This is a genomic window from Corallococcus sp. CA053C (genome assembly GCF_003611675.1).
GTDB lineage: Bacteria > Myxococcota > Myxococcia > Myxococcales > Myxococcaceae > Corallococcus.
The window spans coordinates 1-57,671 of record NZ_RAWA01000011.1 but is presented as its reverse complement, the minus strand read 5'-3'; the positions used below and the strand labels follow the sequence as shown (position 1 = coordinate 57,671).

At 70.4% G+C, this 57,671-nt stretch carries 32 protein-coding genes (1 of these 32 running past the window's edge); 8 read left to right on the top strand and 24 right to left on the bottom strand.

Annotated features, from left to right (window positions below; translation table 11 throughout):
- The 12 genes from D7V97_RS02995 to D7V97_RS02945 form a co-directional block, all read right to left on the bottom strand.
- Positions 1-22,515 carry part of the coding region annotated (locus D7V97_RS02995; RefSeq protein WP_147444663.1) for a non-ribosomal peptide synthetase on the bottom strand (this coding region is incomplete at its 3' end). 3,528 nt of the annotated region lie to the left of the window's left edge, so 22,515 of the 26,043 annotated nt are shown.
- A gap of 323 nt (positions 22,516-22,838) precedes the next feature.
- A complete protein-coding gene (locus tag D7V97_RS02990; RefSeq protein ID WP_120609059.1) occupies positions 22,839-23,783 on the bottom strand; it encodes a 5'-nucleotidase in 945 nt (314 codons plus the stop codon).
- A 72-nt stretch (positions 23,784-23,855) separates the two neighbouring features.
- A complete protein-coding gene (locus D7V97_RS46435) occupies positions 23,856-23,981 on the bottom strand; it encodes a hypothetical protein (protein ID WP_255424395.1) in 126 nt (41 codons plus the stop codon).
- Entirely contained in the window at positions 23,978-24,841 is an 864-nt protein-coding gene (locus tag D7V97_RS02985) for a tetratricopeptide repeat protein (RefSeq protein WP_120609053.1), read from the bottom strand. Before D7V97_RS02985 ends, D7V97_RS46435 begins: the two co-directional genes overlap by 4 nt.
- An 88-nt stretch (positions 24,842-24,929) precedes the next feature.
- Entirely contained in the window at positions 24,930-26,192 is a 1,263-nt protein-coding gene (locus tag D7V97_RS02980) for a CheR family methyltransferase (RefSeq protein ID WP_368668869.1), read from the bottom strand.
- Between the two features lie 9 nt (positions 26,193-26,201).
- Entirely contained in the window at positions 26,202-27,257 is a 1,056-nt protein-coding gene (gene cheB / locus D7V97_RS02975; protein ID WP_120609052.1) for a chemotaxis-specific protein-glutamate methyltransferase CheB, read from the bottom strand.
- A 65-nt stretch (positions 27,258-27,322) separates the two neighbouring features.
- Positions 27,323-29,878 (bottom strand): response regulator, encoded by a 2,556-nt coding sequence (locus D7V97_RS02970; protein ID WP_120609051.1) that lies wholly within the window; start codon positions 29,876-29,878, stop codon positions 27,323-27,325.
- Positions 29,875-31,695, bottom strand: coding sequence for a methyl-accepting chemotaxis protein (locus tag D7V97_RS02965; protein ID WP_120609050.1), 1,821 nt, complete (start codon positions 31,693-31,695; stop codon positions 29,875-29,877). The genes D7V97_RS02970 and D7V97_RS02965 overlap by 4 nt, the downstream gene beginning before the upstream one ends.
- Positions 31,696-31,702: 7 nt before the next feature.
- Positions 31,703-33,532, bottom strand: coding sequence for a methyl-accepting chemotaxis protein (locus D7V97_RS02960; RefSeq protein WP_120609049.1), 1,830 nt, complete (start codon positions 33,530-33,532; stop codon positions 31,703-31,705).
- Positions 33,529-33,903: a protein CrdC gene (locus D7V97_RS02955; protein ID WP_120609048.1), complete on the bottom strand. Its 375-nt coding sequence runs from the start codon at positions 33,901-33,903 to the stop codon at positions 33,529-33,531. Before D7V97_RS02955 ends, D7V97_RS02960 begins: the two co-directional genes overlap by 4 nt.
- Positions 33,904-33,907: 4 nt before the next feature.
- The gene (locus D7V97_RS02950) at positions 33,908-34,342 is read right to left on the bottom strand and encodes a chemotaxis protein CheW (protein WP_120609047.1); all 435 of its coding nucleotides are present in this window, start codon (positions 34,340-34,342) and stop codon (positions 33,908-33,910) included.
- 23 nt (positions 34,343-34,365) lie between these two features.
- Positions 34,366-35,115: an OmpA family protein gene (locus D7V97_RS02945; protein ID WP_120609057.1), complete on the bottom strand. Its 750-nt coding sequence runs from the start codon at positions 35,113-35,115 to the stop codon at positions 34,366-34,368.
- A gap of 180 nt (positions 35,116-35,295) precedes the next feature.
- Between D7V97_RS02945 and D7V97_RS02940 the strand changes: the two genes are divergently transcribed.
- The 4 genes from D7V97_RS02940 (at position 35,296) to D7V97_RS02930 (ending at position 39,479) form a co-directional block, all read left to right on the top strand.
- The gene (locus D7V97_RS02940; RefSeq protein WP_120609056.1) at positions 35,296-36,768 is read left to right on the top strand and encodes a sigma-54 dependent transcriptional regulator; all 1,473 of its coding nucleotides are present in this window, start codon (positions 35,296-35,298) and stop codon (positions 36,766-36,768) included.
- 192 nt (positions 36,769-36,960) lie between these two features.
- Entirely contained in the window at positions 36,961-37,539 is a 579-nt protein-coding gene (locus D7V97_RS45705; RefSeq protein ID WP_233582484.1) for a hypothetical protein, read from the top strand.
- Positions 37,526-37,909, top strand: coding sequence for a GIY-YIG nuclease family protein (locus D7V97_RS45700; RefSeq protein WP_233582483.1), 384 nt, complete (start codon positions 37,526-37,528; stop codon positions 37,907-37,909). The genes D7V97_RS45705 and D7V97_RS45700 overlap by 14 nt, the downstream gene beginning before the upstream one ends.
- Positions 37,910-37,961: 52 nt before the next feature.
- Positions 37,962-39,479: an Hsp70 family protein gene (locus D7V97_RS02930; protein WP_120609046.1), complete on the top strand. Its 1,518-nt coding sequence runs from the start codon at positions 37,962-37,964 to the stop codon at positions 39,477-39,479.
- Between the two features lie 12 nt (positions 39,480-39,491).
- Here the strand turns inward: D7V97_RS02930 and D7V97_RS02925 are convergent, their stop codons facing one another.
- On the bottom strand, positions 39,492-42,218 hold the full coding sequence (locus tag D7V97_RS02925) for a PAS domain-containing hybrid sensor histidine kinase/response regulator (protein ID WP_120609045.1): 2,727 nt from the start codon (positions 42,216-42,218) through the stop codon (positions 39,492-39,494).
- 262 nt (positions 42,219-42,480) lie between these two features.
- Between D7V97_RS02925 and D7V97_RS02920 the strand changes: the two genes are divergently transcribed.
- Entirely contained in the window at positions 42,481-42,873 is a 393-nt protein-coding gene (locus D7V97_RS02920) for a two-component system response regulator (RefSeq protein WP_120609044.1), read from the top strand.
- A 25-nt stretch (positions 42,874-42,898) separates the two neighbouring features.
- Here D7V97_RS02920 and D7V97_RS02915 read toward each other — a convergent pair whose 3' ends face one another.
- The 6 genes from D7V97_RS02915 to D7V97_RS02885 all read right to left on the bottom strand — a co-directional run bounded on the left by D7V97_RS02915 (position 42,899) and on the right by D7V97_RS02885 (position 49,983).
- Positions 42,899-43,573 carry an SOS response-associated peptidase gene (locus D7V97_RS02915; protein ID WP_120609043.1) on the bottom strand — a complete coding sequence of 225 codons (675 nt, stop codon included), beginning with the start codon at positions 43,571-43,573 and terminating at the stop codon, positions 42,899-42,901.
- A gap of 80 nt (positions 43,574-43,653) precedes the next feature.
- Positions 43,654-45,102 carry a dGTP triphosphohydrolase gene (dgt, locus tag D7V97_RS02910; RefSeq protein WP_233582482.1) on the bottom strand — a complete coding sequence of 483 codons (1,449 nt, stop codon included), beginning with the start codon at positions 45,100-45,102 and terminating at the stop codon, positions 43,654-43,656.
- Positions 45,103-45,217: 115 nt separating this feature from the next.
- Positions 45,218-45,886 carry a DUF2378 family protein gene (locus tag D7V97_RS02905; RefSeq protein ID WP_120609042.1) on the bottom strand — a complete coding sequence of 223 codons (669 nt, stop codon included), beginning with the start codon at positions 45,884-45,886 and terminating at the stop codon, positions 45,218-45,220.
- Between the two features lie 64 nt (positions 45,887-45,950).
- Positions 45,951-47,393, bottom strand: coding sequence for a sensor histidine kinase (locus D7V97_RS02900; RefSeq protein ID WP_233582481.1), 1,443 nt, complete (start codon positions 47,391-47,393; stop codon positions 45,951-45,953).
- 266 nt (positions 47,394-47,659) lie between these two features.
- Positions 47,660-49,306 (bottom strand): GMC family oxidoreductase, encoded by a 1,647-nt coding sequence (locus D7V97_RS02895; RefSeq protein WP_120609040.1) that lies wholly within the window; start codon positions 49,304-49,306, stop codon positions 47,660-47,662.
- A gap of 485 nt (positions 49,307-49,791) precedes the next feature.
- Positions 49,792-49,983 carry a hypothetical protein gene (locus D7V97_RS02885; RefSeq protein ID WP_120609039.1) on the bottom strand — a complete coding sequence of 64 codons (192 nt, stop codon included), beginning with the start codon at positions 49,981-49,983 and terminating at the stop codon, positions 49,792-49,794.
- Between the two features lie 61 nt (positions 49,984-50,044).
- On the opposite strand from D7V97_RS02885, the gene D7V97_RS02880 reads away from it, so the two are divergent.
- The 3 genes from D7V97_RS02880 to D7V97_RS02870 are packed head-to-tail and all read left to right on the top strand — an operon-like array spanning position 50,045 to position 53,602.
- On the top strand, positions 50,045-52,435 hold the full coding sequence (locus D7V97_RS02880; protein ID WP_120609038.1) for a glycoside hydrolase family 31 protein: 2,391 nt from the start codon (positions 50,045-50,047) through the stop codon (positions 52,433-52,435).
- Between the two features lie 50 nt (positions 52,436-52,485).
- The gene (locus D7V97_RS02875) at positions 52,486-53,118 is read left to right on the top strand and encodes a hypothetical protein (RefSeq protein ID WP_233582480.1); all 633 of its coding nucleotides are present in this window, start codon (positions 52,486-52,488) and stop codon (positions 53,116-53,118) included.
- Positions 53,119-53,128: 10 nt separating this feature from the next.
- The gene (locus tag D7V97_RS02870; RefSeq protein ID WP_199728683.1) at positions 53,129-53,602 is read left to right on the top strand and encodes an SMI1/KNR4 family protein; all 474 of its coding nucleotides are present in this window, start codon (positions 53,129-53,131) and stop codon (positions 53,600-53,602) included.
- Positions 53,603-53,614: 12 nt separating this feature from the next.
- Here the strand turns inward: D7V97_RS02870 and D7V97_RS02865 are convergent, their stop codons facing one another.
- The 5 genes from D7V97_RS02865 to xth all read right to left on the bottom strand — a co-directional run bounded on the left by D7V97_RS02865 (position 53,615) and on the right by xth (position 57,449).
- On the bottom strand, positions 53,615-54,334 hold the full coding sequence (locus D7V97_RS02865; protein WP_120609036.1) for a double-CXXCG motif protein: 720 nt from the start codon (positions 54,332-54,334) through the stop codon (positions 53,615-53,617).
- A 15-nt stretch (positions 54,335-54,349) separates the two neighbouring features.
- A complete protein-coding gene (locus D7V97_RS02860; protein ID WP_120609035.1) occupies positions 54,350-55,027 on the bottom strand; it encodes a TIGR02269 family lipoprotein in 678 nt (225 codons plus the stop codon).
- A gap of 101 nt (positions 55,028-55,128) precedes the next feature.
- Positions 55,129-55,443 carry a hypothetical protein gene (locus D7V97_RS02855; protein ID WP_147444662.1) on the bottom strand — a complete coding sequence of 105 codons (315 nt, stop codon included), beginning with the start codon at positions 55,441-55,443 and terminating at the stop codon, positions 55,129-55,131.
- A gap of 48 nt (positions 55,444-55,491) precedes the next feature.
- Positions 55,492-56,664: a threonine synthase gene (locus tag D7V97_RS02850; protein WP_120609033.1), complete on the bottom strand. Its 1,173-nt coding sequence runs from the start codon at positions 56,662-56,664 to the stop codon at positions 55,492-55,494.
- Between the two features lie 14 nt (positions 56,665-56,678).
- Positions 56,679-57,449: an exodeoxyribonuclease III gene (gene xth, locus D7V97_RS02845; protein WP_120609032.1), complete on the bottom strand. Its 771-nt coding sequence runs from the start codon at positions 57,447-57,449 to the stop codon at positions 56,679-56,681.
- Positions 57,450-57,671 lie beyond the last annotated feature (222 nt).

The following is a 57,671-nucleotide window of genomic DNA, read 5'->3' as shown; positions in this document are numbered from 1 at the left end:
CAGATCGAAGGGCTGCAGCACCTCCTGCCGCACCCGCTGCTGGGCCGTCTGCTCACGCGCCCCCGCGGACGTCGTGCTCAGTTCCTCCGTGGTCAGCGAGAAGGCCCCATCGGAGGAGATCCGCTGGACTGGTTCGGGATTCCCCACGGCGAACGTGGTGCGCAGGGCTTCGTGCCGACGTACGACTTCGCGCAGGGCGCGCTCCAGCGCGGCTGTGTCCAGGTTGCCTTCCAGGCGCACCGCCACGGGCACGTTGTAGAGGGCCGTGCCCGGCTCCAACTGGTCGATGAACCACAGACGCTGCTGCGCGAACGACAGCGGCAGCGGAGCGGCCCTGGACACGGACGTGAGCGTCGGTGCTCTCGTGCGCTCGGCGTTCTCCAGCCGCTTCGCGAGGGCTTCCACGGTGGAGGCTTCGAAGAGTGCGCGCAGGGGTAGCTCGACGCCTACCTCTGCCCGGATCCGTGACACCACCTGGGTCGCCAGGAGCGAGTGTCCGCCCAGCGCGAAGAAGTCATCCTTCACGCCCACCTGGGGGAGTCGCAGCACTTCGGCCCAGATGGCCGCCAGCTGCGCTTCCAGCTGCGTGCGCGGGGCTTCGTAGGTGCTTCCGGACTGCGGCGCCTCCGGCTCCGGCAGGGCCTTGCGGTCCACCTTGCCGTTGGCGTTGAGCGGCAGGGCCTCCAGCACCACCACCGTGCCGGGGACCATGTACTCCGGCAATCGCTGGCGCAGGTTGGTCTTCAGCGCTTCCGCTTCCAACGTGGCTCCGGCCTTCGCCGCGACGTACGCGACGAGCCGCTTCTCCGCGCCCTCCCCCTTCGCCACCACCACCGCGTCCTTCACCGTGTCCTGCTGGCGCAGGGCGGCTTCGACTTCGCCCAGCTCGATGCGGAACCCACGCACCTTCACCTGGAAGTCCACGCGGCCCAGGTACTCCAGCACGCCATCCGCCCGGTACCGGACCCGGTCTCCTGTGCGGTACATGCGGCTGCCCGCGGGACCGTGGACTTCTGGCAGGAACTTCTCCGCCGTGAGGTCCGGCCTCAGCAGGTAGCCGCGCGCCTGGCCTTCGCCCGCGAGGTACAGCTCACCCGCCACGCCCACCGGTACCGGTTGCAGGTACGTGTCCAGCACGTACGCGCGCGTGTTGGTGAGCGGCCGGCCGATGTTCGGCACTTCCTCTCGGCCCACCAGCGACCACGTTGAGTACGTCGTGTCTTCGGACGGGCCGTAGAGGTTGTAGAGCTTGCGCACCGTGGGGACGCCGTACACCTGCTTCGCCAGTGTCTCCGGCAGCGCTTCGCCCGCGAGGTTCACCACGCGCACCGACGGGGGCACCGCGCCCAGCCTCACCAACTGCGCCATCGCTGACGGCACCGTGTTGATGAGCGTGACTTCTGCCTCCACCTTCTCTTCCGCCAGGTGCAAGGCATTGCGCACCACCACCACGCTGCCGCCACGGACCAGCGGCGCGAACAGCTCGAACACGGAGAGGTCGAAGTTGAGCGACGTTGCCGCCAGCACGGCCTTCGTCTCTTCTTCCTCGAAGGTCTCCTGTGCCCACGCCAGGAAGGCCACCGCGTTCCGGTGCGTCACCGCTACGCCCTTGGGCCGCCCTGTGCTGCCCGAGGTGTAGATGAGATAGGCCACGTTCTCCGGCTGCACCTGCATGTCTGGCGACCTGTCCGACTCCGTCGCCAACGTCGCGTCTGTGTCCAGGCACACCGCCTGCGCGCTGAAGGCCGGCAGTGACTCCAACAGGTGCGAATGCGCCACCAGCGCCGGGCCCTGCGCATCCTCCAGCAACCAGCCCAACCGCTCCTTCGGGTAGCTCGGGTCGAGCGGCACGTACGCACCACCGGCCTTCAGGATGCCCAGCGTACCCACCACCACGTCCGCCGTGCGCTCCACGCACAGGCCCACGCGCGACTCGGGCCCCACGCCCAGCTTCCTCAGCCGGTGCGCCAACTGGTTCGCCTTCGTCTCCACCTCCCGGTACGTCAGCCGCTGCTTGCCGCTGATGACCGCGATGGCTTCGGGCGTCTTCCGTGCCTGCGCCTCGAAGAGCTGGGGAATCGTCGCGTCGCGCGGGTACTCCGCCTGCGTCTGGTTCCACGCCACCAGCACTCTCTGACGCTCCACCTCCGTCAGCATCGGCAGCCGGCCCACCGCCTCTTCCGGCTTCGCCACCGCCGCTTCCATCAACACGCGCAGGTGCTCCACCATCCGGCGGATCGTCCCGGCCTCGAACAGCTCGGTGCTGTACTCCACCGCGCCGCTCAGTCCCTGCGGCGTCTCCGTGAAGAAGACGCTCACGTCGAACTTCGACGTGTGGCCCTCCATCTCCAGCGGCTTCAAGGTCAGCCCAGGCAGGCGCACTTCGCCCTCGGGCACGTTCTGGAGCGACAGCATCGTCTGGAAGAGCGGCGTGTGGCTCAGGCTGCGTCCTGGCTGCAACGCCTCCACCAGCTTCTCGAACGGCACCTCCTGGTGCTCATACGCCCCCAGCACCGTCTCCTTCACCTGCCCGAGCAACTTCCGGAATGACACGGCTCCATCCACCTGCGCACGCAACACCAGCGTGTTGACGAAGAAGCCGATCAGCCCCTCCACCTCCGAACGCGTGCGCCCCGCGATGGGCGAACCGACGCTGATGTCCTCCTGCCCCGAGTACCTCGCCATCAAGGCCTGCCAACCCGCCAGCAGCACCATGAACAGCGACGCGCCCTCCTGCTGCGCCAGGTCCTTCAACCCCTGCGACAGCTCCGGCGACAGGCGGAAGCCTTGCGTCGCGCCCGCGTTGCCGCGCATCGCGGGCCGGGGACGGTCCGTCGGCAGCTCCAGCACGGGCGGTGCTCCCACGAGCTGCCGCTTCCAGTAGTCCACCTCGCGCCGCAACGCCTCACCGCGCAGCCAGTCGCGCTGCCAGACCGCGTAGTCCGCGTACTGCACCGGCAGCTCCGGCAGGGTCCACGGCTGTCCCCGCGTCAGCGCGTCGTACAGCGTGACGACTTCGCGGATCAGCACGCTCACGGACCAACCGTCGGAGACCGCGTGGTGCATCGTGACGACGAGCACGTGCTCGCGTGCGTCCAGGCGCAGCAGCAGGGCCCTCAGCAGCGGCCCCTGCTTCAGGTCGAACGGCTGCGACAGCTCCAGCGCCACCCGGCTTCGGGCCTCGTCCTCGCGTGCAGCGCCGAGGGCGCTCAAGTCCACGGACGTCAACGGCGGCTCCACCGTGTCATGGATGCGCTGGACGGGCTGACCGCCCTCCTCGGCGAACGTGGTGCGCAGGGCTTCGTGACGGCGTACGACCTCGTGCAGCGCGCGCTCCAGCGCCCTCGCGTCCAGGTCGCCCTCCAACCGGACCGCCACCGGCACGTTGTAGAGCGGGCTTCCCGGCTCCAGCTGATCAATGAACCACAACCGCTGCTGCGCGAACGACAGCGGCACCGACACCGGACGGCTCCGCGCGACCAGCGCCGGGACACCCGAGCTGCCGGCCTGGGAGAGCCGCAGCGCGAGCGCTTCCACCGTGGGCGCCTCGAACAACAGCCGCAGCGGCATCTCCCGACCCAGCCGCGTGCGGATGCGCGACACCACCTGCGTCGCCAGCAACGAGTGCCCACCCAGCGCGAAGAAGTTGTCCTTCACCCCCACGCGCTCCAACCGCAACACCTCCGCCCAGATGGCCGCGAGCTTCGCCTCCACCTCCGTGCGCGGCGCTTCGTAGGTGCTGCCCGCCCGAGGCGCCTCCGGCTCCGGCAGCGCCTTGCGGTCCACCTTCCCGTTGGCGTTCAACGGCAGCGCGTCCAGGACCACCAGCGCCGCGGGCATCATGTACTCGGGCAGGCCCTGCCGCAGGCCGCTCCGCAGCGTGTCCGCGTCCAGCGCGTGGCCCTCCTTCGCCACGACGTAGCCGACGAGCCGCTTGTCGGCGCCGTCCCCGCGCACGAGCACCACGGCCTCGCTCACGCCGGGCTGCTGCGCCAGCGCCGTCTCCACCTCGCCCAGCTCGATGCGGAAGCCCCGCAGCTTCACCTGGAAGTCCAGGCGGCCCAGGTACTCCAGCTCGCCGGAGGCCAGCCACCGCACGCGGTCTCCCGTGCGGTACAGCCGTCCGCCCGGCTGCGTTCCCAGACCGTCCGGCACGAAGCGCTCCGCCGACAGCTCTGGCCGCTCCAGGTACCCCCGCGCGAGCCCCGCACCGCCGACGTACAGCTCGCCCGGCACACCGACCGGCACGGGTTGCAGCTCGGGGTCCAGCACGTAGGCCTGCATGTTGGCCATCGGCCGGCCCAGCACCGGGCGCGCCGTGTCCATCGCGATGGCGCGCGCGGTGACGTCCACCGTGCACTCCGTGGGCCCGTACACGTTGAAGGCCTTGAGCCCCGGGAGCGCCGCGAGCCGCGCCCACAGCGCATCGTCCACCGCCTCGCCACCCACCAGGACGCGCATCGGTCGGCGCGTGCCCAGTCCTTCATCCAGCAGCAGGCGCAGGTGCGCCGGCGTGCAGTCGAGGACGTCCACCTCCTGCTCCTCCAACCACGCCGCCGTGCGCGCCACGTCCTCGCGCACGCCGGCCGGCACGATGCAGAGCGCGTGACCGTCCGCCAACTGCACCAACTGCTGCACCGAGGCGTCGAATGCCAGGGGCGCGTTGAAGCTCACCCGGACCGGCTCCGTGATGCCCGCGAACGTCATGACCTTGTGCGCGGCGCGCAGGTTCATCATCGACGCGTGCTGCACCATCACGCCCTTGGGGCGCCCCGTGCTGCCCGAGGTGTAGATGAGGTACGCCAGGTGCGTCGGGAGGCTCAGGCGGACCGGGTTGTCACTCGACTGCCGGGCCAGCGCCTCGCGCGGCCCCGTGTCGTCCAGGCACAGGGTCTCCAGCCCCTCCGGGAGCGCCCCGGCGAGCATGCGCTGCGTGAGCACCCAGCGCGCGCCGCAGTCCTTCGCGAGCCAACCCAGCCGCTCGGAAGGCCACGCCGGATCCAGCGGCACGTAGGCACCGCCGGCCTTCATCACGCCGAGCGCCGCCACCACCAGGTCCACCGAACGCTCCATGAAGAGCGCCACGCGCACCTCGGGCCCCACGCCGCGCTCGCGCAGCCAGTGGGCGAGTTGGTTGGCGCGCGCGTTGAGCTGTTCGAAGTCCAGCCGCACCGTGCCGTCCAACACCGCGAGCCTGCCGGGCGCGACGCGCGCTTGCGTCTCCACGCACTCGTGGAAGCAGCCGTCCCAGGGCACGGACAGGCGCGTGTCGTTCCAGGTGGAGACCACCTGCGCGCGCTCGTCGGCGGACAGCAGCGGCAGTCGGGCGACGCGCTCGGTGGGACGGGCCACGATGCCTTCGAGCAGCGTCGTCAGGTGCGAGGCCATCCGGTGGAGCGTGCTCGCGTCGAACAGCGCGGTGCTGTACTCCAGGACGCCCGCGAGGCCTCGCGGCGTCTCCATGAGCGTCACGCTCAGGTCGAACTTCGCGATGGGGCTCTCCAGGTCCACCGGCTTGAGCGCCAGGCCCGGCAACCGCACCTCTCCCATGGGGACGTTCTGGAGCGACAGCATCGTCTGGAAGAGCGGCGTGTGGCTCAGGCTGCGCTCGGGCTGGAGGGCCTCCACCAGCTTCTCGAACGGCACCTCCTGGTGTTCGTACGCCTCCAGCACCGTCTCACGCACCTGGGCGAGCAGGTCGCGGAAGGACGCGCGGCCGTCCACGTTCGTCCGCAGCACCAGCGTGTTGACGAAGAAGCCGATGAGCCCTTCCAGCTCCGAGCGCGTGCGGCCCGCGATGGGCGCCCCCACGCTGAGGTCCGTCTGTCCGGAGTAGCGCGCCAGCAGCACCTGCCAGCCCGCGAGCAGCACCATGAAGAGTGACGCACCTTCGCGCTGGGCCAGGGACTTGAGCCCTTCCACCAGCGGGCGGGACAGGGTGAAGGCATGCGTCGCGCCCGTGATGCTCTGCGCGGGCGGACGCGGGCGGTCCGTGGGCAGCTCCAGCACCGGCGGCGCCCCCCCGAGCTTCTGCTTCCAGTAGCCGACCTGTCGCGCCAGCGCGTCACCCTGGAGCCAGCCGCGCTGCCACGCCGCGTAGCGCGCGTACTGCAGGGGCAGCTCCGGCAGGGGCGAGGGACGCCCCGTGGAGAAGGCCGCGTACAGCGCTCCCATCTCGCGCACCAGCACGCCCAGCGACCACCCGTCCGACACGATGTGGTGCATCGTGATGACGAGCACGTGCTCACGGTCGCCGAGGGCGAACAACCGCGCGCGGATCAGCGGCCCGCGCAGCAGGTCGAAGGGCCGCATCATCTCCTGCTCGACCCGGCGGCGGGCCTCGGCCTCTCGCTGGGATGCGTCGAGGTTCCGCAGGTCCACGCGCGCCAGCTCCAGCGGCAGGGAGGCATGGATGACCTGGATGGCCTCGCCGGACTGCTCCTCGAAGGTGGTGCGCAGGGACTCATGACGGCGCACGACTTCGCGCAGGGCGCGCTCCAGTGCCGCTGCGTCCAGGTCGCCTTCCAGGCGCACCGCCACGGGGACGTTGTAGAGCGCCGTGCCCGGCTCCAGTTGGTCGATGAACCACAGCCGCTGCTGCGCGAACGACAGCGGCTGCGCCATGTCTTCGGGGATGTGGCGCAGGGCCGTAGCCCGGGAGCTGCTGGCCTTCTCCACGCGCTGGGCGAGGGCTTGCAGCGTGGGAGCTTCGAAGAGCGCGCGCAGGGGAAGCTCGGCGCCCACCTCCGCGCGGATCCGTGACACCACCTGGGTGGCCAGGAGCGAGTGGCCGCCCAGCGCGAAGAAGTCATCCTTCACGCCCACCTGGGGGAGTCGCAGCACTTCGGCCCAGATGGCCGCCAGCTGCGCTTCCAGCTCCGTGCGCGGTGCTTCGTAGGTGCTGCCGGATTGCGGCGCCTCCGGCTCCGGCAGGGCCTTGCGGTCCACCTTGCCGTTGGCATTGAGCGGCAGGGCCTCCAGCACCACCACCGTGCCGGGGACCATGTACTCGGGCAAACGCTGACGCAGGCTGGTCTTCAGCGCCTCCGCTTCCAGCGTCGCTCCGGCCTTCGCCGCGACGTACGCGACGAGGCGCTTCTCCGCGCCGTCTCCCTTCGCCACCACCACCGCGTCCTTCACCGTGTCCTGCTGGCGCAGGGCGGCTTCGACTTCGCCCAGCTCGATGCGGAAGCCTCGCACCTTCACCTGGAAGTCCACCCGGCCCAGGTATTCCAGCACGCCGTCCACCCGGTACCGCACCCGGTCGCCCGTGCGGTACATGCGGCTGCCCGCGGGCCCGTGCACTTCCGGCAGGAACTTCTCCGCCGTGAGTTCTGGCCGCAGCAGGTAGCCGCGTGCCTGGCCTTCGCCCGCGAGGTACAGCTCACCCGCCACGCCCACGGGCACCGGTTGCAGGTACGTGTCCAACACGTACGCGCGCGTGTTGGTCAGCGGCCGGCCGATGTTCGGCACTTCCTCGCGGCCCACCAGCGACCACGTTGAGTACGTCGTGTCTTCAGACGGGCCGTAGAGGTTGTACAGCTTGCGCACCGTGGGGACGCCGTACACCTGCTTCGCCAGCGTCTCCGGCAGGGCTTCGCCCGCGAGGTTCACCACGCGCACCGACGGGGGCACCGCTCCCAACCGCACCAACTGCGCCATCGCTGACGGCACCGTGTTGATCAGCGTGACTTCGGCCTCCACCTTCTCTTCCGCCAGGTGCAAGGCGTTGCGCACCACCACCACGCTGCCGCCTCGCACCAGCGGCGCGAACAGCTCGAACACGGAGAGGTCGAAGTTGAGCGACGTTGCCGCCAGCACGGCCTTCGTCTCTTCTTCCTCGAAGGTCTCCTGTGCCCACGTCAGGAAGGCCACCGCGTTCCGGTGCGTCACCGCTACGCCCTTGGGCCGGCCCGTGCTGCCCGAGGTGTAGATGAAGTACGCCACGTTCTCCGGCTGCACCTGCATGTCCGGCGACCTGTCCGACTCCGTCGCCAACGTCGCGTCTGTGTCCAGGCACACCGCCTGCGCGGTGAAAGCTGGCAGGGAGTCCAGCAGGTGCGAGTGCGCGACCAACGCCAGACCTTGCGCGTCTTCCAGCAGCCAGCCCAGCCGCTCCTTCGGGTAGCTGGGGTCGAGCGGCACGTACGCGCCACCGGCCTTCAGGATGCCCAGCGTTCCCACCACCACATCCGCCGTGCGCTCCACGCACAGGCCCACGCGCGACTCGGGGCCCACCCCCAGCTTGCGCAGCCGATGCGCCAGCTGGTTCGCCTTCGCCTCCACCTCCCGGTACGTCAGCCTTTGCTTGCCGCTGATGACCGCCACCGCGTCGGGCGTCCTCCGAGCCTGCGCCTCGAAGAGCTGGGGGATCGTCACGTCGCGCGGGTACTCCGTTTGCGTCTGGTTCCACGTCACCAGCACCTGCTGACGCTCTGCCTCCGTCAGCAGCGGCAGCCGGCCCACCGCCTCTTCCGGCTTCGTCAGCGCGCTTTCCATCAACACGCGCAGGTGCTCCACCATCCGGCGGATCGTCCCGGCCTCGAACAGCTCGGTGCTGTACTCCACCGCGCCGCTCAGCCCCTGCGGTGTCTCCGTGAAGAAGACACTCACGTCGAACTTCGACGTACCCGCGCTCAGCTCCACCGGCTTCAGCACCAGCCCCGGAAGCTTCGCCTCCTCCATGGGCATGTTCTGCACCGCGAGCATCGTCTGGAAGAGCGGCGTGTGGCTCAGGCTGCGCTCGGGCTGCAACGCTTCCACCAACTTCTCGAACGGCACCTCCTGGTGCTCGTACGCCCCCAGCACCGTCTCCCTCACCTGCCCGAGCAGCCCGCGGAAATCCGCCCCTCCGGACAGGTCCGCCCGGAGCACCAACGTGTTGACGAAGAAGCCGATGAGGCCTTCCACCTCCGAACGTGTGCGCCCCGCGATGGGCGAACCCACGCTGAGGTCCGTCTGTCCCGAGTAGCGCGACAGCAACACCTGCCAGCCCGCCAGCAGCACCATGTACAGCGACGCACCCTCACGCCGGGCCAGGTCGCGCAAGCCCTGCTCCAGCGCATGCGGCCATTGGAAGACCTCGACCGCGCCGGCATTGCCGCGCACCGCCGGACGCGGACGGTCCGTGGGCAGCTCCAGCACGGGCGGCGCTCCCACCAACTGCTGCTTCCAGTAATCCACCTCGCGCCGCAACGTCTCGCCTTGCAGGCGGCTCCGTTGCCACGTCGCGTAGTCCGCGTACTGCACCGGCAGCTCCGGCAGGGGCGACGGTCGCCCTTCCGCGAACGCTGCGTACAGCGTGCTGACCTCCCGCACGAGCACGCCCATCGACCATCCGTCCGACACGATGTGATGCATCGTGATCAAGAGGATGTGTTCCTTCTCGCCCAGTCTCAGCAGTTGGGCGCGGACAAGGGGGCCGGTGTGGAGATTGAACGACCGCAGCAACTCCTGCCCGAGATGATGCCGTGCCGCTTCGTCCCGCCGCGAGGCCTCCAGCCCTTGGAGTTCCACCACACCCAACGGCAGGTCGGTCTCCGCGTGGATGACCTGGATGGGCTGGCCATTCTCCTCCGCGAACGTCGTTCGCAACGCCTCGTGGCGTCGAAGGACTTCACGCAGCGCCCTTTGCAGGACCTCCTGGCGGAGCTCGCCTTCCAGGCGCACCGCCACCGGCACGTTGTACAGGGAGGTGCCCGGCTCCAGCTGATCGATGAACCACAACCGCTGCTGCGCGAACGACAGCGGCCGGGAAACCTCCCGCGTGGCCCTCTCCAGCTTCACTGAGTTCGAGCCAGACGTCTTCTCCAGACGCTGGGCCAATCCCTCCACCGTGGGCACTTCAAACAAGGCGCGCAGCGGCAGCTCCGCGCCCAGCTCCGTACGCACCCGTGACACCACCTGCGTGGCCAGCAGTGAATGCCCGCCCAGCGCGAAGAAGTCGTCCTTCACGCCTACGCGCATCACCCGCAGCACCTCTGCCCAGATGGCCGCGAGCTTCGCTTCCGTCTCCGTGCGCGGCGCTTCGTAGGTGCTGCCGGATTGCGGCGCCTCCGGCTCCGGCAGGGCCTTGCGGTCCACCTTCCCGTTGGCATTGAGCGGCAGGGCCTCCAGCACCACCACCGTGCCGGGCACCATGTACTCCGGCAACCGCTGGCGCAGGCTGGTCTTCAGCGACTCCGCATCCAGCGTCGCTCCGGCCTTCGCCGCGACGTACGCGACGAGCCGCTTCTCCGCGCCCTCCCCCTTCGCCACCACCACCGCGTCCTTCACCGTGTCCTGCTGGCGCAGCGCGGCTTCGACTTCGCCCAGCTCGATGCGGAAGCCTCGCACCTTCACTTGGAAGTCCACGCGGCCCAGGTACTCCAGCACGCCGTCCGCCCGGAACCGCACCCGGTCTCCCGTGCGGTACATGCGGCTGCCCGCGGGGCCGTGGACTTCCGGCAGGAACTTCTCCGCCGTGAGGTCCGGCCGCAGCAGGTAGCCGCGCGCCTGGCCTTCGCCCGCGAGGTACAGCTCTCCCGCCACGCCCACCGGTACCGGTTGCAGGTACGTGTCCAGCACGTACGCGCGCGTGTTCGCCAAGGGACGACCGATGTTCGGCACTTCCTCGCGACCCACCAGTGACCACGTCGAATACGTGGTGTCTTCGGACGGGCCGTAGAGGTTGTACAGCTTGCGCACCGTGGGGACGCCGTACACCTGCTTCGCCAGCGTCTCCGGCAGTGCTTCGCCCGCGAGGTTCACCACGCGCACCGACGGGGGCACCGCTCCCAACCGCACCAACTGCGCCATCGCGGATGGCACCGTGTTGATGAGCGTGACTTCGGCCTCCACCTTCTCTTCCGCCAGGTGCAAGGCATTGCGCACCACCACCACGCTGCCGCCCCGCACCAGCGGCGCGAACAGCTCGAACACGGAAAGGTCGAAGTTGAGCGAAGTCGCCGCCAGCACGGCCTTCGTCTCTTCCTCCTCGAACGTCTCCTGCGCCCACGTCAGGAACGCCACCGCGTTCCGGTGCGTCACAGCCACGCCCTTGGGCCGGCCCGTGCTGCCCGAGGTGTAGATGAAGTACGCCACGTTCTCCGGCTGCACTTCCGTCGGTGCCGGCGTGCTGGACTCCTTCGCCAGGGTCTCGGCACGGTCCAGGCACACCGCCTGCGCGGTGAAGGCCGGCAGGGACTCCAGCAGGTGCGAGTGCGCGACCAGCGCCGGTCCCTGCGCATCCTCCAGCAACCAGCCCAACCGCTCCTTCGGGTAGCTGGGGTCCAGCGGCACGTACGCGCCGCCGGCCTTCAAGATGCCCAGCGTTCCGACCACCAAGTCCGCCGTGCGCTCCACGCACAGGCCCACCCGCGACTCGGGCCCCACGCCCAGCTTCCTCAGCCGGTGCGCCAACTGGTTCGCCTTCGCCTCCACCTCCCGGTACGTCAGCCTTTGCTTGTCGCTGATGACCGCGATGGCTTCCGGCGTCCTCCGTGCCTGGGCCTCGAAGAGCTGGGGAATCGTCGCGTCGCGCGGGTACTCCGCTTGCGTCTGGTTCCACGTCACCAATACCTGGTGCCGTTCCGCTTCCGTCAGCATCGGCAGCCGGCCCACGGCCTCTTCCGGCCTCGCCACCGCTGCTTCCATCAACACGCGCAGGTGTTCCACCATGCGGCGGATCGTCCCGGCCTCGAACAACTCGGTGCTGTACTCCAGCAGGACGTCCAGGCCTCGCGGCGTCTCCACGAAGACGATGCTCAGGTCGAACTTCGATGTCTTGCTTTCCAGCTCCACGGGCTTGAGGGTTACCCCGGGCAGACGCGCCTCGCCCATGGGCAGGTTCTGCAGCGCCAGGAGCACCTGGAACAACGGCGTGTAGCTCCGGTCACGCTTCGGCTGCAGCGCCTCCACCAGCTTCTCGAACGGCACCTGCTGGTGCTCCTGCGCTTCCAGCACCGTCTCCCGCACCTGCTTCAGCAGCGCCTGGAAGGACCCGGCTGGCTCCACGTTCGCACGCAACACCAGCGTGTTGACGAAGAAGCCGATGAGGCCTTCCACCTCCGAGCGCGTCCGCCCCGCGATGGGCGAACCCACGCTGATGTCTGTCTGCCCCGAGTACCTCGACAGCAGGGCTTGCCAGCCCGCCAGCAGCACCATGTACAGCGAGGCGCCCTCACGTTGAGCCAGACCCCTCAACTCCTGGACGAGGGCATGGGGCCAGAGGAAGGACTGGAGCGCGCCAGCGTTGCCGCGCACCGAGGGCCTCGGGCGGTCCGTGGGCAGCTCCAACATGGGGGGAGCCGCCGCGAGCTTCTGCTTCCAGTAGTCCACCTCGCGCTGCAATGCCTCGCCCTGCAGCTCCTGCCGCTGCCAGCGCGCGTAGTCCGCGTACTGCACCGGCAGCTCTGGCAGGGGCGACGGTCGCCCTTCCGCGAACGCCGCGTAGAGCGCGCCCACCTCGCGCACGAGCACGCCCATTGACCAGCCGTCCGACACGATGTGGTGCATCGTGACGATGAGCACGTGCTCTCGCGCATCCAGCTTCAGCAGCAGCGCCCGGGCCAGCGGACCTTGCTTCAGGTCGAATGGCTTCAACACCTCCCGCTCAATCCGATGCCGCGCTTCCTCGTCTCGCGACCGGGCATCCGCTGCGTGGAGATCCACCGTCTCCAACGGTAGCTTCATCTCTGGATGGATGACCTGGGTGGGCTGACCGTTCTCCTCCGCGAAGGTCGTCCGCAACGCCTCGTGGCGTCGCATCACTTCGTCCAGTGCCTTCTCCAGCACCTCCTGGCGGAGCTCGCCTTCCAGGCGCACCGCCATCGGGACGTTGTAGAGGGGCGTACCCGGCTCCAACTGGTCGATGAACCACAGCCGCTGCTGCGCGAATGACAACGGCCGGGAGGCAGCTCCTGCCGCCGACTCCATGGCCATCGTGCTCGCGCGAGACGCCTTCTCCAGGCGCTTGGCGAGGGCCTCCACCGTCGGGGCTTCGAAGAGTGCGCGCAGGGGCAACTCCGCGCCCGTCTCCGAACGCACCCGCGACACCACCTGGGTGGCCATCAGTGAGTGGCCGCCCAGTGCGAAGAAGTTGTCCTTCACGCCCACTTGCGGGAGTCGCAGCACTTCGGCCCAGATGGCCGCCAGCTTCGCCTCCAGCTCCGTGCGCGGGGCTTCGTAGGTGCTGCCGGACTGCGGCGCCTCCGGCTCCGGAAGGGCCTTGCGGTCCACCTTCCCGTTGGCATTGAGCGGCAGGGCCTCCAGCACCACCACCGTGCCGGGGACCATGTACTCCGGCAACCGCTGGCGCAGGTTGGTCTTCAGCGCTTCCGCTTCCAACGTGGCTCCGGCCTTCGCCGCGACGTACGCGACGAGCCGCTTCTCCGCGCCCTCCCCCTTCGCCACCACCACCGCGTCCTTCACCGTGTCCTGCTGGCGCAGGGCGGCTTCGACTTCGCCCAGCTCGATGCGGAACCCACGCACCTTCACCTGGAAGTCCACCCGGCCCAGGTACTCCAGCACGCCGTCCGCCCGGAACCGCACCCGGTCTCCCGTGCGATACATGCGACTGCCCGAGGGACCGTGCACTTCTGGCAGGAACTTCTCCGCCGTGAGTTCTGGCCGCAGCAGGTAGCCGCGCGCCTGGCCTTCGCCCGCGAGGTACAGCTCTCCCGCCACGCCTACCGGTACCGGTTGCAGGTACGCGTCCAGCACGTACGCGCGTGTATTGCTGAGCGGCCGGCCGATGTTCGGCACTTCCTCGCGGCCGACCAGCGACCACGTCGAGTACGTCGTGTCTTCAGAGGGGCCGTAGAGGTTGTACAGCTTGCGCACCGTGGGGACGCCGTACACCTGCTTCGCCAGCGTCTCCGGCAGCGCTTCGCCCGCGAGGTTCACCACGCGCACCGACGGGGGCACCGCTCCCAACCGCACCAACTGCGCCATCGCCGATGGCACCGTGTTGATGAGCGTGACTTCGGCCTCTACCTTCTCTTCCGCCAGGTGCAAGGCATTGCGCACCACCACCACGCTGCCGCCTCGCACCAGCGGCGCGAACAGCTCGAACACGGAGAGGTCGAAGTTGAGGGACGTTGCCGCCAGGACGGCCTTTGTCTCTTCTTCCTCGAATGTCTCCTGTGCCCACGTCAGGAAGGCCACCGCGTTCCGGTGCGTCACCGCCACGCCCTTGGGCCGGCCCGTGCTGCCCGAGGTGTAGATGAAGTACGCCACGTTCTCCGGCTGCACCTGCATGTCCGGCGACCTGTCCGACTCCGTCGCCAACGTCGCGTCTGTGTCCAAGCACACCGCCTGCGCGGTGAAGGCCGGCAGGGATTCCAGCAGGTGCGAGTGCGCCACCAACGCCGGGCCCTGCGCGTCCTCCAGCAGCCAGCCCAGACGCTCCTTCGGATAGCTCGGGTCGAGCGGCACATACGCGCCACCGGCCTTGAGGATGCCCAGCGTTCCCACCACCACGTCCGCCGTGCGCTCCACGCACAGACCCACGCGTGACTCCGGGCCCACCCCCAGCTTGCGCAGCCGGTGCGCCAACTGGTTCGCCTTCGCCTCCACCTCCCGGTACGTCAGCCTTTGCTTCCCGCTGATGACCGCGATGGCTTCCGGCGTCTTTCGTGCCTGCGACTCGAAGAGCTGGGGAATCGTCGCGTCACGCGGGTACTCCGCCTGCGTCTGGTTCCACGTCACCAATACCTGGTGCCGTTCCGCTTCCGTCAGCATCGGCAGCCGGCCCACCGCCTCTTCCGGCTTCGCGAGCGCGCCTTCCATCAACACGCGCAGGTGCTCCACCATCCGGCGGATCGTCCCGGCCTCGAACAGCTCGGTGCTGTACTCCACCGCGCCGCTCAGCCCCTGCGGCGTCTCCGTGAAGAAGACACTCACATCGAACTTCGACGTGCCCGCGCTCAGCTCCACCGGCTTCAGCACCAGCCCCGGGAGCCTCGCCTCCTCCATGGGCATGTTCTGCACCGCGAGCATTGTCTGGAAGAGCGGCGTGTGGCTCAGGCTGCGCTCGGGCTGCAACGCTTCCACCAGCTTCTCGAACGGCACCTCCTGGTGCTCGTACGCCCCCAGCACCGTCTCCCTCACCTGTCCGAGCAACTTCCGGAACGACACGGCGCCGTCCACCTGCGCACGTAACACCAGCGTGTTGACGAAGAAGCCGATCAGTCCCTCCACCTCCGAGCGCGTCCGGCCCGCGATGGGCGAACCCACGCTCACGTCCGGCTGCCCCGAGTAGCGCGCCATCAAGGCCTGCCAGCCCGCCAGCAGCACCATGTACAGCGACGCACCCTCGCGCTGGCCCAGGCCGCGCAATCCCTGCTCCAGCGCATGAGGCCATCGGAAGCGGTAGGACCCACCCGCATTGCCGCGCACCGCCGGCCGCGGACGGCCCGTGGGCAGCTCCAGCACGGGCGGCGCTCCCACCAACCGCTGCTTCCAGTAGTCCACCTCGCGCCGCAACGTCTCGCCCTGCAACTCCTGTCGCTGCCAGGTCGCGTAGTCCGCGTATTGCACCGGCAGCTCCGGCAGCGGCGACGGACGCCCCTGGGCGAACGCCGCATACAGCGCGCTCACCTCTCGCACGAGCACGCCCACCGACCAGCCGTCCGACACGATGTGGTGCATCGTGATGACGAGCACGTGCTCCTGCGCATCCAGCTTCCACAGCCGTGCGCGGACCAGCGGCCCCTGCTTCAGGTCGAACGGCTTGAGCATCTCCTGCCCGAGCTGACGCCGTGCCGCCTCCTCCCGCTGGGTCTTCCCGAGCCCCTGGAGATCCTCCACATCCAGCGGCAGCACCGTGTTCGGGTGGATGACCTGGACGGCCTGCGCGTGCTCCTCGGTGAACGTGGTCCGCAGGGCCTCGTGGCGATGGATGATCTCATGCAGCGCCTGCTCCAGCACCTCCTGGCGCAGCGTGCCCTCCAGTCGCACCGCCACCGGCACGTTGTACAGAGAGGTGCCCGGCTCCAGCTGATCAATGAACCACAGCCGCTGCTGCGCGAACGACAGGGGGCGCGGCGCGTCGCCTTGCACTGGCCTCGGCCCCTTCGTGCTGGAGCCCGCGGCCTCTTCAATGCGCTGGGCGAGCGACTCCAACGTCCGCGCCTCGAACAGCGCGCGCAACGGCAGCTCCACGCCCAGCTCCGAACGGAGACGCGAGGCCACCTGCGTGGCCAGCAACGAATGACCTCCCAACGCGAAGAAGTCGTCCTTCACGCCCACCCGGGGGGCACGCAGCACGTCGGCCCAGATGGCTGACAGGCGCTCCTCTGTCTTCGTGCGAGGTGCCTCGTACTGGACGCCCACCTGGGGCACGTCCAGCGTGGGAAGGGCCTTGCGGTCCACCTTGCCGTTGGCGCTCAGGGGCAGCGCTTCAAGCACGCCAATGGCCGACGGCACCATGTACTCCGGCAGTCGCTGCCGCAGCGCTGCTTCCACCGCCTTCGGATCCAGCTCCTGTCCCGGCTTCGCCACGAGCCAGGCCACGAGTCGCTTGTCTCCGCCGACGTCCCGCACCACCACCGCGGCCTCCGCCACGCTGGCGTGCTGGATGAGGGCCGCTTCCACTTCGCCCAGCTCGATGCGGAAGCCACGCACCTTCACCTGGAAGTCGGTGCGCCCGAGGAACTCCAGCGTGCCGTCTTCCTTCCACCGCGCCTTGTCGCCCGTGCGATACAGCCGCGCTCCCGGCTCCGTGCTGAAGCCGTGCGGCACGAAGCGCTCCGCCGTCAGGTCCGGGCGATTCAGGTAGCCCCAGGCGAGGCCCTCTCCGCCGACGTACAACTCGCCGGGCACGCCCACGCCCACCGCGTCGCCGTGCGCATCCAGCACGTACGCGGTCGAGTTCCCGATGGGCCGACCAATGGGCACCGAGGACTCCAGCTCCGAGCCCTGGCGCAGCGCATGGGTGGTGGAGAACGTGGTGTTCTCCGTCGGACCGTAGGCAGCCACCAGCGACATGCCGGGCTTCAACCGGGCCACGTGCTCGCGCAGGCGCTGCACCGGCAGCACGTCACCGCCCGAGAGCACCTGCCTTGTCAGCGCCAGGGCTTCGGCCTGATGCAGCGCCATCTGCTCGTACAGGGCCGCCGTCAGCCACAGGGCGGTGATGCCCTCCTGCTTCAGCAGGGCTCCCACTTCGTCCAGCGTCAGCGTGTGCGGCGGCGCCAGCACCAGCTTCGCTCCATGCAGCAGCGCGCCCCACACCTCCAACGTGGACGCGTCGAACGCCACGGGCGCCAATTGCAGCCAGACTTCCTCCGCGCCGAAGCGCATGAAGTCGTTGCCCAATACCAGACGCGTGATGCCGCGATGCGGGATGCACACGCCCTTCGGGCGGCCCGTGCTGCCCGACGTGAACATCACGTAGGCCAGGTCATCTCCACCCACCTCCACGGCGGGTGCAGTCTCCGGCTGGTGGGCAATCTCCTCCCACGCCGTGTCCATGCACAGCCGCCTGCCTGCGGTTCCGGGCAGCTTGTCCAGGAGCAACTGCTGCGTCAGCGTCACCTCGACGCCCGCGTCCTCCAGCAGCAGGGCGATGCGCTCCGCCGGGTAGTTGCGGTCCACCGGCACGTACGCGCCACCGGCCTTCAGGATGGCCAGCAGCCCCACCACCATCTCGAACGAGCGTTCCACGTAGACGCCGACCCGCGTGCCCCGCTTCACGCCCAGGCCGCGCAGGTGGTGCGCGAGCTGGTTCGCCCGTGCGTCCAGCACCGCGTACGTCAGCGTCCGTCCATCCTGCGCCTGCTTGAGCGCCACCGCCCCTGGCGTCGCCCGCGCCTGCGCCGCGAAGTGCGCATGAACAGGCTTCTCTCGCGGATACTCGGCCGTTGTCTGGTTCCAGGCCTTGAGGACCTGCTCGCGCTCCGACGCATCCGACATCGGAAGGCGGCTCACCGCCTCCTCGGGGCGCGACAGCGTGCCTTCCAACAGGACGCGCAGGTGCTCCACCATCCGGCGCACCGTCACGGCCTTGAACAGGTCCGTGCTGTACTCCAGCGTTCCCCGGAGTCCTTCATCCTCCTCCACGAAGAAGAGGCTCAGATCGAACTTCGAGGTGCGGCTCTCCAGCATCACCGGCTTGAGCGTCATGCCCGGCAGCCGCAGGTCCCCTTGCGGCACGTTCTGCAGCGTCAGCAACGTCTGGAACAGGGGCGAATGGCTCAGGCTCCGCTCGGGCTGGAGCACCTCCACCAGCTTCTCGAACGGCACCTCCTGGTGCTCGTAGGCTTCGAGCACCGTGCCTCGCACCTGCTTCAACAGCGTGCGGAAGGACCGGTCGCCTTCCACCTGCGCACGCAACACCAGCGTGTTGACGAAGAAGCCGATGAGGCCTTCCAGCTCCGAACGCGTCCGGCCCGCGATGGGCGAACCAACGCTCAGGTCCGCCTGTCCCGAGTAGCGCGACAGCAACACCTGCCAACCCGCCAGCAGCACCATGTACAGCGAGGCGCCCTCGCGCTGGGCCAGCGCCTTCAAGCCTCGCGTCAGCGCGGGGGACCAGTGGAAGAAGTGCATCGCGCCTGACTGGCCGCGCACCGCGGGCCTCGGCCAGTCGGTGGGCAGTTCCAGCACGGGCGGCGCTCCCGCGAGTCGCTGCTTCCAGTAGTCCACTTCCCGCTCGAGCGTGTCGCCCTGAAGCCAGCCGCGCTGCCAGGCCGCGTAGTCCGGGTACTGCACGGGCAGCTCCGGCAGCGTCGGCGTCTGTCCTTGCACGAACGCGGCGTACATCGCGCCCACCTCGCGCACGAGCACGCCCAGGGACCAGCCGTCCGACACGATGTGGTGCATCGTGATCGCGAGCAGGTGGTCTTCTTCATCCAGCCGGATCAGCTGCGCGCGGACGAGGGGCCCCTGCGCCAGGTCGAAGGGCCGCAGTCCCTGCGCCATCACCTGCCGACGGGCTTCCTCCTGCCGGCCCTCGGCGTCGAAGCCGCGCAGGTCCGCCACCTCCAACGACATCGCGGACGGCGGGTGCACGACCTGCACGGGCGCTCCGTCGCGCACGTTGAACGTCGTGCGCAAGGCCTCGTGGCGGCGCACGAGTTCGTCGAGCGCCGACTGGAGCGCGGACACCTCCAGCACTCCCTCCAGCCGCACCGCCAGCGGCACGTGGTAGAGCGGGCTGCCCGGCTCCAGCTGGTCGATGAACCACAGCCGCTGCTGCGCGAACGACAACGGCCGGGCGTGCTCGCCCTCCGTCGCTTCCATCGCCATCAGGCTCGGTCGGGAGGCCTGTTCCAGGCGCCGGGCCAGGGCCTCCACCGTGGGCGCTTCGAACAGCGCACGCAGGGGAAGCTCCGCGCCCAGCTCCGTACGGACGCGGGACACGACCTGCGTGGCCAGCAGCGAGTGACCGCCCAGCTCGAAGAAGTTGTCGTGCACGCCCACGCGCGGCACCCGCAGCACCTCCGCCCAGATGGCCGCCAGCGTCGCCTCCACCTCCGTGCGCGGCGCCTCGTACTCCTGCTCCGAGCGCGGGGCCTCTGGCTGCGGCAGGGCCCTGCGGTCCACCTTGCCGTTGGCGCTCACCGGCAGCGCGTCCAGCACCATGAAGACGGCGGGCACCATGTACTCGGGCAGCCGCTGACGCAGGTGGGCCTTCAGCTCCATCGCCTCCAGCGGCGCGCCCGCCTTCGGGACCACGTACCCCACCAGCTGCTTGTCCGCGCCCACCACGCGCACCACCACCACCGCCTCCGCCACGCTGGCGTGCAGGGTGAGGGCTGCTTCCACTTCGCCCAGCTCGATGCGGAAGCCGCGCACCTTCACCTGGAGGTCGGTGCGCCCGAGGAACTCCAGCGTGCCGTCTTCCTTCCACCGCGCCTTGTCGCCCGTGCGGTACAGCCGCGCTCCCGGCTCCGTGCTGAAGCCGTGCGGCACGAAGCGCTCCGCCGTCAGGTCCGGTCGGTTCAGGTAGCCCCAGGCGATGCCTTCTCCGCCCACGTACAGCTCGCCCGGGATGCCGATGCCTGTCAGGGCCCCGTGCGCATCCAGCACGTACGCGGTCGAGTTCCTGATGGGCCGACCAATGGGCACCGAGGACTCCAGCTCCGAGCCCTGGCGCAGCGCATGGGTGGTGGAGAACGTGGTGTTCTCCGTCGGGCCATAGGCAGCCACCAGCAACATGCCGGGCTTCAACCGGGCCACGTGCTCGCGCAGGCGCTGCACCGGCAGCACGTCACCGCCCGAGAGCACCTGCCTTGTCAGCGCCAGGGCTTCGGCCTGATGCAGCGCCATCTGCTCGTACAGGGCCACCGTCAGCCACAGGGCGGTGATGCCTTCCTGCTTCACCAGCCCGGCCACCTCTTCGAGCGTCAGCGTGTGCGGCGGCGCCAGCACCAGCTTCGCTCCATGCAGCAGCGCGCCCCACACCTCCAACGTGGACGCGTCGAACGCCACGGGCGCCAGCTGTGACCAGACCTCGTCCGCGCCGAAGCGCATGAAGTCGTTGCTCAACACCAGACGCGTGATGCCCCGGTGCGGGATGCACACGCCCTTCGGACGGCCCGTGCTGCCCGACGTGAAGATCACATACGCCAGGTCGTCCCCGTCCACCTCCACGTCAGGAGCCGTCTCCGGCTGGCGGGCAATCGCCTCCCACGCCGTGTCCAGGCAGAGCGGTGCTCCCGACCCCGCGGGCAGCTTCTCCAGGAGCGGCTGCTGCGTCAGCGTCACCTCGACGCCCGCGTCCTCCAGCAGCAGGGCGATGCGCTCCGCCGGGTAGTTGCGGTCCACCGGCACGTACGCGCCGCCGGCCTTGAGGATGGCCAGCAGCCCCACCACCATCTCGAACGAGCGCTCCACGTAGACACCGACCCGCGTGCCCCGCTTCACGCCCAGACTCCGCAGGTGGTGCGCGAGCTGGTTCGCCCGTGCGTCCAGCACCGCGTACGTCAGCGTCCGCCCGTCCTGCGCCTGCTTGAGCGCCACCGCGTCCGGCGTCCTGCGCGCCTGCGCCGCGAAGAGCGCATGGACAGACACCTCTCGCGGGTACCCGGCCGTCGTCCGGTTCCAGTCCACCACGAGCTGCTGGCGTTCGCCGTCCGCCACCAAGGGCAGCCGCGACACGGGGACCTCCGGATGCGCCGCCGCTCCCTCCAGCAGCACGCGCAGGTGATCCGCCATGCGCGCCAGGGTGGCGGCGTGGAACAGGTCGGTGTCGTATTCCAGGTAGCCGCGCAGCCCCTGCTCCGTCTCCGCGAGCTGGAGGAGCAGGTCGAACTTCGCCGTGCGGGTGTCCACCTCCATCGCGTGCAGCTTCATCCCCTGCACGGCCACGGGGCCGCGAGGCGCGTTCTGCAACACGAACATCACCTGGAAGAACGGGCTGCGCCCCAGGTCGCGGTCCGGCTGGAGCGCCTCCACCAGTCGCTCGAAGGGCAGGTCCTGATTGTCCGTCGCGCCCACCAGCGTCTCGCGCACCTGGCGCAGGAGCGCCTGGAACGAAGGGGCCTCGTGGAACCGCGTGCGCAGCACCAGCGTGTTGACGAACATGCCGATGAGGCCTTCCAGCTCCGAGCGGGTGCGGCCCGCCATCGGAGACCCCACGCTCACGTCGTCCTGCCCGGAGTAGCGCGACAGCAACGTCTGCCAGCCGGCCAGCAGCACCATGAACAACGTGGCGCCTTCCTGCTGCCCCAGCGCCTTGAGCGCGTCCATCAGCTCGCGCGGCCACTGGAGGAGGTGCCGCGCTCCGCGGAAGCTCCTCGTCGCGGGCCTCGGCTTGTCCGTCGTCAGCTCCAGCGCCGGCGGAGCCCCGTGCAGCTGCTCGCGCCAGTACCCGAGCTGCTTGTTCAGCACCGCCCCCTGCAGGGTCTCCCGCTGCCAGGCCGCGAAGTCCGCGTACTGCACCGCCAGCTCCGGCAGCGGCGAGGGCTGCCCCCGCGCGAAGGCGTCGTACAGCACGGCCACCTCGCGCACCAACACGCCCAGCGACCACCCGTCCGAGACGATGTGGTGCATCGACACCAGCAACAGGTGCTCCTGCTCCCCCAGCCGCACCAGCAGGCCGCGCATCAACGGGCCCTTCGCGAGGTCGAACGGACGCAGCGCCCCCGCCTTCATCCAGCCCCACGCCTCCGCCTCGCGCGCCGCCGCGTCCCCTTCCGTCACGTCCACCCGCTCCAGCTCCAGCACGGGGGTGTCCAGGAAGTGCTGCACCGGCCCGGTGTCACCGCCGTGGAACGTCGTGCGCAGCGCTTCGTGCCGCCGCACCACCTCCAGGAGCGAGCGCTCCAGCACCGCCACGTCGAGCGCGCCCTCCAGCCGCACCGCGACCGGCACGTTGTAGAGCGGGCTGCCCGGCTCCAACTGGTCGATGAACCACAGCCGCTGCTGCGCGAATGACAGCGTCGCCGGTTGTGAGCGATCCCTCGCCATCAGCAGGCCGCGACCCGTGTTGCCCGTGGCCGCCTTCTGCGCGGCCAGCTTCTTCAGGAGCTCCGCGCGCTTTTCCGGAGACAGGTTCGCGATTCGCTTCGACAGGTCGCTGCTGCTCATCGAACGTACTCCGCACTCTGGACGCGACACGCCTCGCGAAAGGACGCCCGGAACTCCGGGCAGCCTGGGGCCCTCAACGTTGCGTCAGCTTTTGTCGCTTACGCGGCCCACCACTCTGGAACGAGCGGCGTGGGGGCGGCCGGAAACCTGCTGTTCACATTATTCGGTCGGGTAACCGCCTGCCACGCTCCCTCGCCCCCGATCACGAACGGCGCGGCTCGCCCGCTCCCCCAGGGTCGGGACGCGGCCGAGACAAGGACGTGAAACAACGTGTTTCACGTCCTTGTCTCAGAACTTGAGGAGTTGGGGCCCCGCGAGCGAGGTCAGTGACCCGCGGAGCCGGGCGGCTCGACGCGTTCCACCTGCTGCTGGACGGCGGCATCGGAGGCCACGTCGGCGCCCAGCTGCACGTACGTCAGCAGGTAGGTGCGGCCCGACGTGGGGCCACTGGCCGCCGCCGTGCGTCCCAGGGCGTCGCGCCGGGCCTCGAAGGAGGCCAGCGTCTCCTGGAGCGAGCGGCGCGTGTCCTCGTTCTTCTCCGCCTTGAGGCGCTCATTCACCCGCGCGATGTTCGCCTCCACGAGGCGCTGGCTCTCACGCGCGCGGTTCGCCTCGGACAGGTCGGCGAAGGGGCCGGTGCCCTCCACGGACACCTCCAGCTTCGCGACCTGCCGGCCCCGCTCCCCGGGCGGCACCAGCGTGGACACGCCCTGGCGCTGCGCCATGCCCACGCCCCGGCCGTCGTGCGACTGGACGACGAAGTCCACGCCGTCAGCGCCCTGCGCCAGCCGCACGGCCTCCACGTAGGGCACCGCCGCCAGCACCACCACCAGGTCCACCTGCTCCTTCTCCCGCAGGCGCTTCACCTCGGCCGCCACCGCCGGCTGCACGGGCTGACCCTGGACGCCCGGGGGCAGCAGGGCGGAGCCGTCCGTTCCTCCCGCCGGGACCTTGGGGTCCGGCGACGCGGGCGACACGCCGACGATGCCCACCTTCAGGCCTCCCACGGTCGTCACCACCGACGCGGGGAAGAGGCGCTGGCCCTTGGCGTCCACGAGGTTCGCGGACAGCAGCTTGAGCTTCGCGCCCTTCGTCTTCTTCTTCAGGAAGTCCACGCCCAGCACGAGGTCGCGCTGGCCCACGGCCATGGCCGTGTAGCCCTGAGCGCCCATCTGCTCCAGCAGCAGCCCCGCGCGCAGCTTCGCCGTGGGGTCCTGGCCGTCCGCCAGGCCCTTGAAGAGCGCATTGCCCGCGTCCAGTGCAAGCACCGGCACGCCCCGGGCGCGCTCCTGATTCAGGACCGTCTTTCGTCTGGCCAGACCGCCAGACGGGTTGTGGCGTCAACCACAGGGGGCGATTTCGCCCCCGTTGTCTCCGGTGAAGAGCAGCACGAGCTTCTTCGGCGCGGCGCCCGCCACCAGCGGCAGGAGCAGCAGCGCGAGCGCGACCAGTCGGCGAGGGCTCACTTCTTCCCCTTCTTCGGCGCGGGCGCGGGCTTCTTGTCCAGCTCCGCGAGCTTCGTCTTGGCCGTCTTCGCGGCGTCCGACTTGGGATAGCTCTTCACCAGCTCCTCCAGCGCGAGCTTCGACTCCTCCTTCATCTTCAGCTTCTGGAAGCATTCGGAGGAGCGCAGGTACGCGTCCGGCGCGGAGGCCGTCTTCGGGAAGTCCTGCACCACCTTGCCGTACTCGAAGAGGGCCTCGCGGCACTTGGCTTCCGTGAAGTACGTCTCGCCCAGGCCGAAGTGCGCCTCGCCCACGAGCGCGTCCTTGGCCCACTTCTTCACGAACTCGTTGTAGAGCTGCCGGGCCACCAGCACGTCGCCCGCCTTGGACTTCTCCTGCGCGAGCGCGAGGAACTCCTTCTTCTCCGTGGGGCGCTGGAGCTCATCGGCCTTCTTCTTGGCCTCGGCTTCCTTCACCGCCTCCGTGCCCTGGAGCGCCAGGAGCCGCTGGTTGGTCTCCTCGGTGCTCTTGCCGAGCGCCGCCTCCAGTTCGCCAATCTTGTAGAGGTACGTCTCCACCTGGCCGCGCAGCTGCGACAGGTCCTCCACCGTCTTCTGGAACTGCACGCCGATGTCCGCGTCCTTGCGGCGCGCGGCGGTGTCCAGGCTCTGCAGGGCCTGGGTCACCTGGGCGACCTTCTCGTCGATCTTCGGCAGGGTGGCGACGAGCTGCGAGCGCGCCTCCTTCAGCTCCGCTTCGAGCCGGGCGTTGTCCGCCCCCAGCTTGTCCACCTTGGCTTCGAGGGCACGGCCCCGGTCGGCGGGGTAGAAACATCCGGGAACGGCGGCGGTCAACAAGGCGACGAGCACGAGCCTGCGCATGGGGCCGGCATCCTAGGTCCAAAGCCCTCCGCGCGCCGCTTCTGTTTGTCTCCCGGCACCGTCCAGGCGGGCGACCCGCCCCCTGCCTTCAACCGGGGCTTCCGCCCTCCAGGCGCTCCACGGCCCTGGCGCACGCCACCCGCAACCGGGGCAGGTTCAGGAAGAAGGGCACCGGCCGCGCCCGGCCGGAGTCCACCGCATCCCTGGCACGGCGGTACTCGACCACCGCCGCGTCGGGACGGCCGGATTGCTCCAGCAGCATCCCCAGGAGGTAGCGCGCGGCGACGTGGTCCGGGTCCAGTTCCAGGCACCGGCGCAGGTTCCACTCCGACTGCTCGTCGGAGACGCCGGTGGAGGCACCGTCGAGCACGCACGAGAAGAGCCAGTCCGCCTCCGCCATCGCGTCCGCGGCCGGCTCAAGGAGCGGCGGCTGCGAGGCGACGGCGGTTGGCTCGGGACCCGGCTCCGCCGCGCGGGCAGGGGCCACGTCCGGGAGGGCGGCGGGAGGCAGGGAGGGTTCGCGCCGCGCCGGAGGTGCTGGCACGACCGGCCCCTCCACGCGCACGTAGAAGAAGGCGTGCTCGCAGGGCAGCAGCCGCAGCTCCGGAGGAAGCTGGAGCAGGGGCTCCGCGGCCGACAGCACCAGCACCCCGCCGGGCGCGAGCCGCTCCGTCAGGCTCCGCACCGTGCGCTGGAAGGCGTCCGGGGTGAAGTAGATGAGGACGTTGCGGCAGAAGATGACGTCGAACCCGCCCTCCACTTCTGGGTACGGCGTCTCCATCAGGTTGTGGCACCGGAACTCGGCCTGCGTGCGCAGCGCCTCCACCAGCACCTGACGCCCGGCGCGGGGTTCGAAGTAGCGCGGGCGCAGCGCCTCCGGGACCCGTCGCAGCGCCTCCGCCGGGAAGTTCAGCTCGCGCGCCCGGGTCAGCACGAGGTCGGAGAGGTCCGTGCCCAGCACGCGGCTGGTGGGATCCGCGCCCTCCTGCGCCAGGAGCATGAGCAGCGTGGCCACCTCCTCGCCCGCCGCGCACCCCGCGCTCCACATCCGCAGCGGCTGCTTCGAGCGCTGCACCCGGGGCGACAGCACGTGCTCGCGGAAGGCAGAAAGCTGCACGTCGTCCCGGAACAGCTCCGACGTGTGCACCGCCACCGCGCCCACCAGCCGCGCCAGGTCCGCCGCGCCCGCCCCCGAGCGCAGGTGCGCCACCACCTGCTCGGCGGGGCCCGGGAGGTCCAGGGCCTCCAGGCGCGCGTCCAGCCGCCGCCGCTGGGCCACGCTCAGCGCCATGCCCGTGTGCGCCGACACGAACGCGTGCACGGGAGCCCAGCGCTCGGGAGAGGACGTCACGGCGACGGCTCAGCGACCCGCTGGCAGCGACTCTCCGCGCGCCAGCCGCGCCAGCGTGGCCGCGACGTCGTCGCCGTGGATGAGGTGGTCCACCGCCTTGCGCTCCACCGCCGCGCCCGGCATGCCGAACACCACGCAGGACTCCTCGTTCTGCGCGAGCGCCAGTCCTCCGGCCTGCTTGATGGCGAGCAGCCCGTCCGCGCCGTCCGCGCCCATGCCCGTGAGCACGACGCCCACCGCGCGCCGGCCGTACGTCTTGGCCACGCTCTCCAGCAGCATGGTGCCGCTGGGCATGTGCCCGTCGCGCTCCACGCCGGGCTTGAGCACCACGCGCCCGCGCAGCGGCACGAGCGTGTGTTGATCCGGCGGCGCCACCAGCACCAGCCCGGGCGTCAGCGTGTCGCCGTCCTGCGCGAGCCGCACCTTGAGCTTGCTCGCGTTGGCGAGCCAGCTGGCCAGCGACTCCGAGAAGGCCGCGTTGATGTGCTGCACGATGACGATGGGCGCCGGGAAGTCCGCCGGCAGCTCCGACAGCATCCGGTAGAGCACCTGCGGGCCGCCGGTGCTGGCGGCCACCGCCACGATGCCCATGGAGACCGCGGGCAGCACCGCCGTGGGGTGCGGCGTCCCCGCCTGCGTGCGCTTGGGGCCCCTGACGTGGCGGATGACGCGCACCGAGGAGATGAGCTTCACCTCCTTGGTGAGGTTCCACGCGTCCGCGCCCGCGTCGATGGAGGGCTTGATCTGCAGCGCCAGCGCGCCCAATTCCAGCGCGCGGTACGTCAGCGCGGGGGCCTGCGAGCGGGGGTCTCCCGTCAGCACCAGGATGGGCGTGGGGCACTCGGCCATGATGTGCTCCACGGCCGTGAGCCCGTCCATGACGGGCATGTCCACGTCCATGGTGATGACGTGCGGGCGCAGCTCCTTCGTGAGGGCAACGGCCTCCTGGCCGTTCGCCGCGGTGCCGACGACCTCGACGTCCGGATCGTCGCTCAACGCCGCGCTGATGAGCTGTCGGCAGATGAGCGAGTCATCGACCACCAGCACCGACACTTTCTTGCCCATGGACGTTCCATACCCCGTACGCGCGACGGGGAGTATAGCAATGCGCGTCGATTGCCAGCCCGGCTTCAGGCCAGGAGCCGCCCCACCACGTCCACCAGGTCCTGCCGGACGAGGTCGCCCTTGGTGATGTAGCCGTCCGCCCCGGCCGCCAACCCGCGCGCCCGGTCCGCCTCCCCGCCCCGGGTGGTGAGGATGACGACAGGCAGGCGAGCTCGGGTGGGATTGGTCTTCAGGCGCCGGGTGAGCTCCACGCCGTCCATCTCCGGCATCTCCAGGTCGGTGACGACCAGCTCCACCGGGGGGCCGTCCTGTCCGAGCAGCTCCAGTGCCCCGGGGCCGTCCGCCGCCCGGAGCGTGTCGTACCCCACCGCCTCCAGCAGGTTCGCCACCAGCTCGCGGGTGAGGGGCGAGTCGTCCACCACGAGGATGCGGCGGCGGCGCGCCTGGGGGACCCGGACCGGCGGGCGGGCAAGCTTCAGCGGGGCGGTGCCGTGCACGCCGGCCGCCAGGATCGCCGCCGACAGGACCATCACGAGCCGCCCGTCCGCGAGCGAGGTGGCGCCGGTGAGGTGGGTGAAGCGGGCGAGGATGCCCTTCAGCGGCAGGATCGCCTGGACGCGCTCCTCCAGCACCCGGTCCACGGCCAGTGCGGCCTCCATGCCCTGGCCCTTCACCACGAGCACCAGCTCGCCCTCCCGCGCGGGGCGCTCGGTGCCGAGCCCCAGCAGCGACGCCAGCGAGGCGAAGGGCAGCACGCGGCCGTCGCTCCGGACGGTGGGCCGGCCGGCGACCTCGCCCACCTCGGAGGCCTCCACCTTGAGGGCGCGGGAGACGTGGACGGCACTGAGGGCGAGCGTCTCATCGCCCACCTGGACGAAGAGCAGGGGCGCCATGGTGAGGGACACCGGGACGCGCAGGGTGAAGATGGTGCCCCAGCCGGGCGCGGACTCCACGCCCACGTCGCCACCCAGCGCCTGGAGGGACGCACGTACGGCATCCAGGCCCACGCCCCGACCTGACAGGTCGGTGACCACCTCGCGCGAGGAGAAGCCGGGCAGGAAGATCAGCTCGCGCGCGGCGGTGTCGGAGAGGGCGTTCGCGGCGGCCTCGTCGAGCACGCCCCGGCGCACGGCCACGCGGCGCAGGAGCGCGGGATCCATGCCCGCGCCGTCGTCCTCCACGCGCAGCATGATGCGGCTGCCCTCGCGCGAGGCGCGCAGGGTGAGGCAGCCCCGGGGGTGCTTGCCGGAGGCCACGCGGTCCACGCGCGTCTCCAGGCCGTGGTCCAGCGCGTTGCGCACCAGGTGCATGAGCGGCTCGCGCAGGGCCTCCACCACGGCGCGGTCGGCGCGGGTGTCCTCGCCGTCCACGACGAGCTCCACCTCCTTGCCCAGCTCGCGCGCGAGGTCTCGCACCATGCGCGGGTAGGGTTCGAAGAGGACGGACAGGGGCAGCATGCGCAGGGTCTGCACCTCCTCGGAGACCTGGCCCAGGTCGCGCAGCTCCGCGTTGGCGAGCAGCTTGGCCTCACGGTGCAGCGTGGCGGCCAGCTCCTTCGCGCGGCCCAGCCGCTCCGCGAGCGCCACGCCCGCGGGCCCCAGGTCCTCCGCCACGCGGGCCAGCTCGCTCAACTCGCGCACGAGCGCCAGCCGCCGCGCGGTCGCCAGCTCACGGCGGCGCGCCACCTGGCCCAGGTTGGTCACCGCGCTGGTGAGCATGTCCAGGCTGGCCACGCCGATGCGCACCGCCGTGTCGATGCGGACCTCGCCACTGCGCGCCGGGCCGCCGGTCTTCGGAGCGGGCCCCGAGGCAGGGCGGGAGCGCGGGGTGTCGATCAGGCGCGTGCCCGGCAGCGATGCCGCGGTCGGGTTCACGAGGTGCGCGCTCGACGAGACCGTGGGCGGCACACCGTGCGAGCCCGTCGCGCCGCCCGTGACGGCATGGCCCCCCGGCGGCTCCGAGCGGATGGCCGTCATCAGCAGGTGGGACGCAGCCGCCGCCGGGGACATCCCTCCTCCCAACGGTGACTCCGGCCGGGGCGCCATCGTCCCCCAGTGCGAGGGAACCACCGGCGTGCCGGACGGCTCCGCGCGGGGCGTCACCTGGGGATGTGACGCGGACGGATTTCCCTCCCCCCGCTGTGCCGCGGCCTGGGCGCGCGAGGCCAGCACCGCGGTCCCGGGCCAGTCGGCCTCATCCACCGGCTCGCGGGGGGCCTGCACCGCGACGGGCGGACGGGCGGCCTCCGCCGTGAGCCTCAACTGCAGCGTCGCCACCAGCGTGTCCACCGCCAGCGCCGGCTCTCCCGCCTGGAGCGCTCCGGACAGCGCGAGCACCGCGTCCGCCGTGGTGAGCAGCGCGTCGGTGGACTCCGAGGTGAGCCGGTAGCGGTAGGGCTCCACGCACCGGACCAGCTCCTCCATCTGGTGCACGAGCGTGTTGATGTCGTCGAAGCCCATCATCCGGGCCTCGCCCTTCAGCCCGTGCAACTCGCGCAGCACCCGCTGCCCGGCCTCCACGTTCCCTCCGGCCTCCAGCTCCATGAGGGAGCGGTTGATGCGCTCCAGGCGCACCGTGACCAGGTCGCGGAACTGCTTGAGGAGCCGCTCGCTGGGGTTCACCCGTCCTCCCCCTGGCGCAGCGTCGCCTGATGGATCTGGAAGCGCTCCACCACCCCGCGCAGGTCCTGCGCCAGCCCCAGCAGGTCCCCGTTCGCGGAGCTCACCTGCTTCGTCGCGTTGAGGCTCTGCTGCGTCACCCGCAGGATGTCCGCCATCGTCTCCGCGAGCTGATCCGTGCCCGACTGCTGCTGCTGCGTGGACCAGGAGATGCTCCGCACCGCGTCCGACGTCTGCCCCGCCAGGTTGACGATCTGCCGGAGCGACTCCGACACCTGCTCCGCCAGCGCGGTGCCCGTCTCCACCGCGCGCACCCCGCCGCCCGTCACCGCCACCGCCGCGGCGCTCGCCTCGCGCACCTCCTCGATGAGCCCCTCAATCTCCTTGGTGGACTCCAGCACGTTCTCCGCGAGCCTGCGCATCTCCGCGGCCACCAGCGAGAAGCCCCGCCCCACCTCGCCCGCCTTGGTGCCCTCCAGCTCCGCGTTGAGCGCCAGCAGGTCCGACTTGTCCGCCACGCCGTTGATGAACTCGACGATCTTGCCAATCTGCTGCACGCGCTTGTTCAGCCGCGCCACCGCGGAGCTGATGGCGTGGTTGTCCTGGCGCATGCGCGACATGGCGTCCAGGAACGACTCCGCGCTCCCCTGCCCGCCCTCCGCCGCCGCGAGCGTGCGCATGGCGATCTCCGCCACCGACCCCGCGTTCTCCGCGATCTGCTTCGCCGAGCGCGCCAGCTCCTCCGTGGTGGCGCTCGTCTCGTCCAGGCTGCTGGCCTGTTCGGCGGCCCCCTCCTCGTAGCGTCCGGACGTGCTGAGGATCTCCTCCGTGGTGGCGGAGATCTGCACCCCCGCGCGCTGCAGTTGCGCGAGCACGTCCGCCAGGTGCGTGCGCATCGTGGTGAAGGCCGCGGACACCGCCCACACCTCGTCCTCGGCGGGCACCAGCTGGGGGCTCGCCAGGTCTCCGGCGGCGATGCGGCGCGCCTCCCCGGACAGCTCCCGCATGGGCCGGCCCAGCAGCGTGCCGCCCAGGTACGCCGTGGCGAGCGCCAGCCCGAACACCACCGCGCACAGCACCGCGCTGGACGTGAACGCCTCCAGGTGCAGCGCGTCCACCATCACGCCCTGCACGTCCGGGCTGCCCGCCTCCAACAGCCGCGTGAAGACGCGCTCCGACAGCGCCGTGACGACCTGCGCGCACATCACCGCGGGCGTCACCACGCAGATGGCGGTGAAGGCCACCAGCCGCGTCCGGATGCGCGAGCGCCGGGGCAGCGCGGCGATGACCTGCGCGTGCGTCAGCCCCTGCTCCGCCACCCACAGCACGCCCCGCCGCGCCCGGAGCGTGACGAGCCCGTAGACGAGCAGCGACGTGAGCGGACCGAACAGCGCCCCCAGCCCCGCGACCCGCAGGGTGAGCTCGCCCGGCAGCGCCATCACCGTCCAGAGCACCACGCCCACCACGCCCGTCGTCAGCGCCCACAGGACCAGCGAGAGGAAGAACGCCTCGCCCGGGGCACGCGACACCTCGCCCACGGCCACCGCCAGGTTCGCGGGCGTGGGCGCCACGTCCCCGCGCTCCAGCGCGCGCAACATGGGAAGCCGGCGCAGCGTCATCCCCACGCCCAAGAGCATGTGCAGCAGGCTCACGCCCACCACCAGGACGACGAGCGCGCCCAGGTTCACCACCAGCGGGCCGCCCAGGACCAGCGAGGCGAAGTGCAGGCCCAGCGTGGAGCCCACCAGGTTCGCCAGCGGGACGGGGAACATCAGGTGCCGGCTGAACGAGGCCCGCCGGGGGCCGATGCGCGGGGCCATGGTCGCCTCACCCCTCCCCGGTGCCGCTGCCGCTGGGAGACTCGACGGAGGGCTCGACGTGGAAGCGCTCCACCACGTGCTGGAGGTCGTGCGCCAGCGAGGACAGGTCCGCGTTCGCCGCCACCATCTGCTTCGTCGCCGCGGCGTTCTGCTCGGTGACGCGCAGGATGTCCCCCATGGCCGCCGCGAGCTGATCCGTGCCCGTCTGCTGCTGCAACGTGGCCAGCGAGATGCTCCGCACCGCGTGCGACGTCTGCCGCGCCAGCTCCAGGATGAGCCCCAGGCTGTCGTCCACCTGCGCCGCGAGCAGCGTGCCCACCTCCGTCGTCTTCAGGCCCGCCTCCGTGGCCATCACCGCCGCGTTCGTCGCGTCGCGGATCTCCCCGATGAGGCCCTCAATCTCCTTCGTGGAGCGGATGACGTTCTCCGCGAGCCGGCGCATCTCCGCGGCCACCAGCGAGAAGCCCCGCCCCACTTCACCCGCCTTCGTGCCCTCCAGCTCCGCGTTGAGCGCCAGCAGGTCCGACTTGTCGGCGATCTCGTTGATGAACTCGACCACCTTGCCAATCTGCTGCACGCGCTTGTTGAGGCGCACCACCGCCTCCGCGATGTCCTCGTTGTCCGACTTCATGCGCTTCATGGCGCCCAGGAAGGCGGTGGCGCCGCGCTGGCCGGACTGCGCCGCGCCGAAGGTCCGCTCCGCGATGGCGGACACGGACTCCGCGTTGTCGGCGATCAGCTGCGCCGAGCGCGCCAGCTCCTCCGTGGTGGCGCTGGTCGCGTTGAGCGAGCCCGCCTGCTCGTCCGCGCCCGCCTCCTGCTCCGTGCTGGTGGCCACCAGCTGCGACGTGGTGGTGGAGATCTGCAGGCCCGCCTTGCGCAGCTGCGTGAGCGCCTGCACCAGCTGCACCTGCATCTGGGTGAAGGCCGCGGAGGTGGCCCACACCTCGTCCTCGGCGTGGATGACGCGCGGAGGCCGCACCTCGCCGCGCGCGATGCGCGTCGCGTCCTCGGTGATGGCGCGCAGGGGTTCGGAGAGCGCCGTGCCCGCGAGCGCCGCGGTGCCCAGGATGAGCAGCGTGACGAGCCCCGACAGCAGCCCCAGGGGCGGCCCCTCTCCCCGTCGCGCCCGCGCGATGACCTCCCCGCGCGCCTGCGGCGTGGTGGCCTGCGCCCACGAGTCCACCACCGCCACCGTGCGCGTGAAGGCCACGTCGAGGATGAAGAGCGACGGGCTCAGGACCGCGATGGCGGTGAACGCCACCAGGCGCCGGCGGATGTGCATGCGCCGGGGCGGCAGGGCGGCCAGCACCTCCAGCGGCGACAGCCCCGCGGCCACCAGCCACCCCTGGGTGGCCCGGCCCCGGCGCACCAGCATCAGGTAGACGAGCATCGAGCTGAGCGGCCCCAGGGACAGCCCCATCAGCACCACGCGCAGCCCTTCCGACCACGGCACGTGCGCGAGCACCGGGAAGGACAGCGCCACCACCACCGTGCCGCCCAGCCAGCCCTGCATGGCGAACCAGAAGCCGCGGCCGGGCATGGCCGCCACCTCCTGGAGCGCGACGCGCAGGTGTTCGGGCGTGGCGGGCACCTTGCCCTCGCCCAGCGCGATCAGCGTGCGCAGGGCCCGGGCGTCGCGCAGCGTGCCCAGCCCCAGGAAGAGCGCCAGCGCCACCAGCCCGAGCACCGACAGCGGCCCCCGCCCCTCGGGTGGCAACGTGTGGGACAGGTGGATGTGCAAGAGGGCCAGCGCCACGCCCACGCTGCTGCCCAGGACGCGCGGGCGCATCGTCCACCGGGCGAGCGAGCGCCACTCCGCGGGCGGCGTCGTCATGCGCCCTCCCCGTCCCCACCCAGGCCGCGCAGGTAGCGCTCGAAGCCCGTCAGGTGCACCAGCGGCCAGAGCACCCCGCGCGTGAGCACGAAGCCCCGGAGACTCCCCCCGGAGGCGCGCGCCACCAGCGGCGAGGGCGGCAGCACCGACAGCACCTCCGCGTCGATCTCCAGCCCGTCGACACCGACGGCCTCCCCGGTGGCCGTGACGAGCACGCGCTGGACGCTGGCGGACTCGCGGAAGGCCCCCCGGGCTGACACACAGGCGGCGTCCGGCGCGGCGATGGAGGCCACGTCGCTCGCCGCGAAGGCGAGCCGGTGGCGGCCCACATGGCACAGGAGCGTCCCCTCGACCCGGGCGGCGGGCAGCATGGGACTAGGCGCCCTGGCTGAGGTGGTCGAAGAGGCCTTCGGGGTCGATGACGGCCACGTCGCGCGTGCCGCTCTTGCCGGGGCCGCGCAGGTGGACGTGGACGCCCGTGGGGCCCAGGGGCTCCAGCGGACCCTGCACCGGCGACACCCCGGCGACGCTGCTGGCCGTGAGGGCCAGGGTGCCTCGGGGCAGCCGCACGAGCACGGCGCGGCGGGAGCCGGCGGTCACCCCTCCCACCAGCAGGCTCATGTCCACGACGGGGATGACTTCCCCCCGGTGCGCGAACACGCCCAGCAGGTGGGGCGGGGAACCCGGTACCCGCGTCAGCTCGGGGAAGGTGACGACCTCCGCCGCGGCTTCCGCGGGCACCGCGTACCAGCTGCTTCCACACGCGAAGACGAGGTAGGACTGACGCGTTTCCGACTCAAGGGCGGCCATTCGCGCCAGAGCCTACCCCAGAACTAGCGCTGGAACTCCACGCGACGGTTCTCCGCCCACCCTTCCTCGGTGGCCGCGTTGGAGACCGGGCGGTTCTCGCCGTAGCCCACCGTCGTCAGACGGTTGGACGGCACGCCCAGGTCGGTCAGGTAGCGCTTGACCGCGGCGGCGCGGCGGTTGGACAGCTGGAGGTTGTACTCCTCAGTGCCGCGATCATCCGCGTGGCCGCCCAGGGTGATCTTCCCCTGGCTCGCCTTGATGCAGGCCGCCAGGTCGCCCAGGCGCGACTGCGCGCTGGAGTCCAGGGTGGACTCGTTGAAGCCGAAGCGCACCGGAGCGAAGTCGCAGCGCGAGCTGGCATCCGCCGCCACGCAGCGGCCGCCCTGGCAGTCCTGGCCCTCACCGCAGTCCGTCGCGGCGGTGCAGGTGTCCTTGGGGGCCTGGCAGCGGCCGGCCTGGCACTTGCCACCGTTGCACGCGGAGTCATCCTTGCACTGGGCCTCGGCGCACTTGCCGGCCTCGCAGATGCGACCGGCGCCGCACGCGGTGTCCGTGGTGCACTCAGGGGGCTTGGGGGCGCACTTGTTCGCCTGGCAGGTGAAGCCCTCGCGGCAGTTCGCGTCCTCGGCGCACTCCTGGCACTGGCCCTGGACGCAGACCTCGCCCTTCTCCTTGCAGGTGTCGTCGTTGTTGCACTTGGGGTAGGTGGGCGGGCACCCGGTCAGCACGGCCACGGCGAGGGCCATCCCCGCCCAAAGCGAAATCCGACGCATCATTCCTCCGAACAGCAATCACGGGAAAAGGGGACCCGCGAACACACGCGGGCCTAAGTCCGTCGCGTCTAGCCGTACCCGCCCGGGCGAGTCAAAAGATTTGTCCGTTACCCACCCTTCGGACCTGAACGAGTCCCTTGAAGCCCCGATTATTTCCGTGAGAGTGTGACCGGTTTGCCCATGCCCGCCGCCGTCCTCATCGTCGATGACGAAAAAAACATCCTCCTCACCCTGAGCCAGTCATTGCAGCTGGCGGGCTACCGCACGGAGCTGGCCAGCAGCGGGCAGGTGGCGCTGGACGTGGTGAGCGCACGACCCGTGGACGCGGTGTTGATGGACGTGAAGATGCCGGACATGGACGGCCTCACGGTCCTGGCGCGGCTCACGGAGCTCAAGCCGGAATTGCCCGTCATCATGATGTCGGGGCACGGCACCATCGACACGGCGGTGAAGGCGACGCAGCTGGGCGCGCGCGACTTCCTGGAGAAGCCGCTTGCGCGCGACCGGCTGCTGGTGGCGCTGCGCAACGTGCTCACGCACCAGGCGGCGATGGAGGAGTTGCAGGAGCTGCGCGCGCAGCTGGGCCGCTTCGACATGGTGGGCGGAGGGCCTGCCATGCAGCGCATCTTCTCCCTCATCCAGCGGGCGGCGCCCAGCGAGGGCCGGGTCCTCATCACCGGCGAGAACGGCACCGGCAAGGAGCTGATCGCGCGGGCGCTGCACCAGCACTCGCGGCGCAAGGGCGGGCCGTTCGTGAAGCTCAACTGCGCGGCGGTGCCGCACGACCTCATCGAGAGCGAGCTGTTCGGCCACGAGAAGGGCGCGTTCACCGGCGCGGTGAGCGTGCGGCGCGGCAAGTTCGAGCTGGCGCACGAGGGCACGCTCTTCCTGGATGAGATTGGCGACATGCCGGCCGCGATGCAGTCGAAGCTGCTGCGCGTGCTCCAGGAGGGCGAGCTGGAGCGCGTGGGCGGCACGGAGACGCTCAAGGTGGACGTGCGCGTGTTCGCGGCGACGAACAAGAACCTGGAGAAGGAGATCGCCGCCGGGCGCTTCCGCGAGGACCTCTACTACCGCATCAACGTGGTGCAGATTCATTCACCCCCGCTGCGCGAGCGGCGCGAGGACCTGCCGGACCTCATCGGCACCTTTCTGCGCGAGGCGTGCGCGAAGAACGGCCGCCGGCCGCTGATGCTGTCTCCGGACGCACTCGCGGTGATGAGCGCCTACGACTACCCGGGCAACGTGCGCGAGTTGCGCAACCTGGTGGAGCGGCTGGCCATCCTCTGCGAGGGCCCCGTCGTCTCGCGCACCGACGCGCTGGAGCTGCTGCCCCGGGGCCGGCCCCTGCCCCCGATGCCCGCGGCCACCGTCGGCGGAGACGCGCCGCTGGCCCCGCTGACGGGCACGGTCGCATCCCAGGGTGCGGAACCTGTCGCACCCGTTGCGTCCGGACCGCCCGGGTGGCGGCCTCGCGTGGATCAGACATTCCGCGAGCAGGTGGAGGACGCGGAGCGGGAGATCATCCAGCACGTGCTCGGCCACACACACGACAACGTGACGGAGGCCGCGCGGATCCTCGACCTGGAGCGCGGCCACTTCTACAAGAAGATGAAGGCCCTGGGCCTGCGCCGGGGACAGTCCGAGTCCTGAGGGGCTCGCCTGGCCGCATGCTTCCGGGTGCGTTGACGCGCGCTCGGGGCGTCTGGTCTATTGCGCGCAGGTGCCGAGGGGCGCCTGCACCCGAAAAGACGACGTCACCCTCGCTTCACCCGCAGCCGACATGCTCCCGATGAAGTCCTTCCGGTCCACCAGCGGGTGAGGGCCGCCACCGAAGGAATCGTCATGGGAACCGGCAGCACCTCCACCGTCACGCTTCACGATTGCAAGGTCCGGGCGTCGCTCCTGCTCAAGGACCTGGACTCCCCCGACACCGCCCGCGCCACGCGCGCCGCCGAACGGATGCGCGCCCTGCCCTTCTTCGCGGGCCTGCCCCTGGGCGAAGTGCTCGCGCGCCGGGACACCGTGCAACACAAGCACGGGCTCGCCGTCATCGCCCGGGAGGCCGGCCACGCCACCTGGACCGAGCTGAAGCAGGCCTTGAGCAACACCGAGCCCGCGCCCGCGCTGGACACGGGCGGGTTCTTCCAGAAGCAGCAGGGCGTCTTCCTCAACCGCTGGTTCGCCACCTACGAAGAAGCCGCCGCGTCGCTCGCCACACAAGGCGGCTTCCTCTTCCCCTTCCGCCAGCAGTGCTTCGTCTGCGAGGCCGACTTCCTCCAGGCGCTGGGCATCGACACGAAGGATCCGGACTGGGAACGGATGGGCCGCGACTGGGTGCGCCCCCGCGACAGCGCCGCGCGGACCCGACTGGAAGTGAAGCTCGTCGCGCTGGGATACGGAGGCCGCCATGTCGCCGGGTGATGACTCGCGCGCGGCCCGCTCGGAGCGCAAGCGCGCGTACAAGGAAGCCGCAGTGCCCATGGGCATCTACGTCATCCGCAACCGCGTCAACGGCAAGGTGTTCCTGGGCCACAGCATCAACCTGCCCGCGATGTTCAACCGCATCCGCTTCGAGTTCGCCCAGCGCATGCACCGCGTCCCCGAGCTCCAGGCGGACTGGGACCGGTATGGCGAGGCGGCCTTCTCCCTGGAGGTGTTGGATCAACTCCCGCCCCTGGAGGAGCCCGGGCCGACGCCGCCCGTGGAGGAGCTGAAGGTGCTGGAGGAGATGTGGCTGGAGCGCCTGAAGCCCTACGGCGACGCCGGCTACAACACGCCTCCAAAGCCCTGAGCACGGGACGGGTGCCGCGACGCATCCAGACATGCCAGGATGGGGGCACATCATGAGCACGAGCGCCGCCCCCATCCTCGGCATCGACTTCGGGACCACCAACACCGCGGCGGCCTTCTTCGACAAGGCAGGCAAGCTGCGCGTCGTCCCCATCGCGGAGAAGAGCCTCACCCTGCCCTCCATCGCGTGGTTCCACGCGGGCGACAAGGCCATCGTCGGCCCCGCGGCCCGGCGGCAGATCATCGATGATCCGCGCCACACCATCTTCGGCGCCAAGCGTTTCCTGGGCCGCCGCTTCCAGTCCGAATACGTGGCGCGCCACCGGGGCCGCTTCGCCTTCGAACTGGTCGAGGGCCCGGACGGCTACACCGCCGTGGAGGTGTACGGCAAGGTGACGCCGCTCATCGACGTGGCCCACTTCATCCTCAAGCACATCCACACGCTCGCCAACCACACCGCGGGCGCGCGCTTCGAGGAGTGCGTGCTCACCGTGCCCGCGCACGCCAACATCCGCCAGCGCGAGGCCATCCGCCACGCGGCGGAGAAGGCGGGCCTGCGCGTGCGCGCCATCGTCAACGAGCCCACCGCCGCGGCGCTCTACTACGCCAACCTGCGCAACCCCGAGCAGACGGTGATGGTGTTCGACCTGGGCGGCGGCACCTTCGACGTCACCCTGATGGCGGTGCAGAACCGCGTGGTGAAGGTGCTGGCCACCGGCGGCGACGCGTTCCTCGGCGGCGCCAACTTCGACGAACAGATTGTCGAAGCGCTGGTGGAGGACTTCCGCAAGAAGCAGGGCATCGACCTGCGCGGCAACAAGGTCGTCATGCAGCGGCTCGTCTTCGCCGCCGAGTCCGCGAAGATGGCGCTGAGCAACGCCACGTCCGTCCCCCTGCGCGTGCCGTGCATCACCCAGAAGGACGGCGCCTTCGTGGACTTCCAGTACACGCTCACCCGCGAGCAGGTGGAGGCCATGGTGTTCCAGCTCATCGAGCGCACCGCCGCCGCGTGCGACGACGTGCTGGAGAAGGCGGGCCTGAAGCCGGAGGCCATCGACGAGCTGGTGATGGTGGGCGGCCAGACGCGCATGCCCGCCATCCGCAAGCGCCTGTCCCACTTCCGCAAGCTGTCGTCGGAGAAGGAGGTCCACCCGGAGCTGGGCGTGGCCGTGGGCGCCGCCATCCTCGGGCGCAACCTGGCGCGCGGCATCACCGGCCTGTCGGACGTGGTGCCCATGCCCATTGGCGCCATGGTGCCCGGCGGCGGCCAGCACGAGGTGCTCCCCGCCAACACCCCCGTGCCCGGCACCCGCTCCGTGTCCCTGGACCTGCCGCCCTGGCCCGGCCCCGTGCCGGTGGCCCTCTTCGAGGCGCTGGACCGCACCACCGTGGAGCGCGAGCTCTTGGGCACCGTGCGCATCGAACCGGAGTGGCGCGTGGCCCACCCGGGGCCCACCACGCTGGAGCTGAGCATGGCGCCGGACTTCTCCCTCACCGCCCGCCTCGTCGCGCCGGACGGCCAGCGTCAGCCGCTGACCATCAGCGACCCCAACGCGCCCCAGCGGGCGTAGGACAGTGGGCGCTCAGCCCGTGGCCCGGGGCACGACGGAGCCCTTGAGCTGCTCCAGGAGCCGGCGGCTCTCCTCCAGCGCCTCCTGGCACTGGGCGACGAGCGGCCCCAGCCCGTTCAGCGCCTCCGGCACCCGGGCGTCCGCGCGCTGCTCGATGTCCCAGCACAGCGACTCCAGCCGGGCCGCCCCGAAGTAGGCCGCGTTGGACTTGAGCGTGTGCGCGGCGCGCGCCAGGTTCTCCATCTCCCCCTCGGCCAGCGCCGTGCGCGCGTCGTCCATCAGCCGGGGCATGCTCTCCAGCGCCGTGTCGATGAGCTCCGGGAGCATCCGCTCCACCTGCCCGTCCAGCGACTCCCACAGCCGCTCCAGCGCCGAGGGCTCCAGCCCGCGGATGCGCGGGGTGCCCACGCGGGGGACCTCCTGGACGTGCGCGGTGGGCCGGGCCCCGGGGGGACGCGGCAGCCGCTCCCACGCGCGGCGCAGCGCGGAGATGAGCTCCTCCACGCGGATGGGCTTGCTGAGGAAGTCGTCCATGCCCGCGTCCAGGCACTCGCGCCGGTCCGCCGTCATCGCATTGGCCGTCATCGCGATGACCCACGGCTGGTCGGCGGCGGGCACCGTCGTGCGCAGCTGGCGCGTCGTCTCCAGCCCGTCCATCTCCGGCATCTGCACGTCCATCAGCACGACGTCGTAGCGCGCGCGCTCCAGGGCGTGCAGCCCCTCGCGGCCGTTGGACGCCGTGTCCACCGGGTAGCCCAGCCGGTCCAACACCAGCAGCGCCAGCTTCTGGTTGGTGGGGTTGTCCTCCACCAGCAGGATGCGCAGCGGCATCTGTTCGCCGGGGCGCGCGTTGAACACCGAGCGCTCACGGGTCGCGAGCGCCGGCGCGGGCGGCGGCTTCGCGGAGATGAGGTCCTGGGCCAGGCACGTCATCAGCGCGTCGTGGAGCTGCGAGGCCTTCACCGGCCGGGGCAGCACCGCGGTGAACATCCCGTGCGGCTGGGTGTCGCGCTGGTCGAAGGACGTGAGCAGCAGCAGGGGCAGTTCGCGCGCGTCGCGCTGCTGGCGGATGTGCGCCGCCAGCGACGGGCCATCCATCAACGGCATGCGGTGGTCCAGGATGGCCAGGTCGAACCGGGCCCCCGACTCCAGGCGCGTCAGCGCATCCGCCCCGGAGCCCACCTCCACGATGTCCATGCCCCACGCGGACAGCTGCCGGCCCAGCAGCTTGCGGTTGATGGCGTTGTCGTCCACCACCAGCACCCGCCGGCCCTGGAGCTTCAGCGAATCCGGGCGCAGGGACTCCGCGCTGCGCGGGGCCTCGCGCGCCTGGAACGTGAAGTGGAACGTGGCGCCCCGGCCCGGCACGCCCTCGCTCTCCATCCACAGCCGCCCGCCCATCGCCTCCACCAGTCGCTTGCTGATGGCGAGCCCCAGGCCCGTGCCGCCGAAGCGCCGGGACACCGATTCGTCCAGCTGGTTGAAGGGCTGGAAGAGGCCACTGCGCGCGGACTCGGAGATGCCGAGCCCCGTGTCCTGCACCGCGAAGTGCAGCTCGAAGGTCCCCGTGGGGGCCAGGGGCCGCCGGGGCGTGTCCACGGAGATGGACACCCCGCCGCGCTCGGTGAACTTCACCGCGTTGCCCACGAGGTTGAGCAGCACCTGCCGCAGCCGCGCGGAGTCGCCCACCACGTTCACGGGCGTCTCGTCGGTGACGTGGTAGCCCAGGTCCAGGGACTTCTCGCTGGCGCGCATGGCCAGCAAATCCAACACGGACTCCACGCACTGCCGCAGGTCGAAGGGCTTCTGCTCCAGCTCGACGCGGCCGGCTTCGATCTTGGAGAAGTCCAGCATGTCGTTGAGCAGCTCGAGGAGCGCGTCCCCGCTCTGGCGGATGGTGGACGCGAAGTCGCGCTGCTCGGGCGTCAGCGCCGTGTCCATCAAGAGCCCCGCCATGCCGATGATGGCGTTCATCGGCGTGCGGATTTCATGGCTCACCGTGGCCAGGAACAGGCTCTTGGCCTGGTTGGCGTCCTCGGCGGCCTGGCGCGCCCGCTGGAGGTCGGTGATGTCGTGGTAGATGGCGATGAAGCCCAGCGACCGGCCGCCCACCATCACGGGCAGCGCGCGCAGCTCCACGTCCACCACCGTGCCGTCCTTGCGCACGCGCCGGGTGACGACGTGCACGCGGTCCTTGCGCAGCACCTCGCGCGACGTCTCCTCCGCCTCCGGGCGGATGCCGTCCACGTTGGCCACGAGCTTGAGGATGTTGCGCCCCAGCGCCTCCTGCGGCGTGTAGCCGAAGAGCGTCTCCGCGGCGGGGTTCCACGTGAGGACCTCGAAGGCGCGGCTGATGGTCACGATGGCCACCGGGCTGTGGCACACCACCGCCTCGAAGAACTCCTTCTGCTGGCGCAGGGTGGCTTCGGCCTCCTGGTGGGCGTCCGTGCCGCGCAGGAGCAGCACCCGGCCCCCGTCCGCCTGGGGGATGGACAGCACGCGCAGCGAGTGCGTCGCTCCGTCCCACTGCGTCTCCTGGGGCGCGCTGCCCACCTGCGGGGGCGCCCAGCCCGGCAGCACGTGGTCCACCTGGAGGCCCACGAGCACCTCGCGGGGGCCGAGCAGCGCCTCCGCGGCACGGTTCACGGCCACGACCCGCAGGGTCGGGTCCAGCACGAGCACCCCGTCACGGGTGTGCTCGAACAAGGCCGGATACGCGCTGGGTGGCAGTTCGGACAACCTTCCCCCTCCGTCCAAGAACTGTAGGTCAGTCGAGGCGCCAGTTCCACGCCATCCATGAAAACCATGGAGGTGGGCAGGCGCCGGTCCGCCCCAGTCCCCCGGGGACACGGTGGATCAGGGGGTTAGGGGGCAGCCTGGCGGACAACCCCCGCCCGTGTCGTCCCTCCACCGGGCCGCCGGCCCGGAATCAGAAGCCAGCCCTGGGCGGTGCGGCGGTGGGGCGACCTAGCTTTCCCCGGACCCCACGGAAGAGAGAGTCGTGTCACACACGAACGCGGCCCCCCTCATTCTCATCGTCGATGACGAACCGGAGTTGGAAGTGCTGGCCCGCTATCTGGAGCTGGAAGGCTATTCCGTCCTGACGGCGTCCAATGGCGAGGAGGGGTTGCTGGCCCTCGCCTCCTGTCGCAAGCCCTGCATCGTCCTGCTGGACCTGATGATGCCGGTGCTGGACGGCTACGGCTTCCTCCAGCGGCTGCACGACGACGCGACCCTCTGCGGGCTCCCCGTCTTCGTCGTCACCGCCAGCTTCCCCACGCAGCAGATGGCAGGCACCGTGGGGCTCCTGCTCAAACCCCTGCACATGGACGTCCTGCTGGAGGCGGTAGCACCGTACTGCCCGCCCTCCAATGAAGACAAGAATTCCAGTTGAAACACCGGAGATTGTCGACAGCGACTCAGGCCGCGAGGCGGGCCACGCACTCCGGCCCGTCGTTGGCGGGGGAGTTCACCACCCGCGCCACTTCGTAGTGCTCCAGCGCCGCGTCCGACGCCGGGACGAGCAGCGGCAGGAGGACCGAGGCCTCCTGCGGCTCCGGGCGCAGCCACACGGCCTGGGCCTCCGGCGAGAGGATGACGGGCATCCGGTCGTGGATGGGCGCCATCAGCGCGTTGGGGCCGGTGGTGATGATGGTGCAGGTGCGCAGGACTTCACCGGTGTCCGGCGCCGTCCACTCCTCCCAGAGCCCCGCCAGCGCCAGCGGCTTCCCGTCGCGGTGGTGGAACAGGTAGGGCGTCTTGGGCTTCGTGGACTGCTTCCACTCGTACCAGCCGTCCACCACCACGAGGCACCGGCGCCGCTTCAGCGCCGAGCGGAAGCTGGGCTTCTCCGCCACCGTCTCGCCGCGCGCGTTGATCAGCTTGTTGCCAATGGACGCGTCCTTCGCCCACGAGGGGATGAGCCCCCAGCGGAACACGTCCAGCAGCCGCTCGCCGTCGTTGGGCACCACGGGCAAGAGCTGCGTGGGACACAGGTTGAAGCGCTCGCGCTCCAGCGTCGCGCGCGCGCCCGCGAGCTCCAGCTCGGCGACGAGCTGCGCGGGGGAGGTCCGGACGGTGACTCGGCCACACATGAGGGAAAGCCTAGCGCCCGGAGGCCGGGCTCGCACGTTCCGGGTGGCCGGCCGGTGGGGAACCGACGGGCCGGCCGGAACTAGGTGGGCAGCTTGATGCCGGACAGGCGCTGGAAGAGCTCCACCGCGCGGCTGTCCGACAGGCCGGAGATGTAGTCCGTCACGCACAGCAGGCGCTGGTAGGGGCTCAGGCGGCGGATGGCCTCGTCGCGCTCCGGCGGCGCCTCGTCGTCCGCGGCCGCGAACTCCGGACGCTGGAAGCACTCCATTGGCATCAGCTGCCGCAGCTTCTTCTCCTCGCGGTTCGGCGCCTCCGCCACCACCGCGCAGGCGAACATCTCCAGCAACCCGCCCAGCGTCTTGAAGCCCGCGCTTTCAATCTGGAGCACGCGCTCGCTCTCGTAGCCGTACCTGCGCGTGAGGTCCGTGATGGCGCCCAGCTTCTGCTTCACCTGGGGGCGCAGCGACTTGAGCGACGTCTCCAGCGTGCCGGCCTCCAGCGCGGCCGCATGCTCCAGGAAGGCCTCGACACACGCGGGGATGAGCTCCCCGATGGCCATCGCGCGCGCCTGCGCCATGCGGGTCTCCAGGTGGCGCGAGGGCCGGGAGCGCGGGGCTTTCGGGAGCAGCGACTCCAGCAGCTCACACGCCTGCTGCATGGGGAGCAGGCCCAGCTTCGCGGAGTCCTCCAGGTCGATGACGGCGTAGCAGATGTCGTCCGCCGCCTCGACGAGGAAGGCCAGCGGGTGGCGGCAGAAGACGCCGGGCTCGCGCTCGCGCAACCCCAGCTCCCGGTAGGCCAGCTCCGCCAGCTCCCGGTCGTCCTGGAAATAACCAAACTTCTTCTCCGACACGATGCCCTTCGCCGGCTCGCGCGAGCCGGGGAGCACGGACGGGCGCGGGTACTTGCTCATCGCGCCCAGCGTGGCGGCCGTGTAGCGCAGCCCGCCCCGGCGCTCGCGCGACTGGAGGCGGTTGAGGATGCGGAAGCCCTGCGCGTTGCCCTCGAAGTCGCGCAGGTCCTTCCACTCGGCCTCCGTCTGGAACGGGCTTCCGCTCCCCGTCCCCGGGGGCGGCAGGCGCTGCTCCACCCAGTGCTGGATGGCGGCCTCGCCCGAGTGGCCGAAGGGCGGGTTGCCGATGTCGTGCGCCAGGCACGCCGCCGCCACGATGGTGCCCATGCGCGCGGGCTCCAGGTCCACGCCCTGCTCGCGCAGCCCCAGCCCGGCCTGCTGTCCCAGGGAGCGCCCCACGCACGACGCCTCGATGCTGTGGGTGAGGCGCGTGCGCGTGTAGTCGCTCGTCGACAGGGGGAACACCTGCGTCTTGTCGTGCAGGCAGCGGAACTCGCTGGAGAAGACGATGCGGTCGTAGTCCCGGTCGTACGCGGTGCGCTCATCCATGAGCCGGCGCGTCGCGTCCGGCGTCGCGGAGGACGCGGCCAGCTCCGGACGGGGCTCCGAACCGATGCGCGTGTTCGACAGGAGCCGCCGCCAGCGCTCCGTCCGCTCCTGACTCTCGCTGCTCACCACGGGGCCTCACGCTCGCCGGAAGAAGGGGCGCCACCATCGTGCTCCGGCGCCCCGGCCGCGCAAGTTCCCGCCGCGCCCTGCCCTGCCTCGCTGGCCTCGCTCGCGCAGAGGCCTACTGCACCACCCCGCGCCGCACGTTCGGGTTCCCGGCCAGCACGTCGGCGGGCGCGTCCCAGGTGATGTGGTACTCGGTGTCGAGCAGGCTCAGCTTGCGGCCGACGATGCGCGGGTTCCTCGCGCCCACCATGGTCATCACCTCGCGCAGCACGCCCTCGTGGTACGGCGGCGGCATGAAGTCGCGCCGCATGACGAACACGGCCTCGCGCGGCCCCTTCCACTCCACGGACCGGTCCCCGTAGCTCACCGCGAGCCGGTAGCCGGAGGGCAGGCTGGACACGAGCTTGTGCGTGTCCCCCAGGGCCAGCAGCAGGAAGGTGCGGCCCACCGCGGACTCCAGGAAGCCCCGGGTGCCCTGCATGCCCATCTGCCGCAGCGCTTCGTCCACCCCACCCCACCGGGGCGCCAGCACGCGCGCCGCCACCTGCACCAGCTGCAGGAAGGTCGACACGGGGTAGTTGAAGAAGCCCACGAACCGCTTCCCCTCCGTGGCGGCCCGGCAGGCGGCCACCGCCTCTTCGCCCATGCCGACGCGCACCGACTCCAGCACGCCCAGGAAGAACATGCCCCGCGCGGTGTCGTGCTCCGTGGCCGCCATGCGCCGGACCACCCAGTCCGCCTCGACCAGACGGGCCTCCTTCGATGGCTTCACCTCCGCCTGCATGCGACCTCCATGACCACGTGGGCCTGCCCACAGCGCACAGCTTGAAGCCAACCGGGTGCGGACGCTAGGGATGTGCCGGCACCGCGTGCTCCGGCGTAGGGTCGTCGGGAAAGTGGACGGTGAAACGGGAGCCCCGGCCGAAGTCGCTCTCCGCCTGGATGCGGGCGCCGTGGCCCTGCACCAGGCGCTTCACGATGGCGAGCCCCAGCCCGGTGCCGTGCAACTTGGTGGTGAACATCGGTTCGAAGATGCGCTCCAGCATCGGCGCGGGGATGCCGGGCCCGTCGTCCGTCACGCGCAGGCTCCAGCCGCCGCCGTCCCGGGCTTCGGCGTGCACACACACCTCGCCCACGCGCTCCGGAGGAATGGCCTCCACCGCGTTCTGGATGAGGTTGACCAGCACCTGCCGGAACTGCTCGCGGTCCAGGTGCGGCACCGGCAGCCCTTCATGCACCTGGTTGTGCACGCGCACGCCCTCGCGCAGGGGCACCACGCTGATGGCTTCCTCCACCAGGGGCCGGAGCGGACACGGCCTGACTCGGGGCGGACGGCCCTTCGCGTAGTCCAGCAGTTGGGTGACGATGACCGAGCACGCCTGGAGCTCCCGGTCGATGATGTCCAGGAAGCGCGGGATGCGCGGATCCAGTCCGCGGTCCCCGTCCTTGCGCAGGCGGCGCAGGATGAAGGCGTGCGCGGTGCGAGCGGCCGCCAACGGGTTGCGCAGCTCGTGGCTGACGCTGGCGGTGAGCTGTCCCAGGGACACCAGCCGCTCCTGCCGGCCGATGTGGTCGCGAAAGGCATACACCTCCCGCACCGCGGCATCGAGCTGGCCCGTGCGCAGCGCCAGCTCCCACTCGCCGGTGTGCTCCGACAGGGCCTGGCGGCGGGCCTTCTCACGCAGCTCCCGCAGGGCGTCCCGCGACGCGACGGCCAGCACCCCGGCGATGACGGCCACCCAGAAGCCGTGCTCCAGGAAGCGCCAGGCCTCCGGATGAGGCTCTCCGAAGAGGGACTCCGGCCACAGCGCGCCCCGCACGCCGTGGTCCACGAGCACGGTGCCAACAGCGGTGAGGAGCACCTTCGGGTCGCGGTAGAAGGCCAGCAGCGCCAGCGAGCCGAAGAGGTGGAAGTGCGTGGAGAGGCGCCCGCCCGTCAGGTGGATGAAGAGCGCGGACCAGAGCAGCTGGCTCACCGCCACCCCGTGCCGCGTGCCGGCCTCCCCCGGGCGGAGCAGCGTGAGCATCACCGGGAACAGGCTCAGCGCCGCGCCCAGCAGCACCGCGGTCTCCAGGAAGGGCGCGTGCGCCCGGCCCTGCCATGCGGCCGGCGAGACGAACACCGCCACGAGGATGGCGAGGGCCCACTGCCCCACCATCAGCCAGGTGAACAGCGCATCCACCCGGCCGCGCGCTTCGCGCAGGTGCAGGGCCACGAGCGCCGCCGCCCGCGCTTCCAGCCGCTGGGGAGCAGGCCCCACTGCATGCGAGGAATTGGCTGACGTGGACAAAGCCATCTCTTCACCCGGCCGCGATGATGGCGGAAGCGATTGATCCTGTAAAAATGGATTATACGTGATTCTCAGGACCTACCATGCTGCTTCAGGGCACGAGGATTGACCGCGCGTGAACACTGCCAGTCCCCACCCGGGCCGGTGATTCCCAGCGCAATCCGAGCGAAATCCAGGCGGCCCCCCGCCCCTGTGAGCAAGGCACCAACGGCGACCGGGCCTCCGGTACGAGGCCCGTGCTCACCCTGCGACACTGGAGGGCGACTTCAGGACAGCGCGGCGAGGGGCTGGGAGCGCGGCGCGTCGAGCGTGGCGTCGGTGTCGCCCCGGGGCAGCTCGCGCGCGGCGGGGATGAAGGTCATCGCGCGTTCGGCGAGGGCGGTGATGGTGAGAGAGGGATTGACGCCCGGGTTGGCGGAGATGGCCGAGCCGTCCACCACGTAGAGCCCGTCATAGCCATACAGGCGGTGGCGCGCGTCGATGGCGCCCGTCTCCGGCGAGTCGCCCATGCACGCGCCGCCCAGGATGTGCGCGGTGGTGGGGATGCCCATGAGCGTCTCGCTGACCATCGTCATGGGATAGCCGTCCAGTTTGTCGGCCACGCGCTTCGCCAGGTCGAAGGCCTCCGGCATGTTGGCGGTGGGCGCGGAGCCCTTCTGCAGGCCGGTGGTGAGGCCGGTGCGGAAGCCGGTGGTGAGCGCCCGGCCGCGCTTCATACGCAGGTGGCCCTCCATGGTGCGCATGTAGAGGAGGATCATCGTGCGGCGCGCGAAGTCCGGGACAAACCACGCCTGGAGGAAGCGCAACGGGCGCCGCGCGAGCAGGCCCACGAGGCGCGCCATGCGCGACCACGCGGTGGCGCCGGGGACGTGGGGCGCCATCAGCAGGCGGAAGAAGCCGGAGCCCGCCGGGTAGCGCACGGGCTCCAGGTGCGAGTGCGCGTCGGTGTGGAGGATGGACCCGATGGCGATGCCCTTGGACAGGTCCTGGTCCTTGCGGCTCTTGCCGCTGACGATGCCGATGAGGGCCTCGGAGTTGGTGCGCACGCCGTCGCCCACGCGCGGGGAGAGCCTGGGCAGTCCGTCCGGCCGGTCCTTGAGCTTGAGCAGGAGGTCCATGGTGCCCAGCACGCCGCCGGCGAAGATGACGTGCTTCGCGGTGAAGCGGCGCGTCTTCTTGAAGAAGCCCGTGCCTTCCTTCGCGGTGACCTCGTAGCCGTCGCCGCCGGGCAGGGGGCGCACCCACGTCACCTCGGTGTCGGCGTGGAGGGTGAGGCCGCGCTTCTGCGCGAAGTAGAGGTAGTTCTTGTCGAGCGTGTTCTTCGCACCGTGACGGCAGCCCAGCATGCAGCCACCGCACGCGATGCAGCCGGTGCGCTCCGGGCCCTCGCCGTTGAAGTAGGGGTCCTTCACCGTGACGCCGGGCTCGCCGAAGTAGACGGCCACGGTGGTGGGCTGGAAGTCGGTGCGGCCCAGGTCGTCGCCCACCTGCTTGAGCACCTGATCCGGGAAGGTGCTGAGCGGGTTGACGGTGGCGCCCAGCATGCGGCGCGCCGTCGCGTAGTGCGGCGCCAGTTCCTGCTTCCACGGCGCCAGGTGGCCCCAGGAGGAGGCGTCGAAGAAGTCGTCCTTCGGGATGGGCAGCGTGTTGGCGTAGACGAGCGAGCCGCCGCCCACGCCGACGCCGGACAGCACGGTGACGTGGCGGAGGAACGTCATCTTGAACAGGCCGCGCCACCCGAGCTGCGGCATCCACAGCCAGCGCTTCAGGTCCCAGTTCGACTTGGGGAAGTCCGGGCCCTGGAGGCGCCGGCCCTTCTCCAGCATCACGACGCGATAGCCCTTCTCGACGAGCCGCAACGCGCTGACGCTGCCGCCAAACCCCGAGCCGATGATGAGCCAGTCGCAATCCATGACGTCCTCCGTCCGGGATGGAGCCACGCACCCCGGAGGTCCGCACTGTACGCCAACCGCGCGGGCTGTCCGGTGGGCGCGGGCGCACGTGCTCCGGGAGGAGGGCTCCGCCTGGACGGCGGGTGTCAGCGCTTCGAGGCCTGCTTCCTCGCCCGGCGCGCGGCGGGGGTGTTGGGGACGAACTGCTTTCCCGCGCGGGAGCCGGTGCGCTTGCGGCGTTCGGTGGCCTTCTTCTGCGCCGGGCTCAGGTGGGCCCAGGCCTCCTTCGGAAGGTAACGCGCGGTGGTGCGGCCGTGCCGGGCGCGAGAGCTCCCGTCCTGGGTCTGCCACTGCTCGGTCGTCCAGGACTTGAGGTGGCGCTGCGAGCCCGAGCGCGGGCCCTGGTAGCCGCCTCCGGCCTTCTTGTATTCGCTGGCGAGGAGCTGGGCCTTGCGCGCGCTCCACTCGCCGGGCCTCCGCCCTGTCGCCCGCCCTCCTGGCGGGGGCTATGCGGGGCCGGTCCCCGGCGCGAGGGGCCGGAACAGGTGGCACGCGCGCACCGGCTGGGGCGCGTACTTCTGGGGGAGGAGCGGACAGAGGATGAACGTGGAGGTCCGCGTCTGGACGTACTTGGGCGGCGCGGCGCAGCGGTGGCAGAGGCTGTCCGGGAAGGGCAGGGGCTCGGGGGGCGGCGTCATGGCGGTGACAGCATCGCACGGGGACGGGTGCGGGCCGCGGCGTGCTTCCTAGATTGCGAGCATGCACGTCGACGACCTCCTCATCGAGCCTTCCCGCCTGCGCCTGTCCGGTCGCCACGCCGTCCTGGAGGTATCGAGTCCCCTGCCCGGCGTGCTGCGGCTGCGCCACGCACCGGTCTCCTCGGAGGTGGGCTTCCTGCACCCCGAGCTGCCCGGCAAGCAGTCCTGGGCGGTGACGACGGACGGGGCACGCCCGCTGGAGGTGAAGCGCGATGGGGAGCGCGTGCACGTGAGCGCGGAGGGCGTATCGCTGGAGGTGGACGTGGAGTCGGGGACGTGGCGCTTCCGGGACGCGGACGGGCGTGAGCTGGCGCGCAGCCTTGGCGTGCACGGCGAGGTGGAGGCCGCGTATCCGATGAGCCGGTATCGCTCACGGCTGGTGCTGCGGGCGCAGCCCGGGGAGCGCTACCTGGGCTTCGGTGAGAAGGTGGGCCCGCTGGACAAGCGGGGGATGCACTTCACGTTCTGGAACACGGATGTGATGCCGCACCACCCGGACACGGATCCGCTCTACCAATCCATCCCGTTCTTCGTGGGCCTGCGCGAGGGCGTGGCGTGGGGGTTCTTCCTGGACGAGTCCTGGCGCTCGGAGGTGGACGTGGCACGCGCGGATGCAACGCGGGTCGCCTGGGAGTCGTGGGGCCCGGAGCTGGACTGCTACCTGTTCGTCGGGCCGGGGCCGGCGGACGTGGTGCGGCGGTACGCGGCGCTGACGGGGTGTCCTCCCCTGCCCCCGCTGTGGAGCCTGGGCGCGCAGCAGAGCCGCTGGGGCTACGAGAGCGCGAACGACGTGCGCGGCGTCATCCAGGGGTACCGGCAGCGGGGGTTGCCGCTGGACTGCGTGTACCTCGATATCGACTACATGGATGGCTACAAGGTCTGGACGTGGGACGGGGCGCGCTACCCGGATCCGGCCGGCCTCGTGCGGGAGGCCGCGGCGCAGGGCGTGCGGCTGGTGCCCATCGTGGATCCGGCGTTGAAGCAGGAAGAGGGCTGGGCGCTCTACGAGGAGGCCAAGTCACGCGACTACCTGGTGCGCTACGACCGGGGCGGCGTGCTGGTGGGCGAGGTGTGGCCCAGGCCCGCGGTGTTCCCGGACCTGACGCGGCCGGAGGTGCAGCGCTGGTGGGGAGGCCTGCACCGCGACTTCGTGGAGCTGGGCATCGCGGGGTTCTGGAACGACATGAACGAGCCGTCGTGCTTCGCGGTGCAGCCGGACCTGGGAATCCTCACGCTGACGAGCCAGCGTTCAGAGGGCGTGGGCAAGGTGGAGGGGCCGACGCTGCCGTATGACGCGCGCCATGGGGACAAGCGGCACCTGGAGGTGCACAACGTGTATGCGCTGGGCATGGCGAAGGGGGCCTTCGAAGCTCTGCGCGAATTGCGTCCGGAGGCCAGGCCGTTCCTGCTGACACGGGCGGGATCCGCGGGCATCCAGCGCTACGCGGCGGTGTGGACTGGGGACAACTCCAGCCATTGGGCGCAATTGGAGACCTCGCTGGCGATGCTGATGGGGTTGGGATTGGCGGCGGTGTCCTTCACGGGGGTGGACATCCCCGGCTTCATCGGGCGGGCGAACGGGGAGCTGCTGGTGCGCTGGATGCAGGCCGGCACGTTCTACCCGCTGATGCGCAACCACGCGGGCAAGGGAACGCCGCCGCAGGAACCGTGGCGCTACGGGGAGCCGTACCTGACGCTGGCGCGCGAGGCGTTGGAGAGGCGGTACCGGTTGTTGCCCACGCTGTACACGCTGATGCACGAGGCGTCGGAGACGGGGATCGCGCCCATGCGGCCGCTGCTGATGGAGGCGCCTGGGGACGCGGAGGCGGTGGGAGCGTTCGATCAATTCCTGTTCGGGCAGGACCTGTTGGTGGCGCCAGTGGTGCGGCCGGGACAGACGAAGCGCCTGGCCTGGTTGCCGGCGGGGGCCTGGCTGGATTGGCCGGGGCTGGAGGGCACGGGACAGGTGCGCGAGGGAGGACAGTACGTCATCGCGGACGGGCCCCTGGACACGGTGCCGGTGTGGCTGCGGGCCGGCGGCGCGGTGGCGCTGACACTGCCGGCGCTGCACACCACGGACGCGAACTGGAAACACCTGGAGTGGCACGTGCACGCGGCACCGGAGATCCGGGGGCGACTCTACGAGGACGCGGGTGACGGGTACGGGGAGTCTCGGCTCACGGTGCTGCGCGGGGGACTGACGGACGGTGTGCTGCGATTGGAGCGGAGCGAGACCGGGGCGCTGGCGCGGGCACGGGCGGAGGAGACGGTGCGCGTGTATGGCTTGAGGTCCGTGAAGCAGGTGACGGGGGCGCGTGAGCACCGGTTCGAGGACGGGGCGCTGGAGCTCCAGGTGGCGGCGGACTGGACGCGGCTGGTGATCGAGCTGTAGCCGCCGTAGGCGCTGCCGGAATTTCACCATCCCCGGGTAAGGTGGGCGGCGTGAACCCATCGAAACAGCCAACTGGGATGCTCTCCGCCGCGCTGCTCGCACTGCTGTGCTCGGCATGTGGCTCGACGGTCATGCCCTCCATCACAGGCCGGAAATGGGTCAGTCCCATTGTGAGCGTCCCTGGCGGTGGGCAGTTCCGGACCACGATCTACTACGGGCCCTGGCAGTGCAGTGCCCAGCTGATGAGCTACTGCCAGAACAAGTGCGCAGGTGAAGGCCATGTACTCCAGGGCTGCATGTGGCTCGCGGACGTGAAGCTGGACTTCGTAGGGACCGTGCTCCAAACGGGAAGCCGTTTCGGGATGACGCATTGCTGTTGCAACTACAGCACGCTGTCCACTGCGCAGACCGCCGCACAACGTCAACGGTGGGAGAACATCCGGGACGGGTTTCGAGAGCAGTGGGCCCGGCGCTTCGGGCAGTGGCCGACGGACGCGCAAGGAAACAACTGGCCCGCCCACCACCTTCGCGACCTGCACCACGGCGGCAACCCGACGGACTGGGAGAACCTCCTGCCCATGCCTCAGGACATCCACGGCAAGCTCAACGCTCTCTACAATCAGTGTTACGCGAACAATCCGCCGTGGAGCACGGTCGGCATCGATTATCCCTATGGGGAGTAGGCCCTTGGCAATGCAGCCCTTGCTCGCGGAAATCTCCCGAAGCCACTTTCCCAATCCGCCCGCGACGCGTGCGCAACTGGAGGACTTCGAGCAGCGCGTGGGCTGGCGACTCGACGCGGACCTGCGCGCCTTCTACCTGCACTGCGATGGGGCCGAGCTGTTCAAGACTCCGAACACGCCCTTCCACCTGTGCTCGTTGGCGGAGGTCGTGCGTGCGCGGACGGTCCTGGGGTTGGCGGACACGGATGAATGGGGGCCGCCCTCCTGGTTCATCGTCTGCAACCTCTACGACACCAACTTCGTGCTCCTCGACGTGAGTCGACAGGAGGCCGGTCGCTACATCATTCGCGACGGATATCGCGAAGGGTTTCCCTCTCCCGAAGCCTGTCCGCGAATCGCGGGTTCATTCGCTGAGTTCCTGGAAGGCGCGCTCCGGTCCAATGGACGATGGTTCTGGCTGGATAAACTCCAGCAGCAACCCTAGCGAGCGACGGATTCAGGGAGGGACGACGGGCACTTCCTTGAACACAACCCCTTCCAGTCCAAGACGCGCGATGGCTTCCGCGAATCTCTCCGTGGCGATGATGACGGTCGTGAAGTCCGTCAGCCGGAACAGGTCCTGTCCTGTGGGCAGCGTGCTTCCGTCCAGGCTGGGCGCATTGGGAAGGCTATCGCCCTGACGTCCGCAGCGTTCACAGGGGCGCTCACGGCCGGAAGGGAAACAGTTGTCATGCAGGCGGCCACGGGGATGAACCTCGACCTCCAGCAACTCCGGCGCGGACTTTCCTCGGAAGTGAAGGTCCATCTTGCTGGTCCTGAGTTCGATGCCGGCTTCTTCGCGGAGTCGCTCCATCGCCTCACGCTGAATGACCAGCCGCCAGGGGTACGGCAGATGCAAATCACCCCATTTGCCAGTTGCCTTGCCGCTGTACAAACCGAACTCGGCGCCCGGCAGGAGTGGAACATCGAAGGGCACTTGAGGCCGCAGCAGTCGGCGAAGCCGTTCGTACTCTTCGAGCGGCACCTGTCTCGCCTCTGCAAGTTCATGTCGGTGAGACCATCCGGAAAGGTCCACGGACGGGTAGGCCTCCCCCAGGCCGCCGCGACTGGCTTCGCACACCGGGCAGAGTCCCCCCGGAAGGCCCCACCGATGGGCACCATTCAGGAAGCCACTGAAGCGTGGCCCCGCCGCAGGAAGAAGCTCGAAGAACTTCATCAGCGCTCCTGGGGTCTAGTGAAGTGAGTAGTAGGGAACAATGGGCCCCATGATGTCGAATCCGATGATCATCCGGTTCAACTGGTCCTGGATTTCCTTCGGAGTCGCGAGCGGATTCATGCGAGCGAAGTCACGCCACGCTTGGTTCCAGGGGCCACCTCGCCCACCTCGTCCGTGCAGTCGCACGTGCTCTGCACGCGGAATGACCATCGTGAAATCATGCACGTTGATGCCCGCTTGCCGCTTGAAGAACAGCGCGAGTTCCGACTCCTGAGGATACAGATGGTGACGGACCCAGCCCGAACCTGAAGGCTTCCTGCCATCCGTGGGTGCGGGGGCTGGCGGATGGTTGTACCAGCGGATGACGAAGATAGCTTCGCGGTCTCCCGGCAGGGACTGGGCACTCCCCCAATTCCTCCGAGGGCCAGAGCCCGGAGCCGATGCCGCGACCGGAGGCCGGACACCGCCGCCCCGTGCCAGCAGCGCTCCCGCGTCCTCACACCGGTAGAGGCCACACAGGTCGTCAGCGCAGACCAGGGTGACGCACCGGTCTTCCTCTTCACAAGCACCCTCTGCGGAGTACTCCGCCTCGCTCCAGGGGTCCAGCGCAGGCAAGGGAGCCGACGCGCAGCCCCCCACGAGTGTCGTCAGCAGCAGGAGCAGCGCGAGGACGCCGACTCGTGGGCATCTCATCAGAGCGTGCCCGGCGGGAACGGCAACACTGGCGCGTAGCCCCCCGGTGCAACCGGCCCCAGGTGTTCGAGCACGGAAGGGCGGACGTGGGGGGCGTTCCATCAAAACTCCTTCACTTCCCAGTACACCGCCGACCCGCTCTTGAACGTCGGCTCCTTCAGGTACTCCTGAACCTCGTTCAACTGGTCCGTCTTGAAGGTCAGCACGACGTACTCGGCCTCCACCACTGCACCTTCCGAAACGAAGCTCTTCATCACGATCTGATGGTTCACCGACCGCGAGAGCTTGTTCTCCAACACCGACAGCCTGAAACCCGTGGCAGCCCGCCTGTCAGCAAACTCAACCTGGAAGCAGTGCATGTCTTTCATCCTGACGTCCGAGAATGGCGTCACAAACGGGCTGTCTGACTTTCGCATGAGGCAATCCGAGAATCCCTCTCACGTGCCCCCGGGGTCCGCCCCGGCTCACCACAGCGGCGCCATGTTCTCCACGTACTTGAACCCCGTGCCCGTGTTGAACACGACCACGGATTCATCCGGAGTCACGTCGCCCGCGGCGTGGAGCTTCTTGAGCGCCGCCACGCAGGCGCCGCCCTCGGGCGCCACGAAGAGCCCCTCCGCGGAGGCGATGTCCTTGGTGCCCTGGACGATCTCCTCCTCCGTCACCGACACCGCCGTGCCGTGGCTGTCCTTCACCGCGCGCAGGATGAGGAAGTCACCCAGCGCCTTGGGCACCCGCAGGCCGTGCGCGTGCGTCGTCGCCCCCTGCCACATCGGCGCGTCCGGCCGCCCTTCCGCGTGTGCCTTCACGATGGGCGCGCAGCCTTCCGCCTGCACCGCCACCATGCGCGGCCGCTTCGCGCCGATGAGCCCCATCGCCTCCATTTCCTCGAAGGCCTTCCACATCCCGATGAGCCCCGTCCCCCCGCCCGTCGGGTACAGGATGACGTCCGGCAGCGTCCACCCGAGCTGCTCCGCCAGCTCGTAGCCCATCGTCTTCTTGCCCTCGACGCGGTAGGGCTCCTTCAGCGTCGCGCACTCGTACCAGCCATGCTCCTTCGCGAGCCCCGCGCACACCCGCCCGGCGTCGGAGATGAGCCCCTCCACCGTCTCCACATGCGCGCCGTACGCCCGCGTCTCCATCAGGAACAGCGACGCGATGTCCTTCGGCACGAAGACGTGCGCCTCCATCCCGCCCCGCGCCGCGTACGCCGCCAGCGCGCTGCCCGCGTTCCCCGCCGACGGCAGGCACACCGCCTTCGCCCCCAGCGCCTTCGCCATCGACACCGCGGCGGACAGGCCGCGCGCCTTGAAGGACCCCGTCGGGTTGCCGCTCTCGTCCTTCACGAGCACGCGCTTCAAACCCAGCCACTCGCCCAGCCGTGGCGCGGGCAACAGCGGCGTGAAGCCCTCGCCCAGGCTCAGCCGGTGCGCCGGGTCTTCTACCGGCAGGACCTCGTGGTAGCGCCACATGGAGCGCTCCCGCGTGGGCAGCGCTTCCTTGCGCAGCGTGCGCGCCGCGCGCTCCAGGTCATAGCGAGCGAACAGCGGCGCCTGACACGCCGTGCAGAGGTTCCACACCGCGCCCGGCGCATACGTCCGGTCGCACTTCGTGCAATCGAGTCGGAGGACAGACATGCCCCCGACTCTACTCAGTCCCGCAACTCCAGCCACACCGGCGCGTGGTCCGACGGCTGCTGGCCCTTGCGCTCCTCGCGATCCACGTCACACGCCGTGAGCCTGGGCACCAGCGGCGCCGTGAGGAACAGGTGGTCGATGCGCACGCCCCGGTTCTTCGGGAACGCCAGCATCCGGTAGTCCCACCAGGAGAACTTCTGCTCCGTCGGGTGCAGGTGGCGGAACGCGTCCGTCAGGCCCCAGACGCACACCTGCTGCAACACGTCCCGCTCGCGCAGGGTAAACAGCGTCTGCCCTTCCCACTGCGCCGGGTCGTAGACGTCGATGGGCTCCGGCGCGATGTTCCAGTCCCCGCCCATCACCAGCGGCTCGTCCGGCTTGTGGCGCGAGTCCAGGTAGCGCCGCAGCCGGCGGAACCACTCCAGCTTGTACACATACGCGTCCGAGTCCACCTGCTGCCCGTTGGGCGCGTAGGCGCTCACCACCCGCACGCCGCCCACCGTCGCCGCGATGAAGCGCGCGTGCGTGTCGTCCACGCCGTCCGACAGGCCCCGCACCACGTCCGTGGGCTCCTGCTTCGCCAGGATGGCCACGCCGTTGTACGTCTTCTGCCCGTGCACGGCGGCGAAGTAGCCCGCCTCCTTCACCGCCTCGAAGGGGAAGTCCGCATCGGTGCACTTGAGCTCCTGCAGGCAGAGCACGTCTGGCTGGGCGCTCTTCAGCCAATTGACCAGCCGCTGCTGCCGGGCCCTCACCGAGTTCACGTTCCAGGTCGCGATTCGCATCGCGGGCGACCGTCGCACGCGGCCCACGCCCCCTGCCACGCTTTTCCCCGCCGCTGTGGCTGGGGGGACACACCGGAGCACCCTCCCGGGGGGAAACCCGTTGGCACAGCCGTCGCAATAGCCCCCTTCCGGGCCGCCACCACCGCGGCCCCGGGACGCCGCTCCAGGCGCCCCGCCGCTTCCGCCCGAGCAGCCCCGAGGGGATGGCCATGAACCCGAAGT

Coding starts and splice junctions, on each gene's coding strand:
- D7V97_RS02985 (WP_120609053.1), bottom strand. CDS start 24,841: ATGCGCAGGCTCGTGCTCGTCGCCTTGTTGACCGCCGCCGTTCCCGGA.
- cheB (WP_120609052.1), bottom strand. CDS start 27,257: ATGGGCAAGAAAGTGTCGGTGCTGGTGGTCGATGACTCGCTCATCTGC.
- D7V97_RS02965 (WP_120609050.1), bottom strand. CDS start 31,695: ATGGCCCCGCGCATCGGCCCCCGGCGGGCCTCGTTCAGCCGGCACCTG.
- D7V97_RS02960 (WP_120609049.1), bottom strand. CDS start 33,532: ATGACGACGCCGCCCGCGGAGTGGCGCTCGCTCGCCCGGTGGACGATG.
- D7V97_RS02955 (WP_120609048.1), bottom strand. CDS start 33,903: ATGCTGCCCGCCGCCCGGGTCGAGGGGACGCTCCTGTGCCATGTGGGC.
- D7V97_RS02950 (WP_120609047.1), bottom strand. CDS start 34,342: ATGGCCGCCCTTGAGTCGGAAACGCGTCAGTCCTACCTCGTCTTCGCG.
- D7V97_RS02945 (WP_120609057.1), bottom strand. CDS start 35,115: ATGCGTCGGATTTCGCTTTGGGCGGGGATGGCCCTCGCCGTGGCCGTG.
- D7V97_RS02940 (WP_120609056.1), top strand. CDS start 35,296: ATGCCCGCCGCCGTCCTCATCGTCGATGACGAAAAAAACATCCTCCTC.
- D7V97_RS45705 (WP_233582484.1), top strand. CDS start 36,961: ATGGGAACCGGCAGCACCTCCACCGTCACGCTTCACGATTGCAAGGTC.
- D7V97_RS45700 (WP_233582483.1), top strand. CDS start 37,526: ATGTCGCCGGGTGATGACTCGCGCGCGGCCCGCTCGGAGCGCAAGCGC.
- D7V97_RS02930 (WP_120609046.1), top strand. CDS start 37,962: ATGAGCACGAGCGCCGCCCCCATCCTCGGCATCGACTTCGGGACCACC.
- D7V97_RS02915 (WP_120609043.1), bottom strand. CDS start 43,573: ATGTGTGGCCGAGTCACCGTCCGGACCTCCCCCGCGCAGCTCGTCGCC.
- D7V97_RS02905 (WP_120609042.1), bottom strand. CDS start 45,886: ATGCAGGCGGAGGTGAAGCCATCGAAGGAGGCCCGTCTGGTCGAGGCG.
- D7V97_RS02895 (WP_120609040.1), bottom strand. CDS start 49,306: ATGGATTGCGACTGGCTCATCATCGGCTCGGGGTTTGGCGGCAGCGTC.
- D7V97_RS02885 (WP_120609039.1), bottom strand. CDS start 49,983: ATGACGCCGCCCCCCGAGCCCCTGCCCTTCCCGGACAGCCTCTGCCAC.
- D7V97_RS02880 (WP_120609038.1), top strand. CDS start 50,045: ATGCACGTCGACGACCTCCTCATCGAGCCTTCCCGCCTGCGCCTGTCC.
- D7V97_RS02870 (WP_199728683.1), top strand. CDS start 53,129: ATGCAGCCCTTGCTCGCGGAAATCTCCCGAAGCCACTTTCCCAATCCG.
- D7V97_RS02865 (WP_120609036.1), bottom strand. CDS start 54,334: ATGAAGTTCTTCGAGCTTCTTCCTGCGGCGGGGCCACGCTTCAGTGGC.
- D7V97_RS02860 (WP_120609035.1), bottom strand. CDS start 55,027: ATGAGATGCCCACGAGTCGGCGTCCTCGCGCTGCTCCTGCTGCTGACG.
- D7V97_RS02855 (WP_147444662.1), bottom strand. CDS start 55,443: ATGCGAAAGTCAGACAGCCCGTTTGTGACGCCATTCTCGGACGTCAGG.
- D7V97_RS02850 (WP_120609033.1), bottom strand. CDS start 56,664: ATGTCTGTCCTCCGACTCGATTGCACGAAGTGCGACCGGACGTATGCG.
- xth (WP_120609032.1), bottom strand. CDS start 57,449: ATGCGAATCGCGACCTGGAACGTGAACTCGGTGAGGGCCCGGCAGCAG.